The 54,359-nt window shown below is 59.9% G+C and carries 62 protein-coding genes and 1 tRNA gene (1 of these 63 running past the window's edge); 29 read left to right on the top strand and 34 right to left on the bottom strand.

Going from position 1 to position 54,359, the window contains the following annotated elements:
- On the top strand, positions 1–127 hold the end of the coding sequence (locus tag C9E91_RS05690; protein ID WP_107107396.1) for a GIY-YIG nuclease family protein. The gene continues 602 nt to the left of window position 1, outside the view; 127 of the gene's 729 nt are visible here — the last part of the coding sequence; its start codon lies beyond the left edge, outside the window; it ends in the stop codon at positions 125–127.
- Between the two features lie 6 nt (positions 128–133).
- Positions 134–481 carry a hypothetical protein gene (locus C9E91_RS05685; protein WP_107107395.1) on the top strand — a complete coding sequence of 116 codons (348 nt, stop codon included), beginning with the start codon at positions 134–136 and terminating at the stop codon, positions 479–481.
- Positions 482–585: 104 nt separating this feature from the next.
- Here C9E91_RS05685 and C9E91_RS05680 read toward each other — a convergent pair.
- Positions 586–660 (bottom strand) — tRNA-Gln (locus C9E91_RS05680).
- 158 nt (positions 661–818) lie between these two features.
- Here C9E91_RS05680 and C9E91_RS05675 point away from each other — a divergent pair.
- Both C9E91_RS05675 and C9E91_RS05670 read left to right on the top strand, forming a co-directional pair.
- Positions 819–1,118, top strand: coding sequence for a cupin domain-containing protein (locus tag C9E91_RS05675; protein ID WP_107107394.1), 300 nt, complete (start codon positions 819–821; stop codon positions 1,116–1,118).
- A complete protein-coding gene (locus C9E91_RS05670) occupies positions 1,115–2,023 on the top strand; it encodes an MBL fold metallo-hydrolase (protein ID WP_107107393.1) in 909 nt (302 codons plus the stop codon). The genes C9E91_RS05675 and C9E91_RS05670 overlap by 4 nt, the downstream gene beginning before the upstream one ends.
- Positions 2,024–2,029: 6 nt before the next feature.
- On the opposite strand, the gene C9E91_RS05665 is transcribed toward C9E91_RS05670, so the two are convergent.
- Positions 2,030–2,962: a DUF1499 domain-containing protein gene (locus tag C9E91_RS05665; RefSeq protein ID WP_107107392.1), complete on the bottom strand. Its 933-nt coding sequence runs from the start codon at positions 2,960–2,962 to the stop codon at positions 2,030–2,032.
- Between the two features lie 234 nt (positions 2,963–3,196).
- On the opposite strand from C9E91_RS05665, the gene C9E91_RS05660 reads away from it, so the two are divergent.
- Together C9E91_RS05660 and C9E91_RS05655 are read left to right on the top strand one after the other, a co-directional pair.
- Positions 3,197–3,622, top strand: coding sequence for a hypothetical protein (locus C9E91_RS05660; RefSeq protein WP_107107391.1), 426 nt, complete (start codon positions 3,197–3,199; stop codon positions 3,620–3,622).
- Positions 3,623–3,745: 123 nt separating this feature from the next.
- Complete coding sequence (locus tag C9E91_RS05655) at positions 3,746–4,015, top strand: hypothetical protein (protein ID WP_107107390.1); 270 nt, start codon at positions 3,746–3,748, stop codon at positions 4,013–4,015.
- A 27-nt stretch (positions 4,016–4,042) separates the two neighbouring features.
- Here the strand turns inward: C9E91_RS05655 and ppdK are convergent, their stop codons facing one another.
- Positions 4,043–6,709: a pyruvate, phosphate dikinase gene (gene ppdK, locus C9E91_RS05650; RefSeq protein ID WP_107107389.1), complete on the bottom strand. Its 2,667-nt coding sequence runs from the start codon at positions 6,707–6,709 to the stop codon at positions 4,043–4,045.
- A 181-nt stretch (positions 6,710–6,890) separates the two neighbouring features.
- On the opposite strand from ppdK, the gene C9E91_RS05645 reads away from it, so the two are divergent.
- Complete coding sequence (locus C9E91_RS05645; RefSeq protein WP_245407432.1) at positions 6,891–7,118, top strand: type II toxin-antitoxin system RelE/ParE family toxin; 228 nt, start codon at positions 6,891–6,893, stop codon at positions 7,116–7,118.
- Between the two features lie 71 nt (positions 7,119–7,189).
- Positions 7,190–7,522, top strand: a complete 333-nt coding sequence (locus tag C9E91_RS05640) for a HigA family addiction module antitoxin (RefSeq protein ID WP_107107388.1) — start codon at positions 7,190–7,192, stop codon at positions 7,520–7,522.
- Positions 7,523–7,539: 17 nt separating this feature from the next.
- Here C9E91_RS05640 and C9E91_RS05635 read toward each other — a convergent pair whose 3' ends face one another.
- From C9E91_RS05635 to C9E91_RS05605, 7 genes are all read right to left on the bottom strand, one after another.
- Positions 7,540–8,865: a hemolysin family protein gene (locus C9E91_RS05635; RefSeq protein WP_107107387.1), complete on the bottom strand. Its 1,326-nt coding sequence runs from the start codon at positions 8,863–8,865 to the stop codon at positions 7,540–7,542.
- A gap of 142 nt (positions 8,866–9,007) precedes the next feature.
- Positions 9,008–12,469 (bottom strand): chromosome segregation SMC family protein, encoded by a 3,462-nt coding sequence (locus C9E91_RS05630; RefSeq protein WP_107107386.1) that lies wholly within the window; start codon positions 12,467–12,469, stop codon positions 9,008–9,010.
- Between the two features lie 102 nt (positions 12,470–12,571).
- Positions 12,572–13,309 (bottom strand): DsbA family protein, encoded by a 738-nt coding sequence (locus tag C9E91_RS05625; RefSeq protein WP_107107385.1) that lies wholly within the window; start codon positions 13,307–13,309, stop codon positions 12,572–12,574.
- A 187-nt stretch (positions 13,310–13,496) separates the two neighbouring features.
- Positions 13,497–13,769 (bottom strand): type II toxin-antitoxin system RelE family toxin, encoded by a 273-nt coding sequence (locus tag C9E91_RS05620; RefSeq protein WP_107107384.1) that lies wholly within the window; start codon positions 13,767–13,769, stop codon positions 13,497–13,499.
- A complete protein-coding gene (relB, locus tag C9E91_RS05615; protein WP_028750684.1) occupies positions 13,753–13,977 on the bottom strand; it encodes a type II toxin-antitoxin system RelB family antitoxin in 225 nt (74 codons plus the stop codon). Before relB ends, C9E91_RS05620 begins: the two co-directional genes overlap by 17 nt.
- A gap of 77 nt (positions 13,978–14,054) precedes the next feature.
- Positions 14,055–14,573: a DUF721 domain-containing protein gene (locus C9E91_RS05610; RefSeq protein ID WP_245407431.1), complete on the bottom strand. Its 519-nt coding sequence runs from the start codon at positions 14,571–14,573 to the stop codon at positions 14,055–14,057.
- 57 nt (positions 14,574–14,630) lie between these two features.
- A complete protein-coding gene (locus tag C9E91_RS05605) occupies positions 14,631–14,879 on the bottom strand; it encodes a hypothetical protein (RefSeq protein WP_107107383.1) in 249 nt (82 codons plus the stop codon).
- 316 nt (positions 14,880–15,195) lie between these two features.
- Here C9E91_RS05605 and mutY point away from each other — a divergent pair, with 316 nt between their 5' ends.
- From mutY to C9E91_RS05585, 3 genes are read left to right on the top strand one after another with little or no spacing between them, the layout of a single operon-like run.
- Positions 15,196–16,308 (top strand): A/G-specific adenine glycosylase, encoded by a 1,113-nt coding sequence (mutY, locus tag C9E91_RS05595; protein ID WP_107107381.1) that lies wholly within the window; start codon positions 15,196–15,198, stop codon positions 16,306–16,308.
- Positions 16,305–16,919, top strand: coding sequence for an HAD family hydrolase (locus tag C9E91_RS05590; protein WP_107107380.1), 615 nt, complete (start codon positions 16,305–16,307; stop codon positions 16,917–16,919). The genes mutY and C9E91_RS05590 overlap by 4 nt, the downstream gene beginning before the upstream one ends.
- 3 nt (positions 16,920–16,922) lie before the next feature.
- Positions 16,923–17,288, top strand: coding sequence for a YybH family protein (locus tag C9E91_RS05585; RefSeq protein ID WP_107107379.1), 366 nt, complete (start codon positions 16,923–16,925; stop codon positions 17,286–17,288).
- 170 nt (positions 17,289–17,458) lie between these two features.
- Here C9E91_RS05585 and C9E91_RS05580 read toward each other — a convergent pair whose 3' ends face one another.
- The 3 genes from C9E91_RS05580 to C9E91_RS05570 all read right to left on the bottom strand — a co-directional run bounded on the left by C9E91_RS05580 (position 17,459) and on the right by C9E91_RS05570 (position 19,403).
- A complete protein-coding gene (locus C9E91_RS05580; RefSeq protein ID WP_107107378.1) occupies positions 17,459–18,589 on the bottom strand; it encodes a site-specific DNA-methyltransferase in 1,131 nt (376 codons plus the stop codon).
- A 101-nt stretch (positions 18,590–18,690) separates the two neighbouring features.
- On the bottom strand, positions 18,691–19,077 hold the full coding sequence (locus tag C9E91_RS05575; protein WP_107107377.1) for an antibiotic biosynthesis monooxygenase family protein: 387 nt from the start codon (positions 19,075–19,077) through the stop codon (positions 18,691–18,693).
- Positions 19,074–19,403 (bottom strand): NIPSNAP family protein, encoded by a 330-nt coding sequence (locus C9E91_RS05570; protein WP_107107376.1) that lies wholly within the window; start codon positions 19,401–19,403, stop codon positions 19,074–19,076. Before C9E91_RS05570 ends, C9E91_RS05575 begins: the two co-directional genes overlap by 4 nt.
- Positions 19,404–19,474: 71 nt before the next feature.
- On the opposite strand from C9E91_RS05570, the gene C9E91_RS05565 reads away from it, so the two are divergent.
- From C9E91_RS05565 to C9E91_RS05555, 3 genes are all read left to right on the top strand, one after another.
- Positions 19,475–20,179 carry an ArsR/SmtB family transcription factor gene (locus C9E91_RS05565; protein WP_107107375.1) on the top strand — a complete coding sequence of 235 codons (705 nt, stop codon included), beginning with the start codon at positions 19,475–19,477 and terminating at the stop codon, positions 20,177–20,179.
- A 205-nt stretch (positions 20,180–20,384) separates the two neighbouring features.
- Positions 20,385–20,726 carry a MarR family winged helix-turn-helix transcriptional regulator gene (locus tag C9E91_RS05560; RefSeq protein WP_181316018.1) on the top strand — a complete coding sequence of 114 codons (342 nt, stop codon included), beginning with the start codon at positions 20,385–20,387 and terminating at the stop codon, positions 20,724–20,726.
- Between the two features lie 265 nt (positions 20,727–20,991).
- Positions 20,992–21,684, top strand: coding sequence for an HAD family hydrolase (locus C9E91_RS05555; RefSeq protein ID WP_107107373.1), 693 nt, complete (start codon positions 20,992–20,994; stop codon positions 21,682–21,684).
- Positions 21,685–21,742: 58 nt separating this feature from the next.
- Here C9E91_RS05555 and C9E91_RS05550 read toward each other — a convergent pair whose 3' ends face one another.
- The gene (locus C9E91_RS05550; protein ID WP_107107372.1) at positions 21,743–22,153 is read right to left on the bottom strand and encodes a hypothetical protein; all 411 of its coding nucleotides are present in this window, start codon (positions 22,151–22,153) and stop codon (positions 21,743–21,745) included.
- A gap of 182 nt (positions 22,154–22,335) precedes the next feature.
- Positions 22,336–22,866, bottom strand: coding sequence for a hypothetical protein (locus C9E91_RS05545; RefSeq protein WP_245407430.1), 531 nt, complete (start codon positions 22,864–22,866; stop codon positions 22,336–22,338).
- A gap of 420 nt (positions 22,867–23,286) precedes the next feature.
- Here C9E91_RS05545 and thrC point away from each other — a divergent pair, with 420 nt between their 5' ends.
- The 4 genes from thrC to C9E91_RS05525 are packed head-to-tail and all read left to right on the top strand — an operon-like array spanning position 23,287 to position 29,577.
- Complete coding sequence (gene thrC / locus C9E91_RS05540) at positions 23,287–24,684, top strand: threonine synthase (RefSeq protein ID WP_107107370.1); 1,398 nt, start codon at positions 23,287–23,289, stop codon at positions 24,682–24,684.
- A 20-nt stretch (positions 24,685–24,704) separates the two neighbouring features.
- Entirely contained in the window at positions 24,705–26,003 is a 1,299-nt protein-coding gene (locus tag C9E91_RS05535) for a M16 family metallopeptidase (RefSeq protein ID WP_107107493.1), read from the top strand.
- Between the two features lie 50 nt (positions 26,004–26,053).
- Positions 26,054–26,668, top strand: a complete 615-nt coding sequence (locus tag C9E91_RS05530; protein WP_107107369.1) for a GNAT family N-acetyltransferase — start codon at positions 26,054–26,056, stop codon at positions 26,666–26,668.
- Entirely contained in the window at positions 26,665–29,577 is a 2,913-nt protein-coding gene (locus C9E91_RS05525) for a sensor domain-containing phosphodiesterase (protein ID WP_107107368.1), read from the top strand. Before C9E91_RS05530 ends, C9E91_RS05525 begins: the two co-directional genes overlap by 4 nt.
- Positions 29,578–29,658: 81 nt before the next feature.
- Here C9E91_RS05525 and C9E91_RS05520 read toward each other — a convergent pair whose 3' ends face one another.
- The 3 genes from C9E91_RS05520 to C9E91_RS05510 form a co-directional block, all read right to left on the bottom strand.
- The gene (locus C9E91_RS05520; protein ID WP_107107367.1) at positions 29,659–30,711 is read right to left on the bottom strand and encodes a zinc-binding metallopeptidase family protein; all 1,053 of its coding nucleotides are present in this window, start codon (positions 30,709–30,711) and stop codon (positions 29,659–29,661) included.
- A 141-nt stretch (positions 30,712–30,852) separates the two neighbouring features.
- Positions 30,853–31,044: a CsbD family protein gene (locus tag C9E91_RS05515; RefSeq protein WP_107107366.1), complete on the bottom strand. Its 192-nt coding sequence runs from the start codon at positions 31,042–31,044 to the stop codon at positions 30,853–30,855.
- A 95-nt stretch (positions 31,045–31,139) separates the two neighbouring features.
- Positions 31,140–31,745, bottom strand: coding sequence for a YqgE/AlgH family protein (locus C9E91_RS05510; protein ID WP_107107365.1), 606 nt, complete (start codon positions 31,743–31,745; stop codon positions 31,140–31,142).
- A 221-nt stretch (positions 31,746–31,966) separates the two neighbouring features.
- Between C9E91_RS05510 and C9E91_RS05505 the strand changes: the two genes are divergently transcribed.
- Both C9E91_RS05505 and C9E91_RS05500 read left to right on the top strand, forming a co-directional pair.
- Positions 31,967–32,713 carry a protein-disulfide reductase DsbD domain-containing protein gene (locus tag C9E91_RS05505; RefSeq protein ID WP_245407429.1) on the top strand — a complete coding sequence of 249 codons (747 nt, stop codon included), beginning with the start codon at positions 31,967–31,969 and terminating at the stop codon, positions 32,711–32,713.
- An 82-nt stretch (positions 32,714–32,795) separates the two neighbouring features.
- A complete protein-coding gene (locus C9E91_RS05500) occupies positions 32,796–33,281 on the top strand; it encodes a peroxiredoxin (RefSeq protein WP_107107363.1) in 486 nt (161 codons plus the stop codon).
- A gap of 44 nt (positions 33,282–33,325) precedes the next feature.
- Here C9E91_RS05500 and C9E91_RS05495 read toward each other — a convergent pair whose 3' ends face one another.
- Both C9E91_RS05495 and C9E91_RS05490 read right to left on the bottom strand, forming a co-directional pair.
- The gene (locus C9E91_RS05495; protein ID WP_107107362.1) at positions 33,326–33,634 is read right to left on the bottom strand and encodes a type II toxin-antitoxin system RelE/ParE family toxin; all 309 of its coding nucleotides are present in this window, start codon (positions 33,632–33,634) and stop codon (positions 33,326–33,328) included.
- Positions 33,635–33,880 (bottom strand): type II toxin-antitoxin system ParD family antitoxin, encoded by a 246-nt coding sequence (locus C9E91_RS05490; protein ID WP_107107361.1) that lies wholly within the window; start codon positions 33,878–33,880, stop codon positions 33,635–33,637. It abuts the gene before it with no gap.
- Between the two features lie 301 nt (positions 33,881–34,181).
- On the opposite strand from C9E91_RS05490, the gene C9E91_RS05485 reads away from it, so the two are divergent.
- From C9E91_RS05485 to C9E91_RS05465, 5 genes are all read left to right on the top strand, one after another.
- Positions 34,182–34,964, top strand: a complete 783-nt coding sequence (locus C9E91_RS05485; protein ID WP_107107360.1) for a metal ABC transporter ATP-binding protein — start codon at positions 34,182–34,184, stop codon at positions 34,962–34,964.
- Positions 34,961–35,833, top strand: coding sequence for a metal ABC transporter permease (locus C9E91_RS05480; protein ID WP_107107359.1), 873 nt, complete (start codon positions 34,961–34,963; stop codon positions 35,831–35,833). Before C9E91_RS05485 ends, C9E91_RS05480 begins: the two co-directional genes overlap by 4 nt.
- A gap of 19 nt (positions 35,834–35,852) precedes the next feature.
- Entirely contained in the window at positions 35,853–36,755 is a 903-nt protein-coding gene (locus C9E91_RS05475) for a metal ABC transporter solute-binding protein, Zn/Mn family (RefSeq protein WP_107107358.1), read from the top strand.
- Between the two features lie 142 nt (positions 36,756–36,897).
- Complete coding sequence (locus tag C9E91_RS05470; RefSeq protein ID WP_107107357.1) at positions 36,898–37,392, top strand: MarR family winged helix-turn-helix transcriptional regulator; 495 nt, start codon at positions 36,898–36,900, stop codon at positions 37,390–37,392.
- A complete protein-coding gene (locus C9E91_RS05465) occupies positions 37,389–38,075 on the top strand; it encodes a GNAT family N-acetyltransferase (RefSeq protein WP_107107356.1) in 687 nt (228 codons plus the stop codon). The genes C9E91_RS05470 and C9E91_RS05465 overlap by 4 nt, the downstream gene beginning before the upstream one ends.
- 30 nt (positions 38,076–38,105) lie before the next feature.
- Here the strand turns inward: C9E91_RS05465 and C9E91_RS05460 are convergent, their stop codons facing one another.
- Positions 38,106–38,414, bottom strand: a complete 309-nt coding sequence (locus C9E91_RS05460) for a Dabb family protein (RefSeq protein WP_107107355.1) — start codon at positions 38,412–38,414, stop codon at positions 38,106–38,108.
- Between the two features lie 514 nt (positions 38,415–38,928).
- Between C9E91_RS05460 and C9E91_RS05455 the strand changes: the two genes are divergently transcribed.
- Complete coding sequence (locus C9E91_RS05455) at positions 38,929–40,545, top strand: arylsulfatase (protein ID WP_181316021.1); 1,617 nt, start codon at positions 38,929–38,931, stop codon at positions 40,543–40,545.
- A 94-nt stretch (positions 40,546–40,639) separates the two neighbouring features.
- Here the strand turns inward: C9E91_RS05455 and rnhA are convergent, their stop codons facing one another.
- The 5 genes from rnhA to C9E91_RS05430 all read right to left on the bottom strand — a co-directional run bounded on the left by rnhA (position 40,640) and on the right by C9E91_RS05430 (position 44,698).
- Complete coding sequence (gene rnhA, locus C9E91_RS05450) at positions 40,640–41,080, bottom strand: ribonuclease HI (RefSeq protein ID WP_107107354.1); 441 nt, start codon at positions 41,078–41,080, stop codon at positions 40,640–40,642.
- The gene (locus tag C9E91_RS05445) at positions 41,077–42,042 is read right to left on the bottom strand and encodes a homoserine kinase (RefSeq protein WP_107107353.1); all 966 of its coding nucleotides are present in this window, start codon (positions 42,040–42,042) and stop codon (positions 41,077–41,079) included. The genes rnhA and C9E91_RS05445 overlap by 4 nt, the downstream gene beginning before the upstream one ends.
- 191 nt (positions 42,043–42,233) lie before the next feature.
- A complete protein-coding gene (gene ispH / locus C9E91_RS05440; protein WP_107107352.1) occupies positions 42,234–43,241 on the bottom strand; it encodes a 4-hydroxy-3-methylbut-2-enyl diphosphate reductase in 1,008 nt (335 codons plus the stop codon).
- 265 nt (positions 43,242–43,506) lie between these two features.
- Positions 43,507–44,253 carry an SURF1 family protein gene (locus C9E91_RS05435; protein WP_107107351.1) on the bottom strand — a complete coding sequence of 249 codons (747 nt, stop codon included), beginning with the start codon at positions 44,251–44,253 and terminating at the stop codon, positions 43,507–43,509.
- A gap of 7 nt (positions 44,254–44,260) precedes the next feature.
- Positions 44,261–44,698 (bottom strand): DUF983 domain-containing protein, encoded by a 438-nt coding sequence (locus C9E91_RS05430; RefSeq protein ID WP_107107491.1) that lies wholly within the window; start codon positions 44,696–44,698, stop codon positions 44,261–44,263.
- A gap of 200 nt (positions 44,699–44,898) precedes the next feature.
- On the opposite strand from C9E91_RS05430, the gene C9E91_RS05425 reads away from it, so the two are divergent.
- Complete coding sequence (locus C9E91_RS05425; RefSeq protein ID WP_107107350.1) at positions 44,899–45,549, top strand: chloramphenicol phosphotransferase CPT family protein; 651 nt, start codon at positions 44,899–44,901, stop codon at positions 45,547–45,549.
- A 68-nt stretch (positions 45,550–45,617) separates the two neighbouring features.
- On the opposite strand, the gene C9E91_RS05420 is transcribed toward C9E91_RS05425, so the two are convergent.
- From C9E91_RS05420 to coxB, 6 genes are all read right to left on the bottom strand, one after another.
- On the bottom strand, positions 45,618–46,496 hold the full coding sequence (locus C9E91_RS05420; RefSeq protein ID WP_107107349.1) for a cytochrome c oxidase subunit 3: 879 nt from the start codon (positions 46,494–46,496) through the stop codon (positions 45,618–45,620).
- 62 nt (positions 46,497–46,558) lie between these two features.
- Positions 46,559–47,167: a cytochrome c oxidase assembly protein gene (locus C9E91_RS05415; RefSeq protein WP_107107348.1), complete on the bottom strand. Its 609-nt coding sequence runs from the start codon at positions 47,165–47,167 to the stop codon at positions 46,559–46,561.
- A gap of 9 nt (positions 47,168–47,176) precedes the next feature.
- Positions 47,177–47,314: a cytochrome c oxidase system small membrane protein gene (locus tag C9E91_RS19730; RefSeq protein ID WP_028750649.1), complete on the bottom strand. Its 138-nt coding sequence runs from the start codon at positions 47,312–47,314 to the stop codon at positions 47,177–47,179.
- Positions 47,314–48,273, bottom strand: a complete 960-nt coding sequence (locus C9E91_RS05410) for a heme o synthase (RefSeq protein ID WP_107107347.1) — start codon at positions 48,271–48,273, stop codon at positions 47,314–47,316. Before C9E91_RS05410 ends, C9E91_RS19730 begins: the two co-directional genes overlap by 1 nt.
- Positions 48,274–48,330: 57 nt before the next feature.
- Positions 48,331–50,025 (bottom strand): cytochrome c oxidase subunit I, encoded by a 1,695-nt coding sequence (ctaD, locus tag C9E91_RS05405; protein WP_107107346.1) that lies wholly within the window; start codon positions 50,023–50,025, stop codon positions 48,331–48,333.
- 14 nt (positions 50,026–50,039) lie between these two features.
- Positions 50,040–50,930, bottom strand: a complete 891-nt coding sequence (coxB, locus tag C9E91_RS05400) for a cytochrome c oxidase subunit II (RefSeq protein ID WP_107107345.1) — start codon at positions 50,928–50,930, stop codon at positions 50,040–50,042.
- A 338-nt stretch (positions 50,931–51,268) separates the two neighbouring features.
- On the opposite strand from coxB, the gene C9E91_RS05395 reads away from it, so the two are divergent.
- Both C9E91_RS05395 and tldD read left to right on the top strand, forming a co-directional pair.
- Positions 51,269–51,901: an invasion associated locus B family protein gene (locus C9E91_RS05395; RefSeq protein WP_107107490.1), complete on the top strand. Its 633-nt coding sequence runs from the start codon at positions 51,269–51,271 to the stop codon at positions 51,899–51,901.
- Between the two features lie 64 nt (positions 51,902–51,965).
- Positions 51,966–53,381 carry a metalloprotease TldD gene (tldD, locus tag C9E91_RS05390; RefSeq protein ID WP_107107344.1) on the top strand — a complete coding sequence of 472 codons (1,416 nt, stop codon included), beginning with the start codon at positions 51,966–51,968 and terminating at the stop codon, positions 53,379–53,381.
- A gap of 9 nt (positions 53,382–53,390) precedes the next feature.
- Here the strand turns inward: tldD and C9E91_RS05385 are convergent, their stop codons facing one another.
- Positions 53,391–53,708, bottom strand: a complete 318-nt coding sequence (locus C9E91_RS05385; RefSeq protein ID WP_107107343.1) for a nucleoside triphosphate pyrophosphohydrolase family protein — start codon at positions 53,706–53,708, stop codon at positions 53,391–53,393.
- A gap of 111 nt (positions 53,709–53,819) precedes the next feature.
- Positions 53,820–54,359: SPOR domain-containing protein (locus C9E91_RS05380; protein ID WP_146143976.1), on the bottom strand; the 540-nt coding region annotated here is incomplete at its 5' end.

The raw sequence follows: 54,359 nt of genomic DNA, 5'->3' as shown, positions 1-54,359 counted from the left end.
CGATGATCCTACAGGCGTTGAAGCCTACTGGCACAAACGATTCGCTGCGAAGCGGACGCGCGGCGAATGGTTCAGGCTAACGAAAGCCGATGTCACTGCTTTCAAACGATGGTCAAAGATTTGGTGAAGTATCATGGAATGGGTTTTGCCGCTCATCGGTGGCCTTGGTCTCGGATCGCTATTGAAGTCGGTTATTGACAATTTCAATAGTCGTAGGGCGGTGATGAAGGACCGCCTTTATCAAGAGAAGCGTGAAGCCTACCTTGGGCTACTCGCCGCACTTCATAAAGCAGCAGTGAGCCACTCAGACGAGAATTCGAAAGAGTTTGCCCTTTGGCAGACCCGTTGCCATCTATTCGGATCGCCGGACGTGTCGAAATTTGCCCAAGACATCATTGATACGAACGACCGGCCACGAATCGAACGGGAAGAGGCGTTTAAGGGCTTGCTACAAGCCATGCGGAAAGACCTTCAGCCATGACGCCGAAGGCAGCCTAAAGGCCCATATGGAACATCCACAAGGATGTCACACTTAGGGGTTCTTAAACCGCTATAATCTACTGATTTTATTGGCAAAATAAGCAATGGCTGGGGCGCCTGGATTCGAACCAGGGGATGGCGGTACCAAAAACCGCTGCCTTACCGCTTGGCTACGCCCCAACAGTGCGACATGGCGACTATTCGCGCCAAATCGGCGTCTGATTAGCAAAGGTCGCATCCGGTCACAATCATTAAGTTATGCGTGAGCGCATATTTCTGTGTGCTTCCGGCAGGGCTATGATAGGGCTTGCTGTTCCAAAATCCACTCAGGAGATCCAATGAGCCAGTTTCGCGCCCGCCCTCCGGCCGTCCCTTCGGTGCTTGTCGATGACGCCATGGTGCGCATTACCCGTTGGGATTTCGAGCCGGGCGCCGATACAGGGCATCATGTGCATGGTCTCGGCTATGTCGTGGTGCCGATGACGGATTGCCAGTTCCTGATCGAGGAAGGGCCGGAAAGCCGGCGCGTCGATCTCGCCAAGGGTGCTGCCTACCGGCGCGATGCCGGCGTCGAGCATAATGTGGTCAATGCCGGCTCCGAACCGATGTCCTTCATTGAAATTGAATACAAACGATGAGCGTTCCTGAATTCGATCTTGCCTTCGAGCCCGCCTATGGGCGCGCCGTGCCCATTGCGCCCGGTGTCGAACGGCTGACGGTCAACAATCCCAGCGCTTTCACCTTCCACGGCACCAACAGCTATATCGTCGGCGGTTCGTCGGTGGCGGTCATCGATCCCGGCCCGGAGGATGAGGCGCATTTCGCGGCGCTGATGGCGGCGCTGAAGGGGCGCGAGGTGACGCATATCTTCGTCAGCCACACCCACCGCGACCATTCTCCGCTCGCCAAGCGGCTGAAGGAGGCAACGGGTGCCCTGACGGTCGGCGAAGGGCCACACCGCGCGGCGCGGCCGCTGCACGAGGGAGAGATCAATCCCTTCGCCGAAAGCTCCGATACGGATTTCCGGCCGGATATCGCGCTTGCCGACGGCGAAAGCGTCTTGGGAGACGGTTGGCAATTAACTGCATTGCTGACGCCGGGCCACACGGCCAATCACGCCTGTTTTGCGCTGGAAGGCAGCGGCATCGTCTTTTCCGCCGATCATGTCATGGCCTGGGCAACGACGATCGTCGCGCCGCCCGATGGCTCCATGGCCGACTATATGGCGTCGCTCGAGCGGCTGCTTGCCCGCGATGACCGCCGGTTCTTTCCCGGCCATGGCGGGCCGGTGATGGAACCCGCCTCCTTCGTGCGCGGCCTCAGGACCCATCGGCGCATGCGTGAGCGCGCCGTGCTGGAGCGGATCAAGGCCGGCGATCGTGTGATCCCCGACATGGTGAAAGCCATCTATCGCGACACAGACCCCCGCCTGCATGGCGCAGCCGCGCTCTCGGTGCTGGCGCATCTGGAGGATCTGGTGGGAAAAGGCCAGGTGGAGACGGACGGGCCGCCGGCTCTCTTCGGAACGTATCGGCTGGCGTGAGCGGCTTCAGCTTCCGGCGATGCCAAGGAGTTCGGCATCCAGCGCCTTCAGATAGGTTTCGGCTATATTGGCGCTGATGCCGAGATCGTCCTGGCCATAGCGGGAGGCGACGCGGACATCGACAAGCGTCGTCTCCGCCTCTTCACGCAGGCGGATCAGCACATCGAAATTCAGGCCAAGAAGGCGGGTGCGGATCTCGCCCTGCAGGACGACGTCGGAATTCTGGCGGATCAGGTCCGCCACGCCATCGCGAAAGGGGCGCGGCGTCGGCACGGGGACGACATCGGGCATGTCGGTGACGGCAGTGTCGTCCGGTGTCGGAGTCTGATTCTGCCGCGGCGCACGACGCTTCGGCTTTTCATAGCCATTCGGATCAACGACATCGGCGCCTTCTGCCTTGACGATGGTGATATGGTTGTCCTTGGCGACTTTGCGCACCGCTTCGAGCACGCGGTCGATAGCGCCTTCGTAGCGACGCCCGGTCAGGGCCGGATAGGCGGCATATTGCGCCTCGCGGTCCTCTGCCGTCACAAAATGCCTTGCCGGCAGCCAGATCTGCTTGGCCTGCGGCGCCGCCAGCCATTCCGGAGCGTCAACGAGATCGGTGGAGACGTCATAAATGGCGGGCCGTGTCCAATAGCGCTCCACGCCGATGCCGACGATCACCAGCGGCAGCGCGGCATAGATCAGCGCCCTGAAGGCCGAAACGCCACCTATGGCGGCAACCCGCCAGAGCTGCGTCAAGCCAATGACGGCGAGCAGCACCGCCACCGCGGCAAAGCCAGCGGAAATCAGCATCAGCAGGACGAAATAGGGCGTTTCCAGCGGCCCGAATCGATGGCCGACCAGAATTACCCCGCACAGCACCAGCGCAAAGGATGCAATCAGGCGCGCGGCACGGGCGGCATGCGAAACGGGACGGTCGAAGCGAATGGTCATCAAGAACTCGTCGGCACGTCGGATCGGAAGGCGGATGCACTCCAATCCCGAAGGTCGACCCCATGTTTAGAACAAGAAATGGCGAAAATAAATCAGATCTCGATGGGGATGATTAACACGCGAACGCAAGCCAATTGCAGGGGTAGCCGACGCAAAATGTGAGTACTTGCTTAAATTCTGAAAAAGGGCCATGCTTTTTAAGGTTTTACTGAGGCCATGAAAGGACTTGAGGAGATGGAAACGACGCAATCGCCGGACATCGCCGCCAAGCCGTTGCCTGCAGCCGCCGGCACGGTCGCCGATGCCGCCGATCCCACCCTGCCGCTCGAACTCCTTGAGCTGGAACTATCGCTCGAAGGTTTTTCCGGTGGCGAGGAAGCCTTTTGCGAAGCAGTGCGACATGCCGCCCGGGCTGCCCATGGCGAATTCCTGTTCGATCTCCCCGCAACGGGATTGATATCGGATTGCCGCCGGCTTGCGGTTCTGCGGATCCCCGAGGATAGCGAGACCATGCGCGTCATCTTCGCGGTGCTCGACGAGGACGATGCGGAAATCCGCCTGCTGCAGCCGGATGAGGAAACCGAGCCCCTGCTCCGCTTCGCCGATGCCTTCGTCAATCTGCTGCAGCGCCTGCCGGAAAGGCCGCGCGGCGACGCTTGAGCGGCCAAGCCCCTCCCCACGCCGTTCAACGGTTCGTGATGAACCGGCGGCAATATACCTTTCGCACCTCATTGCGGGAGATTATAATTCCTGCGTGCATATTTGTGCCGAGGATATCGAGTCATGCGTATTTTTCCCGCACTCTCCCTCATTGTCATGGTTCTGACGCTGTCAGCCTGTCAGACAGCTGAGGAGATTCGCGCGGCGGATGAAGCGAGATGCAGCAGCTACGGCTTCCGCCGCGGCACTGAGAATTTCGCCAACTGCCTGATGAATCAGGACCTAAGCCGGCGCGCCGATCAGCGTGCTTTCATGGAAAGCAATGATGATTTCTTCTGGGGGCCGTCCGTCGTGGTCGGGCCGGGATACTATCACCGCCGTTGGTATCATTGACCGCTTCGCTTCTCCCGGCGACGAAAGCTATGCCTTGCCTCTGATCGCCGCCTGCGCTGCCGCAAGCCTTGCGATCGGCACGCGGAAAGGCGAACAGGACACATAATCCAGCCCGATCTCCTCGCAAAAGTGGATCGAGGCCGGATCGCCGCCATGTTCGCCGCAAATGCCGAGCTTCATATCATTGCGCGTGCGGCGCCCGCGCTCCGCAGCGATACGGATCAGCTCTCCCACGCCATCGAAATCGAGCGAGATGAAGGGATCATGCTCTATGATCCCCTTGCGCTGATAGGTGGGGATGAAGGCGGCGGCATCGTCGCGCGACATGCCGAAGGTAGTCTGCGTCAGGTCGTTCGTGCCGAATGAGAAGAATTCGGCCGCCTCGGCGATGATGTGCGCGCGCAGGGCAGCGCGCGGCAGCTCGATCATCGTGCCTACGAGATAATCGATCTTCATCTTGGCTTCCGTCATGACAGCGCGGGCCACCTCATCGATACATGTCTTGACGTAATCAAGCTCCGAGCGCAGGCCGACCAGTGGCACCATGATCTCCGGCACAACCGCTGCACCTGTCTCCTTTGCCGCGGAGACCGCCGCCTCGAAGATGGCGCGAGCCTGCATTTCGACGATTTCGGGATAGGAAATCGCCAGGCGGCAGCCGCGATGACCGAGCATGGGATTGAATTCATGCAGCGCATCGACGCGCTGGCGCAGCATGGCCGGCTCCATACCCATGATGCCGGCCACTTCGGCGATTTCCTCGTCCGTCTTTGGCAGGAACTCGTGCAATGGCGGGTCCAGCAGACGGATGGTCACCGGCAAGCCGTGCATGATGGTGAACATGCCGGTGAAATCGAGGCGCTGCATCGGCAGGAGCTTGGCGAGTGCGGCACGCCGGCCCTCCTCGCCTTCCGCGAGGATCATCTCGCGCATGACATGGATACGGTCGCCTTCGAAGAACATATGTTCGGTGCGGCAAAGGCCGATGCCTTCGGCGCCGAAGGAACGGGCAGCACGGGCATCTGCCGGCGTATCCGCATTCGTGCGCACCGTCATGCGGCGCGAATGATCGGCCCAGGCCATGATACGGCCGAAATCGCCGGACAGTTCCGGCTGGATCATCGGCACCTCGCCCTTCAGCACCTGACCGGTGGAGCCATCGATCGTGACGATGTCTCCCTTTTTCAGGGTGACTCCGATGCCGATCAGCTTTTCGTTGCGCATGTCGATGCGCATGGTGCCGGCGCCGACGACGCAGGGAATGCCCATGCCGCGGGCAACCACCGCCGCATGGCTGGTCATGCCGCCGCGCGTGGTGAGAATCCCTTCCGCGGCATGCATGCCGTGAATATCTTCCGGGCTCGTCTCGATGCGCACGAGAATGACCTTGCGGCCTTCCTCTTCGGCAATGATCGCCTCCTCGGCGGTGAAGACGACCTCGCCGGTCGCTGCCCCCGGCGAGGCGGGCAAGCCGGAGCCGATGACCTCGCGGTGCACGCGCGGATCGATCGTCGGGTGAAGGAGCTGGTCAAGAGTCGAGGGTTCGATGCGCGAAACGGCCTCCTCCTGGGTGATCACACCTTCGTCGACCATGTCGACAGCGACCTTCATCGCCGCCTTGGTGGTGCGCTTGCCGGCGCGGGTCTGCAGCATCCAGAGCTTGCCGCGCTCGATGGTGAATTCCAGATCCTGCATATCGCGATAATGCGATTCCAGCTCAGCGCAGATGCGGCGGAATTCGCCGAAGGCTTCCGGCATCAGCTTTTCCATCGACGGTCGGTCGTAGCCGGAGGCGATGCGGGCCGCCTCTGTGATGCTCTGCGGGGTGCGAATGCCGGCGACGACATCCTCGCCTTGCGCATTGACCAGGAATTCGCCGTAGAGTTCCTTCTCGCCCGTCGAGGGATTGCGGGTGAAGGCAACGCCGGTGGCAGACGAATTGCCGAGATTGCCGAAGACCATGGCTTGGATATTGACCGCCGTGCCCCAGGCCTCCGGAATATTGTGCAAATGCCGATAGGTGACCGCGCGCGGGTTCATCCAACTGGAAAACACCGCACCGACGGCGCCCCAGAGCTGCACCTCAGGCTCCTGCGGAAAGGCCTCGTCCAACTCGTCTTCGATGACGGCCTTGTAGAGCGAGACAACATGCTGCCATTCGACGGCGGAAAGATCGGTATCGAACTCGTGGCCGAGGCGGGCCTTTTCATCCTCCAGGATTTCCTCAAAAATCTCGTTGTCGAGACCCATGACGACATCAGCATACATCTGGATGAAGCGGCGATAGCTGTCCCAGGCGAACCGGGCGTCGCCGGCATCATGGCCGAGCGCCTGAACCGTGTCGTCGTTGAGGCCGAGATTGAGGACGGTATCCATCATGCCGGGCATGGAGGCGCGTCCGCCGGAGCGCACGGAAACGAGCAACGGGCGAGCCGTATCGCCAAACTTGCGCCCGGTGATCGTCTCCATCTGCTTCAGCCCTTGCATTACCTGCGGCTTCAGATCTTCCGGAACGTTGCGACCGTTCTTGTAGTAGAAAGCGCAGGCTTCGCTGACGATCGTCAAGCCAGGGGGAACCGGCAGGCCTAAGCTGCACATTTCAGCAAGATTGGCGCCCTTCCCCCCGAGCCGCTCATAATCCTTGGCGCGACCCTCGGCCTTCCCGTCGCCGAATGTATAAACCCACTTCGTCATTTTCCCCCGTCCAACTCCCAAGGTTGAACTTAATTCATTGAGGCGGAAATGAAAATCGACAAATGCGGCAAAATGTTGCGTCGCACAATAAATATCGGATCACAGCGTTGAAAATCACGCCATCGCAATGGATGCGTAAAGCGGCACCTGACGCAAGACACCCGCCCCACTAACTAAAATCATGAAGATCAGAAACGTGATTCATAAGGGGCTGCGCCGGTTCATCGATGAGGATGATGCCTCCGGCTTGCAACCGGCGTTCGTGCCGAAACTGCGACGAATTATTTCGTTCCTCCAGGACATGGAACAGGAGGAGGAATTGCGGACGGTGCCGAGTTGGAAAGCGCATCTGCTCACCAGCGACCGCAAAGGCACCTGGAGCCTCTTGTCACGAAAAACTGGCGGCTGACGTTTCGGATAGACCGGATAGAAATTGAGATCATCGACCTCGATTATGAAGATTATCACTAGGAGGCGGCAATGAACGCTGCACAGGGCATCCGCATGAAAAATCCAGCCCATCCGGGCGGGTTCGTCAAAAGCGAGATTATTGAAGCTCTTGAGCTTTCCGTCACCGACGCGGCCAAGGCGCTAGGCGTTACACGCCCAGCCTTGTCCGCGCTTCTCAACGAAAGAGCCCACCTATCGCCAGAAATGGCGCTCAGAATCGAGAAGGCGTTTGGCGTATCTATGGATACCCTGATGCGGATGCAGAATAGCTACGACATTGCTCAAGCCCGCAAGCGGGAGGGAGAAATCAAGGTGGCACCATTCAAAGGCAAACCAAACGATCCGCCATCGACCGCGACCTAACGGCCGGATACAGGCGACTAAGCCCCCGCCTCCCGCTTTGCCAGAATCTTGTCAATCCGCATGCCGTCCAGATCGACGATCTCGAAGTGCCAGCCATCGAATATGAAGCTCTCGCCGACCTCCGGGATATGGCCAAGCTGGTAGAGGGCAAAGCCGGCGAAGGTATGGAAATTGCTGTCTTCGGAGCGCTCCCGCAGGCCGAGCCGCTGGAAGGCGTCATAGGCTGGCATCATGCCTTCGATCAGCAATGAGCCGTCGGCACGCTCGACGATATCCGGCCCCTCGTTCTCCATATTCGGCAAGTCGCCGGCGATGGCTTCCAACAGGTCCGTCTGCGTAACGATACCCTCCAGGCTGCCATATTCATCGATGACCATGGCGAGACGGACGGGCGCGCGCTTGAAGCTTTCGAGCACCTTGAAAACGGCCGTCGCTTCGTGAACGATAAGGGGCTGACGCATGACCGCTATCGGATCGAGCGATTGGCCGTTCAGGAGCTGATCGAGAAGATCCCTCTTCAGGATCATGCCGATCGGTTCGTCGATCGTCCCGCGACCGACGAGGAGCTGTTCGAACCGGCTTTCGCGAATGGCCTTCAGCATCTCCTCCGGCGTGTCTTCAGCGTCGATCCAATCGACCTCCAGCCTCGGCGTCATGATATCGGAGACATCGCGATCGCCGATGTTGAAGACACGTTCGACCAGTTCCTGCTGCGCCTGTTCCAACAGGCCTGCCTCCTGGCTTTCGGCCACCAGCATTTTAATTTCGGCAGGGGAATGCAGCGAGCCTTCGCCGGCGCCCGGCCGCAGCCCGAAGAGGCGCAGAACCAGATTACCGAGACCATTCAGCACCACAATCGCCGGGCGCAGCAGAAATAGGAACAGGCCAAGCGGCCGCACGACGCCGAGCGCGGTGCCTTCGCTGCGCTGCAATGCCAGGCTCTTCGGCGCCAGTTCGCCAAGAACGATGTGCAGGGCGGTGATGATAACAAAGGAAATCGCGACGGCGACGGCGTGCGACCCGGCAGCAGCCCAGGTGCCAGGCAGAAAATCGAGAAGCGGCTGCAACAGATGGGCAAGCGCCGGCTCACCCACCCAACCGAGAGCGAGCGAAGATATGGTGATGCCGAGCTGAGTGGCCGCGAGGTTGGCGTCGAGATTGTCGACCGCCCGTTGCAAGGCGGTTGCGTTCGTCCGCCCTTCGGAGACCAGTTCGGCCACGCGGCTGCGCCGAACGGAGACAAGCGAAAATTCGGCCGCAACGAAGAAACCATTGGCGGCGACGAGGAACAACACGGCGAATATTCCGAGGAAATCGAAAATACCGCCATCAAATCCAGACATGCTTCCCTTCCGGGCGGATTAGCGCCACGTATTATTGATCGAAAAGAAATCTAACACGCTTTCCGGCTGTGCGGCAGCCGAAGCAGCAATTTCTTGTCGATATGGAAATAGTTTTTCTTTTTTCCAATCGGAAAAAGGCGCCTCAAGCGATTTCCCGCAGCTGCTCCGCAGTCTGCAAATCAACGGAAACAAGCTGTGAGACACCCTGTTCGGCCATGGTCACGCCGAAGAGGCGGTCCATGCGCGCCATGGTAATGGGATTGTGGGTAATGACCACGAAACGCGTCTCGGTCGAGGCGGCCATCTCGTCCATGAGATTGCAATAGCGCTCGACATTGTGATCGTCGAGCGGCGCGTCCACTTCGTCCAGCACGCAGATCGGCGCCGGGTTGGTGAGGAAGACGGCAAAGATCAGCGCCATCGCCGTCAGCGCCTGTTCGCCACCGGAAAGCAGCGTCATGGTCTGCGGCTTCTTGCCCGGCGGGCGGGCGAGGATTTCGAGGCCCGCCTCCAGCGGATCGTCGGATTCGATCAGTTGCAGCTCGGCCGTGCCGCCGCTGAAGAGATGGGTAAACAGCCGCTGGAACTGCACATTGACCACGTCGAAAGCTGCGATCAGCCGCTCGCGGCCTTCGCGGTTGAGGCTCTGGATCGCACCGCGGAGCTTACGAATAGCGTCGATGACATCGTCGCGCTCCTTGATCAGGGCGCGCAGCCGCTCGGTCAGTTCCCTGCTTTCCTCCTCGGCACGCAGGTTGACGGCACCGAGGCGCTCGCGTTCGATCCTCAGCCGCTCCAGCTCGCGCTCGACCTCACGCAAATCAGGGACGTTTTGCCCCGCCGACAGGCCGGCAAGCCGCAACACCTCGTGCGGTTCGACATTCAGCGCCTGACGGATGCGCAACTCGCTTTCCTGGCGACGCTCGCGGGCAGAAACCAGCCGCTCCTCGATGCGGCCGCGCTTTTCACGGCTTTCCGCCAGTTCTGACAGTGCTGTGGCCGCCTGGCGATCGGCCTCGCGCTGAACGATTTCCGCCTCGACCAAGCGGTCGGCCGCGGCGCGGCGTGCCTCCTCGGCCCTCTGCAATTCATTCATCAGGCCACGACGCTTGTCATCAAATTCATCCGGAGCGAGGTCCAGCTCGGCGGCCTCATCACGCGCCTCTTCCTCGCGGTCGCGCAAGGTCTGGATATGCTCTTCGGCACTGGCGGCGCGCTGGCGCCAACCGTCACGCTCCTGCCGGATCGCCAGGATGCGGCGCTGCCGCGCCTCGTTTTCCCGATTCAGCCCTTCGTAACGGGCACGCGCCTCGGCGAGCGCGCCGCGATCTGTCGCGACATCCACCTGCTGATCGCGCAGCCTGAGATCGATGGCCGCCAGATCGGGTGCATCCTCCAGTTCGATGCGAGCATTTTCATCCCGCACCGTTACCTCTTCCATCTGCGCCTGCAGATGGCTGGCGGCTTCCGAAATGACGTCGCGACGGCGGATGAGATCGCCGGAGGCACGCTCCGCCATCGCCAATGCTTCGCGAGCCTCCGCGAGCTGGCGGGCAGCAAGCCGGCTGGTATCGCGAGCGGCAACAAGACGGCCTTCCTCGGCTCGGATCGCATCACCGGCAATCGCCAAGCGCTCCTCGGCCTCGGCCAGGACATCGCGCGCCATTTCGGCTTCGGCCTCGAGCTCAGCAAGACGATTTTTCTGTGCCAGCCGCAAAGCCGCCGCGCTGGGGGCGTCTGCCCCGGTCACATGCCCGTCCCAACGAAATACGGCGCCGTCCTTCGTCACCAGCCGCTGGCCCGGCTTCAACGCCGGCATGAGATGCAGGGCATCTTCGGCAGCGACAAGGCCAATCTGGCGAAGACGTCGCGTCAATGCCGCCGGTGCCCCAACATGCGAGATCAGCGGCACGACGCCTTCCGGCAAGGCGGGATCGGTTGCGCCGCTGCCATTGTCGGACCAATAGACCGGCGCCTGCGGATCCAGCGGCGATTCCAGATCGTCGCCAAGCGCTGCGCCGAGCGCGATCTCGAAGCCACGATCGACGCGCAGCTCTTCCGCAACAGGTGCAAATGTGGCCGCGGTAGCTCCCGCCGCCAGCATATTGGCGATCGTACGCGCTTCCGTCTCCAAGGCATTCAACCGCGAACGGGCTTGATCGACCGGCGTGCGCGACAAAGCTTCGGTTTCACGGGCCCTGGAAAGGGCCGCCTCGACGAGCTGGATCGCCGCCTCGGCATCGACCACGACGGTTTCGGCAGCTTCGACCACATCGCGCTTTTCGCCGGGGTCCGGCAGGGCAGCTATCTTTTCCTCGATCGCGTCAAGCTCGCGGCTGGCCTCGTCCATCTGGCGTTCCAGCCGCATCTTGCGGTCGGCGAGATCGCGGATGGCGCGCTCGAGCTGATTGCGGGCGGCAGCGGCCTCGGCGCGCTCGGCAGTCAGCGTGGCAAAGATACGCTCGCTGTCGGCCAGCTTGGCGGCTGCCTCATCGAAAGCCTCGCGTGTCTCCTCGGCAAGCCGACCGGAATCGGCGAGGATGTCGGCAATATCGGCTTCCTCCGCATCGAGCCCGCCCAGAATCTCCGCATTGTCGGCAACAAGGCGCTCTTCACGGCTGATATCTTCAGCCAGTTGCGCCAACCGCCGGGTCAGCTCGTCTCGACGGCGCAAAATGCGGTTGGCATCCTCTTCAAGCTGGGTGCGAGCGATCTGCAGACGCTGCAATGCGGCAGCGGCTTTCGCCTCCTCGTCGCGCAGATCCGGCAGCTTGAAGCTGGCGATACCCTGCGCCTTTGCCGCCTCCATCTGTATCTGCGCCTTTTCGGCGACCAGAACAGTTGCCTGGTTGAGGGCGCTGTCAGCCTCCGCTTCCGCTTCCTTGGCCTGTTTCCAGTGGATATGCAGGAGCATGGCCTCACGGGCACGGATGTCGGCGGAGAGCATCTTGAAGCGGTTGGCCTGACGCGCCTGGCGTTTCAGGCTCTCGATCTGGCTTTCAAGCTGCGAGGTTACGTCGTCGAGACGCTCGAGATTGCCCTCGGCAGCGCGCAAACGGAGTTCCGCCTCATGCCGGCGCGAATGCAGGCCGGAAATGCCGGCCGCTTCTTCAAGAAGCTGCCGGCGCGCCTGGGGCTTGGCCTGGATCAGCTCGCCGATACGCCCCTGCCCGACCATCGACGGCGAACGCGCTCCGGTCGAGGCATCGGCGAACAGCAGTTGCACATCCTTGGCGCGGGCCTCTTTGCCATTGATGCGATAGAGCGAGCCCTGCTCGCGCTCGATGCGACGGGTCACCTGGATTTCGTCGCTGTCATTAAAGGCGGCGGGCGCCGTGCGGTCGCTGTTGTCGAGATAGAGCCCGACTTCCGCGGTGTTGCGCGCCGGGCGATTGCCGGAACCGGAGAAGATGATATCATCCATGCCGGAAGCGCGCATGTTCTTGTAGGAATTCTCGCCCATCACCCAGCGCAGCGCTTCGACCAGGTTGGACTTGCCGCAGCCGTTCGGCCCGACGACGCCGGTCAAACCGCGCTCGATGACGAATTCCGCCGGCTCCACGAAGGACTTAAAGCCGACCAGACGAAGCCTGTTGAACTTCATGGGTCAGACCTCCTTCTCCCCGAGCGGGAGAAGGTAACAGGCGGGCACAAAAAGGCGGGCGCGCAGGTTTCCCCGCCGCCCGCCGTTTCTAAAAGGCGCGGATCAGAGAAGGCTATCGATGAGCTTCGACATGGCACCAACCGACATGTCCCCTGCATAACGCTTGCCGTTGATCAAGAAGGTCGGCGTAGCATTGACGCCGAAGTCTTTGGCTGCACGTTCCCTAACTGAGTTGACATCATCCAGAAGCTTCTGGTTCGTCAAGCATTTCGTAAAGCTATCCTCAGTAAAACCGGCAAGTTTCGACATTTGCAGCAGTGCGGCGCGACCATCGACATCCGGCGACGCCCAGGCGATCTGCTGCTTGAACAGCATATCGACCATCGGCAGGTACTGTTCCTGCGGCGCGCAACGGGCCAGCATGAAGGCAGCAGCAGCGCGCGGATCGAAGGGGAATTCGCGGATAATGAAGCGGGCCTTGCCGGTGTCGACGTATTTCTGCTTGATCGCATCGAAGGTGGTCGTGGCGAAATGCGCGCAGTGCGGGCAGGTCAGCGACATGTATTCCACGATCTTGACCGGGGCGTCTTCCTTGCCGAGCGCGATTTCCGGCAGCGGGCCGGGCTTCAGCACCTCGTTCATGTCGACGTTGCCTTCCGACGACGGAATTGCATCCTCCGGCGAAGCAGCGCTGTTGGTGGTCTCCTGGGCGCCGCCGACCGTAGTGGCATTGGCGGCGGATGCGGTGTCGGCAAAGGCAGCGAACGCCAGGGAGAGGGCTGTGACGGCGGTGCCGCCCAGCAAGTGGCGTTTGGTCAAGAGCATGTCAGACATCGGCATAAAGTCACCCGTCGTTTAAGAGGTCTTTGAATGGTTCACTGCGATATAACGGCTAGTTGCTACTAACAAGGCACGCTTGGCCAACTTTCTTCAAAGAATTGTGACCTACCGAAGACAAAGAGATTAAATTATCGTCAGAATTGACGGGGATGAGCGGTCGATCCTGAAGATGAACCGCTATGTGAGACTATCTTCGATAAACCTCGCGGCGATTTCCGACTCGGACAATCAGAATTCGTATGGCGCTATCTTCGATGTGCGCTATGACTCGGCAGTCTCCGACCCGATATTTCCAGAAATCACCGAGATCAGAACCCTTCAAAGCCTCTCCGATGGAGCGCGGATTGTCCAGCTTAGCAACACGCTCATGAAGAAATTTAAGAATGCGGCGCGCAGTCTCATGTCCAAGCTTTTCGAGTTCGCGCTCCGCAGATCGCTGAAACTCAATCGTCCACGCCATAGCGTGCCATTAACTCAGCCAGGGAAACGGTATCGCTCTCGCCCCGGCGAAACTCTTCCAAGCGCTTCTCCGCGAGATAGATATCCTCAAGGTCGTCCAGGTGCTCCAGGATCGCCTCACGGGCATAAAAGCTTTTACTACGCCCGGTACGCTTGGCGAGCTCATCGAGCCTTGCTTCAATTTCCGGCGGAAGCCGTAGGGCCAACATCATCTTCTCTCCAAAGTGCTATACAAATATAGCATTCCGGAACCCACCGACCAACCGCTTTCGTCATTACAATAGAACTATCTCTTGCCCCGCTTCCACGCCATCACGGTGCCCAACCTCTGAATTGCCGCACGCAGCTTGTCGTCCTCGATGCCGTCCATCATGTCTTCCAGCTTTCGCGCCGCCTCGCCCTTCAGCGGCGGCGGCGTGCGCGAGCGTTTGGAGGCAATGGAGACCGGCTTCTGAACGATGCGGATTTGGCTGACGGCGTGGAAGCCAAAGAAACCATTGATGCGCTGGATGAGTTCGCCCTGCGCATGGGTCAGAAACAAGGCGCGGGCGCCCTCGCAGGCTATGGTCAGCACACCGGGCTGGTAACCGCCATCGTCGCCCGAGCCGCCACGCTTGGCCCAGGCGATCTTTTCCGGCCGCGTACATTCGGCGAAATCCTCGCCGGCGATCTCGTCCCAGGAACCGAGCAGCGCGGTATTAATTCCCGCACGCTTCGCCAGAACGGGATCAATGATACCGTTGGTCAGCTCGGAAATCTGTTTTTCGCCGCGACGCGGCATTTTTGACAGACGATATTCGCTCATTTTGAGGTTATAGGTCGCTTCCCAGCGTCAGAACGAAGCATTGGCGCGGCAGGAATGTCAAAGAGAACTGCCTTTTCTGTTTTGCAAAAGAGCACGAAATAATCTCCACTCTTTCACTGCATTGTTGCGCATCAGTTGCGTTGCAACAAGACCAAGAAGGAAAAATCCCAAGGCCAGTAGCTGTAGGGGAAATGCGCCCTTCTCACCTGTGTGCCAAGCTGCAACGAGCAACACAACCGACGACGCGGCGTAGACGCTTAGCGCCATTACAAAGAAGATGAGCGCACCGAAAGCATGATAAAGCATTTAAGAGCGATCCGAGCGCTTCTCTTGCTGCGGCCGCAATTCTTGTTTGAGATAAGCGATGACAACCTTAAATGGTTGTGTGTGCGATAACTTCCACATCATACAATAGACGAGCGACAAGAAAAGAATTTCTAAGACGCAGATATTCAGAAGCCCCAGGTTGGGACTCGCATTCAATAGACGATCGAAAAGCTCGATAAGCATGGTGAATTCTCCTTCATCTCCAGCGTTTAGGGGGTCTCATATTTTCCGACTTTCACTTCTCGAGCAATTGCGTCTAGAGAGTTGGATGTAATCGCTTCACCGATAGGAAATTATGGATATTTTACCGCAGATATCGTCCCTGAGCGGAGAGCTTCTTTCCTGGTACGACCGTCATCACCGCGACCTGCCCTGGCGGATTTCGCCGCCGATGGCTGCGCGCGGCATCCGGCCCGATCCTTATCATATCTGGCTGTCGGAGGTGATGCTGCAGCAGACCACGGTGCCGGCGGTCAAAGCCTATTTCGCCAAATTCCTGAAACGCTGGCCGACGGTTCGTGATCTTGCGACGGCGCCTACCGACGATGTCATGGCCGCCTGGGCCGGGCTTGGCTATTATGCCCGCGCCCGCAATCTCAAGAAATGCGCGGAGGCCGTGGCGGCAGAGCATGGCGGGCAGTTTCCTGAAACCGAGGATGGGCTGCGGGCCTTGCCGGGGATCGGCGACTATACGGCTGCGGCGGTCGCGGCCATCGCATTCAACCGGCAAGTGGCTGTCATGGACGGCAATGTCGAGCGCGTCATCTCCCGCCTTTACGCCATCGCCACACCCTTGCCGGCCGCCAAACCATTGATGAAGCAGAAAGTGGCGCTGCTAACGCCAGCCGATCGCCCCGGTGATTTCGCGCAGGCGATGATGGATCTGGGCGCGACGATCTGCACCCCGAAACGGCCGGCCTGTTCGCTCTGTCCCTTCAACAATGCCTGCGAGGCATTGCGGCTGCATGATCCCGAACATTTTCCGGTCAAAGCGGCAAAGAAGGAAAGGCCGGTACGCCAGGGTGCCGCTTTCGTGGCGGTGAATGGCGATGGCGAGATTTACCTGCGCCGGCGCATCGCCAGCGGCCTTCTCGGCGGTATGACCGAAGTGCCGACGACCGGCTGGACGGCACGTATCGACGGCGAGACCAGCGCCACCGCCGCTCCCTTTCCGGCTGATTGGCAGGTAGCAGGCACCGTTACGCATGTCTTCACCCACTTCGAATTACGGCTATCGATCTATCGCGCCCAGGTGGCATCGAAGATTGCCAGCAATGACGGATGGTGGGAGCCGGTTACAAATCTTGAAGCGCAGGCCTTGCCGACCGTCATGAAAAAAGCGATCGCACAGGCTATTCCACGCGCATTCAGTAAAGCCAGCACTTACATATCAGGGCATAATTCATGACCACGGAAATCCGGCACATCGTCTTCGACATCGGCAAGGTGCTTGTTCACTACGATCCGAGCATCCCCTTTAACCGCATCATCCCGGATGACGCGGAGCGAGCCTGGTTCCTCGCCAATGTTTGCACAAATGAATGGAATATCGAGCAGGATCGTGGCCGGACGTGGGAAGAGGCCGAAGCGTTGCTGATTGCTGAGCATCCCGAGCGGGAAGAACATATCCGCGCCTTCCGCAAGAATTGGCACGATATGGTGCCGCATGCCTACGACGATAGCGTCGCCATCCTGGAGAAGCTGATTGCCGAGGGCCGTGACGTCACGATGCTCACCAATTTTGCCTCCGACACGTTTCGCGAAGCGCAGACACGCTTTGATTTCCTCTCCAAGCCGCGCGGCGTCACCGTGTCCGGCGACATTGGCCTGATCAAGCCGGATGTTGCAATCTACGAGGCGCATGTGAAAAGTTTCGGTCTGGACCCGGCCTCCACCATTTTTATCGACGATTCGCTCGCCAACGTCGAAGGTGCAAAAGCCGCGGGTTGGAATGCAGTCCATTTCACCGGCGCCGAGAAGTTGCGCGGCGATCTCGCCGCCTACGGCATCGAGGTTTGAGCTATGGTTTTCGATCCGGCAGAACGCATCACCCTCTTTCATGACGCGATCAACAGGCTCGACTACGAAGCAATCGAGAACTTCTTCGAGGAGAATGCCACCTATGTCTCCAACGGCGTCGGCAGCCTTGCCGGCCGCGAGGCGATCATGGAGGCATTTCGGGGATACTTCGACACCTATCCGGATCAAACCGCCGTCAATTCCTTGGTGGAAACGCTGACGCCGCTTTCCGGCCGCTCTGTCTGGTCCGTCCGGGCGACAAACAGCAAGACCGGCAAACCACTCATCCGCGAGGGCGAGGAGACGATCACTTTCGATGAAGACGGACGCGTCATCCGGGTCGAGGTGACGGACTATCAGGAATTCTGAGCCAGAAGGCCCAAAAAAGCGCCCAGAGTTCGTAAACTCTGGGCGTCTCGCCTTCCTCCCTAACTGGAGGTACTCGACGGAAGAAGGCGGATGTGCGGATCCGGCTGCGGCATGATTCCGAAAACCGGGAAAGGCTTTCGGATAAGATCATGCCGCGCAAATAGTTGGGATTATTCAGCCTTGGCCAGATCGTTGCGGACGATCGAACGCAGCTCGTCGATCGGGCGCAGAGACTGCCCGTCGTCGAAGTGCCAGAACGTCCATCCGTTGCATGCATCAAGGCCCTGGACTTTCGCACCGAGGCGATGAATGGAGCCGGCCTCGCCGCCGGAGGCGACCGTGCCGTCGGCGCGCACGATGGCGCTATAGCGGCGCCTCGCATCCGTCAGCACCTGGCCGGGCTTGATGAGGCCGCTTTCGATCAGCACGTTGAAGGCGACGCGAACTTCAGCCTTCTTGCCGGTCATGACGGTCAGTTCCGCCTTGCCGAGCGGCTCGACAGCGGCGATGCGGGCGCTGGCCGCATCGATGTAATCCTGCTCACGCTCGATGCCGACGAAGTGGCGGCCAAGACGCTTGGCAACGGCGCCGGTGGTGCCCGAGCCGAAGAAGGGATCGAGAATGATGTCACCGGGTTTGGAAGACGCCATGATGACGCGGGCAAGCAGGGCTTCCGGCTTCTGTGTCGGATGGGCCTTCTTGCCATCCTGATCCTTCAAGCGCTCGCCGCCGCTGCAGATCGGGAACAGCCAGTCGGAGCGCATCTGCACATCGTCATTGGCTGCTTTCATGGCATCGTAGTTGAAGGTGTAGCCCTTGGCCTTGGCGTTTGGGCTCGCCCAGATCATCGTTTCATGGGCGTTCTGGAAACGGCGGCCCTTGAAATTCGGCATCGGATTGGTCTTGCGCCAGACGATGTCGTTGAGGATCCAGAAGTTCAGATCCTGCATCGTCGCGCCGACGCGGAAGATATTGTGATAGGAGCCGATGACCCAGATCGTGCCCGTCGGCTTCAGCACGCGACGGCAGGCAAGCAGCCAGGCGCGGGTAAAGGCATCATAAGCTTCGAAGGAGGCAAACTGGTCCCATTCGTCATCGACGGCGTCGACCAGCGACTGGTCGGGACGATGCAGCGTGCCGCCGAGTTGCAGATTGTACGGCGGGTCCGCGAAGATAACGTCGACGGAATGGGTGGGCAGTGCTTCAAGAGCGGCCACGCAATCGCCCTTGATGATCGTGTCGACCCAAGAGCCCGGCGTTGCGGAAGTCCTGAGGTCGGCAAGCGGGAAAACTGACGCCATGTGATACTCGCTGTTACACTTACTCGATACGATTAACTGAGTGTTATGGTTACCTAAGTTGGTTACCAAAGGCTAAAGCGAGCACCACATTTTGCAAATTCTCAAGCTTGCGCCGATTGTCCGTCGTCGCTTACGGTCCCCGATCCGTCATGTACCGCCCTGCTGTCCGCCGGTGCCTCGTCCCGCTCATTCATCCCGTAATCGCGCACCACATGCGCTATGCGCAGCCGATAGTCGGCAAATATCGCCCCTCGCCCGGCCTTCTGTGCCGCACGATGAGCTTCGCGATTGCGCCACTCCTTCACCGCCGCCTCGTCGCGCCAGAAGGACAGCGAGAGAAGCTTGCCGCGTTGCGTCAGGCTCTCGAAGCGCTCGATGGAGATGAAACCGTCGATCGTTTCAAGCTCCGCGCGCAGCTTGCCGGCAAGATCGAGATAGTGATGACGCTCGCCGAGATAGGGAACGACCTCGAAAATGACAGCGATCATGGCGTCACCTTCGGACCGTGCGGCAGCGACACGTTTTTCAGGAAGATGCGATCTTCCCTGAGGATGAAGCGTTCGCGGCAGGAGAAATCGTAGTTCGCCTTGCCGAGCGGGTCGGCTGCGAGGCGCGCGCGATAGGCTTCGTAAGCAGCCAGGCTTTCGATGTTGTAGACGCCGTAAGCGGTCGTCGCCGAACCCTCATGTGGGGCGAAATAGCCGATGAGATCAGCGCCGTTGCGTGGAATGACCTGGCCCCAGGCCTTGGCGTATTCGGCAAAGGCCTCCTTCTTGAACGGATCGATTTCGTAGCGGATGAAACAGGTGATCATGGTTTTCTCCTTTCGTGATGAAGATGTTCTCGCATATTGCGTGACGTCGATGCTTCGGTTACGATCGAAGTATGAAGGAAGGTCCTGACATAGCGCAGATCGGCGCACTCATCGGCGACCCGGCGCGGGCGAACATGCTCACCGCGCTGATGGGCGGCCGTGCTCTGACGGCAACGGAGCTGGCGGAGGTCGGCGGCATCACGCTGCAGACGGCGAGCACGCATTTGTCGAAACTCGAAGCAGGCGGGTTGCTTGCGCAACGAAAGCAGGGCCGACACCGCTATTTCGCGCTGGCCGACGATGGCGTCGGCAAGCTGCTCGAAAATATCATGGGCTTCGCCGCCACGCGGGGACACCTGCGCCATCGCCCCGGTCCGAAAGAACCGGCGCTGCGCAAAGCGCGCATCTGCTACGACCATCTTGCCGGCGATTACGGCGTGCGCATGCTTGACAGCCTGATCGCATCCGGCGCGATCTCGGCGCTTGATGACGGCTTGAGCCTGACGGAACGCGGCGAAACACAGCTTACCTCGATCGGCATAGACGTGACCGGGCTGCGCTCGACGCGGCGTCCGCTCTGCCGCTCCTGCCTCGACTGGAGCGAACGCCGAGCCCATCTCGCCGGCAGCCTTGGCAAGGCGCTGCTTTCCAATTTCTTCGACAAGGGCTGGGCGCGACGAACGGAAAACAGCCGTTCGATCCTGTTTACCTCGGAGGGCGAACGCCGGTTTCTGGCGCTATTTCCGATCGAAGCCGGCGAGATGGATAGAGGATAGGACAGCGCCTGCCTCTAGCCGCCGGAATGGTCACGTACCGGCGCATGGCTGGCACCGAGGGCAAGTGCAACTGCAACTTGACTTAGTGCATATGCACAAGCATAGTGTACCCATGCAAACCGAAGACGATCTTGGTCCCCTTGCGTGCCATTGCCTGATGACTAGGCAACTGGCGAGGCACGTCTCGAAACTTTACGAGCGGCATATGGCGCCGACCGGCATAACCAGCACCCAGTTTTCGCTCCTGAATTTCCTCCACCAGAATGGCCACCTGACCATGAACGAACTGGCGGCCGCGATGCTGATGGACCGCACGACCCTGCTGCGGGCCGTGAAGCCGCTGCAGCGACAGGGACTGATCATCAGCGTGCCGGAAACGGAAGGGAGTCGTCGGCTGATGTTGGAGCTATCGCCGGCGGGGCAAGGCAAGATCGCGGAGGTAGAGCCTTTCTGGCAGGCGGCTCAAGAGGAATATGAGGCGCAGGTCGGCCCATTGCATGCCAAAAGCCTGCGCAGCGACTTTTTCAACATGACCCATCACGGCTGACTCATTCTCAGTGAGGCCGGATAGGCTGTCGGCGGAATTGGGAGCAGATTCGTCCCGATAACCTCCCCGGAAGCCGACTTCGGGCCTTAAACTTTGGCCTATCCCTTCCGTCAGCGCACTTCTGCCATGCCTGCTGATTGGTTGAGCTTTGCCGGAGCATCGTGTAAAGCCGCACGATCCTTTTCAGAGCAGGCCCCAAAAGCGCTAAGCGGCTTTTGGATAAGGCATGCCAAATCCAGAGCTCCTTCAAAGGCAGTGTATTCTTATGGGCAATGGCTTCGACCTCATCATCTTCGACTGCGACGGCGTTCTGGTCGATTCGGAAATCATCGCGGCGGAAGTTGAATCCAAGCTCCTGACGGAAGCGGGTTACCCGATCAGCGCCGAAGAAATGGGCGAGCGTTTTTCCGGCATGACCTGGCAGAACATTCTGTTCGAAGTCGAGCGTGAGGCGAGCATTCCGCTGTCGGCATCGCTGCTCGACAAGTCAGAGAAGCTTCTGGACCTGAGGCTCGCCAATGACGTCAAGGCTATCCCGGGCGTTCCCCTCGCCCTGTCGCGCCTGCCGATCCCGCGTTGCGTCTGCTCGAACTCCAGCTCCGCGCGGCTCGAGATGATGCTCACCAAGGTCGGCTACAAGGAACTCTTTGCACCGCATATCTATTCCGCCAAGGATCTCGGCGCCGATCGCGTCAAGCCGAAGCCGGATATTTTCCTGCATGGCGCCAAGCAGTCGAACGTTTCGCCGGCCAACGTTATCGTCGTCGAAGACTCGGTCCATGGCGTCCAGGCGGCGCGCGCCGCCGGCATGCGCGTCATCGGCTTCACCGGCGCTTCGCACACCTACCCTTCACATGCCGACCGGCTGACAGATGCGGGTGCGGAAACGGTCATCTCCCGGATGGCAGATCTGCCCGGCGTGGTCATGGCGCTGGCGGAGTGGGAAGGCGTTTTGTGAGGCAATAGGCTCGGTCTTGCCTAGCTTCGTGCGAACGACTTTTTGTCGTTTTGAATCCTTAACGAGGCCAAATGGTATAAGAACGCGGGTTTACCAAAGGTGTTTTCGCCCCTGCTAGAAACAGGCCCCGTACGCACCGTATAGCGAGCCAAGCCAATGGCACGTAGCCTGCAAAGGTGGTGAAGACCAACCAAGTCCGAAGGCTCGTTACTTCGGCGGAAATTTTTCCGTGCATTAGGAATAACGTCGCCGCCTTGATGCCGAATACAGCGGCTTCTATCACCAGATAGGCCGCTGCACTGCGATACTGCATTTGATAATGAGACCTTTCCCAGTCATCTCCTTCGTGGAGCCTCCTCTTGGCGAAGAGCATCGCGACTATCTGAATAGGAAAGAAAAGTAATCCGAACAATATGATAGCGTAGTTCGATGGGACTCCACCCGTTTTCTTGACTACCGCTTCGATCATAAGCAGGGAACTTTCTTAGTTTTGGTCAAGCAATGCAGTTCAATATAACTTCGAGATCAATTTTAAATATTGGTATCTAATTTCAGCGAAGTTGCCCTCGCTAAATCACAGCTCGCGGTATCTGTTGCCGAAATCCGCAGACTTGAAACCAAGCCTGCAATCCTACTGCCTAAATCTCAGCCTTACTTATGCTTCTTATGAACAGGCTTCTGGCCTTTTTCCGGCTTCTGCGGCCCTTGATCGAATCCGACCTGGACCACGGTGAAACCGCCGGAGCCGCCAGCGACGTTGATGTCGTCATCGGTGAAGAGGAATTGCGTCGTGGTTTCGCCCGGCGGGATTTCGGCGGTGAAATTGACGGTCTTGCTATAGAGCGCGGTGCTGTTGTCCATGACGGCGACATGGATCGGTATGGTCACCTTGCCAGGGCCGCCCATCGGGCCGGCAACAAGGCGGCCCTGCGCAACGATATGGATGCTAAGGCTGGTGCCATCGGTCGTGCACTGGCGCGTCGCCTGGGCGAGCGATGCCTGATAGGTCAACTGGTTCGGATCATCCTTGGCGCCCTTGGCGTAGGTGCGATAGCTGGATGCCTCGTCGCGGATTACGACTTGCGGGCATTTGCCGGCGATATAGGCCTGGCCACCGGTCACCTGTGGCGCGGGGCTGGCAGATGACGCGTTGGCCGCCGTTGCCTGCGGCGCTACCGTCACATCCGTTCCGGACGGCTTGTCGCTACCGCCAAAACCAAGAGAATTACAACCTGCCAACAATGCCATAAGCGAAGCGGAGAAAAGACGACGCGAAACCTTGCCAAACACTATTATTCCACCCTCTGCAATAATTTACATTATCGGCCTGCAGCCTGTTCGACGGGCCTTTTATGACACTTGGCGATGGTCTATACCAGCGGCGCAGCGAAAAATCGATTGGGTAGGCACCGTTTTGGCTCACTTTTCGACGTCCACAGATTGGCGCAAGCCGCCGCCCGCCAGACTGAGCTGGGCGGGCATTGCACAAACGCGAAAACCACGCGGCTGATCCGACGCAAAAAGACGGGCTGCCATCGCTTCGTTCTTTTATTCTCTCACCCCACCACTCCGGCAATTTTGCGACCAAAGGAATTATAGACCGTGGACTATATCTCAACGCGGGGAGAAGCCCCTGCCCTTGGCTTCTGCGATGCCCTTCTGGCCGGCCTTGCGCGCGATGGCGGGCTCTATGTGCCCCGTGAATGGCCGACTCTTACGAAAAAAGAGATCCGCGCCTTCCGCGGCAAGAGCTATCAGGACGTCGCCTTCGCCGTGCTGTCGCCTTTCACCAACGGCGAAATTCCGGACGATGTCTTCCGGGGCATGATCGACGAGGCCTATGCCACCTTCCGCCATCCGGCCGTCGCGCCGCTGGTGCAGACAGGTCCGAATAGCTTCGTGATTGAGCTGTTCCACGGCACGACGCTTGCCTTCAAAGATGTCGCCATGCAGTTGCTCGCCCGGCTGATGGATTATGCGCTGGAAAAGCGCGGGCAGAGGGCGACCATCGTCGGCGCGACCTCGGGCGATACCGGCGGCGCGGCGATCGACGCCTTTGCCGGACGCGGACGCACCGACATCTTCATCCTCTTCCCGCATGGCAAGGTCTCGCCGGTGCAGCAACGGCAGATGACCACCTCAACGGCGGCCAATGTGCATGCGCTGGCGCTCAACGGCAATTTCGATGATTGCCAGAACCTGGTCAAAGCCATGTTCAACGACACCGCTTTCCGCGACCGCGTCAAACTTTCGGGCGTCAATTCCATCAACTGGGCGCGCATCATGGCGCAGGTGGTCTATTACTTCACCACGGCCGTCGCCCTCGGCGGTCCGGACAGGAAGATTTCCTTCACCGTTCCGACCGGCAATTTCGGCGATATTTTCGCCGGCTACGTCGCCAAGCGCATGGGTCTGCCCATCGACCGGCTGGTGATCGCCACCAATGAAAACGACATTCTCGCACGCACCTTGAAGACCGGCCGCTACGAGATGCGCGAGGTCAAGGCCACTACCGCGCCGTCGATGGACATTCAGATCTCCTCCAACTTCGAGCGGCTGCTGTTCGAAGCCTATGGCCGTGACGCATCGAAGGTGCGCGCAGCGATGGAAAGCCTGAAACAATCGAAGGGTTTTTCGATCGGCGAAGATGCCCTGAAGTTCATCAAGAGGGATTTCCGCGCCGGCCGCGCCAGCGAGAAGCAGGTCGCTGCGACGATCCGCGAAACACTCGACAACACCGGCTATCTCATCGATCCGCACACGGCCATCGGCGTCTTCGTGGCGGAGAAAAACGAGAAGTCATCAAGCCCGATGGTGACGCTTGCGACCGCGCATCCGGCAAAATTCCCCGCGGCAGTAAAATCCGCATGTGGTATTGACCCGGCGCTTCCGACGTGGCTTGCTGGATTGATGAACAGGGAGGAGCGTTTCGATGTCCTCGATCCCGAGCTGAAAGCCGTTGAAACTTTTATCGGCAAGCATGCCCGGGCCGGGGAATGATAGACGCAGAAAGACAGACGATGACAGTGGAGTGCACCCGGCTTGCGTCCGGGCTGACAATAGCGACCCAGACGATGCCACACCTCGAAAGCGTGGCACTCGGCGTCTGGATCAAATCGGGTTCGCGCAACGAAACCGAAGCGGAACACGGCATCGCGCATCTGCTCGAACACATGGCGTTCAAGGGTACGGCCCGTCGCACGGCGCGTGAGATCGCCGAGGAAATCGAAAATGTCGGCGGCGAAGTCAATGCCGCCACATCGACCGAGACGACCTCCTATTATGCCCGCGTGCTGAAGGATCATGTGCCGCTCGCCGTCGATATCCTCGCTGATATCCTGACCGAATCCGCCTTCGACGAAGATGAGCTGCAGCGCGAAAAGCAGGTCATCCTGCAGGAAATCAACGCTGCGAACGACACGCCCGACGACGTGGTCTTCGACAAATTTTCCGAAGTCGCCTATCGCGGCCAGACGCTCGGCCGGGCGATTCTCGGCACGCCGGAGACCGTCGTCTCCTTCTCGCCCGATCAAATTCGCGGTTATCTCAGCCGGAATTACACGACCGACCGCATGTTCGTGGTGGCCGCCGGCGCCGTCGATCATGAAAGCTTCGTGCGCCAGGTCGAAGAGCGCTTCTCCTCCCTGCCGACCAAACCGTCGGCGCCGCCCGTCATCGAGCCAGCCCGCTATATCGGCGGCAATATCCGCGAGACGCGCGACCTGATGGATGCACAGATCCTGCTCGGCTTCGAGGGACGCGCCTATCACACCCGCGATTTCTATTGCTCGCAGATCCTCGCCAACATCCTCGGCGGCGGCATGTCCTCGCGGCTGTTTCAGGAAGTGCGCGAGTTCCGCGGCCTCTGCTATTCCGTCTATGCCTTCCATTGGGGCTTTTCCGACACCGGCATTTTCGGCATCCATGCCGCGACCGGTGGCGAGAACCTGCCGGAACTGCTGCCGGTCATCGTTGACGAGCTGCATAAGTCCTCGCACAAGATCGAACAGCAGGAAATCGAGCGTGCCCGCGCCCAGATCCGCGCGCAGTTGCTAATGGGGCAGGAAAGCCCGGCGGCCCGCGCCGGCCAGATCGCGCGGCAAATGATGCTTTACGGCCGGCCGATTCCAAATCAGGAGATGCTGGAACGGCTGCAGGGCATTACCATCGACCGGCTGACCGATCTTGCCGGCCGCCTGTTCTTCGACACGGTGCCGACGCTGTCGGCGATCGGTCCGCTGGAGCAGTTGGCGCCGATGGAAGATATCGTCACATCCTTGTCATCGTCGACCCCCGCCTCCAAAAGCGCGAGTGGCTAAGACCGCATCGCGAGCCGATGGGTTCAATCTTTTGGGGAGTACTGGGCGGAATGCAAAAATCGGTCTTTCGGTTTCTGTCACGTCATCCGGACGCGGTCGAACTCGAAAACGCGACCTATCTGCTGCGTCTGCCGCGCTATTCCGACTTCAATCAATGGCACCGGTTGCGGGCCGAAAGCCGGCGCTTCCTGGAACCCTGGGAGCCTACCTGGCGACATGACGAACTGACCGAGGGCGCCTATCGGGCCCGTGTCATCCGGGGAAAGCAGGAATACAGTTCCGGCCAGGCGATTCCCCTTTTCATTTTTCTTAAAGAGAATATGACCTTGCTCGGCGGCATTACCATCGGTTACATCCGTCGTGGTGCTGCACAAAGCTGCATGATTGGCTATTGGATGGGCGAGCGGCATTCGGGCCAGGGCCATATGTTCGCCGCACTTCAGTTGGTTATACCCTATATCTTTTCGGGACTTGAGTTGCACCGTATTGAAGCAGCCTGTATTCCGGATAATGAGCGTAGCATGCGGCTTTTGGAAAAGGCCGGTTTCCAACGGGAAGGTCATTTGCGCGGTTATCTAAAAATTAACGGTCAGTGGCGTGATCACGTGATGTTTTCCCGGTTGGCGTCCGACGTCGACCCGAGCAGAAAATCCGACAAACGATGACCGCCGATCTCACGCCGACCCCGCCATTGGCCAAATGGTTGTCCGCGATCCTCGCGACGCTCACGGCTGTGCTGTTGTTCTTCCTTGCCGGCATGGCGCACGCAGCCGAACCCGTGAAGATTTCGCGCGACGACACCGCGCTTGACCTGACAGCGACGACCGAGATCTACACCAATCAGGGCGAGGCCTTTCAGGTTTCCACCGCAGCCGGCGCCGACGGCATTCGCCGCCGTATTGAGGTACGCTCTTCTTCGCCGAACCATCAGGGCGACTGGGCCGTCTTTGCACTCGCCAATGTCTCGGAAGAGCAGCTCGAACGCGTCATCGTCGCGCCCCACTTCCGTCTGGTGAACTCGAAATTGTTCTGGCCGGATCTCGGCTCGCAACGCATTATCGCGATCACGCCGAGCGAAGGCTTTGCCCTCGACCGGCAGCCGAGCGACGAGGCGGATGTTTTCCGCATCACGCTGAACCCCGGCGCGGTCGTGACTTTCGTCGCCGAACTCTCCTCACCCAGCCTGCCGCAGCTCTATCTCTGGGAGCCGAATGCCTACAAGGATACGGTCAACGCCTTCACGCTCTATCGCGGCATCGTGCTTGGCATTGCCGGTCTGCTGGCGGTGTTCCTGACCATTCTCTTCGTCGTCAAAGGCACCTCGATGCTGCCGGCGACGGCCGCGCTTGCCTGGGCGGTGCTCGGCTATATCTGCGTCGACTTCGGTTTCCTCGGCAAACTTATCAGCATCACTTCCAGCGATCAGCGAATATGGCGCGCCTGTGCGGAGGTGGCGCTCGCTTCGAGCCTGGTGATCTTCCTATTCACCTATCTGAACCTCAATCGCTGGCATGCGCATCTGGGCTATGTGACCCTTGCCTGGGTACTCGGTCTCGCCCTTCTCTTCGGCGTCGCGATCTATGATCCGTCGATCGCGGCCGGTGTCGCGCGGCTGTCGTTGGCACTGACGGCAACCGCGGGCCTGCTGCTGATCATCTATCTCGGCTTCAGCCGCTATGACCGCGCCATTCTGCTGGTGCCCGCCTGGGCGCTGATCCTGGTCTGGCTGTTCGGCGCCTGGATGACGATCACCGGCAAGCTCGACAACGACATCATCCAGCCGGCGCTCGGCGGCGGCCTCGTTCTGATCGTGCTGCTGATCGGGTTTACGGTGATGCAGCACGCCTTTGCCGGCGGCGCATTTCAGCAGGGCCTGTTTTCCGATCTCGAGCGGCAATCCTTGGCGCTCACCGGCTCCGGCGATACGGTTTGGGATTGGGACGTGGCACGCGACCGCGTGGTGACGACACCGGATATCTCGATGAAACTCGGCCTGTCGCCCGGCACCATGCATGGCGCGGCGCGCAACTGGCTGCCGCGCTTGCACCCCGACGACCGCGACCGCTTCCGCGCGACGCTCGACGTGCTCCTCGAACACCGCCGAGGCCGGCTGAACCATGAGTTCCGGATTCGCGCCGAAGACGGGCATTTCCACTGGCTGTCGATCCGCGCCCGGCCGGTGCTCGGCTCGAACGGCGAAATCATCCGCTGCGTCGGCACCGTCGTCGACGTCACCGAGCAGAAGAATTCGATCGAGCGGCTGCTGCACGACGCGCTGCACGACAATCTGACTGGCCTGCCGAACCGCCAGGTCTTCATCGACCGCCTGCAGGCCGTTCTCACCTTGGCACCGGAAGGCAATCAGGTGCGTCCGACTGTGATGGTGATCGACATCGACCGCTATAAGCTGGTTAACGATACACTCGGTGTCGCTGCCGGCGACAATATCCTGATCGCGCTGACGCGGCGCCTGCGCCGCCTGATGAAGCCGCAGGACACGCTGGCGCGGCTTTCCGGCGATCAGTTCGGCCTTATTCTAGTTTCCGAACGCGACCCGGCGAAGGTTGCCGATTTCGCCGATGCGATCAGCAAGGCGATCATGGTGCCAATCAATTTCGCCAATCGCGAAATCATCCTGACGGCTTCGATCGGGCTGACCTCCTGGGTCGACCAGCAGGAGAGCGCGACCGGTCTCATGAGTGACGCCGAGCTTGCCATGTACCGCGCCAAGCGCGCTGGCGGCAATCGCGTCGAACCTTTCCAGCCTGCGTTCCGCAGCTTCGGTACCGACCGCCTGCAGCTTGAAACGGACCTTCGCCGCGCCGTCGAGCGCAAGGAACTGTCGCTGGTTTATCAACCGATCGTTCGGCTGGAAGATGCCGAAATCGCCGGTTTCGAGGCGCTGATGCGCTGGGAGCATCCGAAACGCGGCAATATTCCGCCGTCGGAATTCATCCCGATCGCCGAGGCTTCCGACATTATCGGCCCGCTCGGCATGTTTGCGATGGAGCAGGCGACCAATGACCTGATGGGCTGGCAGCGCCAGACCGGCGACCTGCCGCTCTTCGTTTCCATCAACCTGTCCAGCGTGCAGCTCCTCAACAATGAGCTCTATGACGATATCCGCGCCCTGCTCGCCAAAACCCATTGCGAGCCGAACCGCATCAAGCTCGAATTGACGGAATCGCAGGTGATGGAGAATCCGGAACAGGCCCGCCTTGTGCTGGGCAAGCTGCGCGAAGCAGGCATCGGCCTGGCGCTTGACGATTTCGGCACCGGTTACTCCTCGCTCTCCTATCTCACCCGCTTCCCGTTCGACACGATCAAGCTCGACAAGGCGATGGTGCGTGATGAAAGCGACAAGAAGGCCGTGCTTCTGCGCTCGGTGATTTCCATGGCGCGCGAGCTCAACATGCGTGTCGTCGCCGAAGGCATCGAGTCGGAAGAGGATGCGCTCGAACTCGCCAAGATGGGCTGTGCCTATGGCCAGAGCTTCATCTTCGGTCCGCCGATGGGCTCGGATTCAGTGGTGCGCCTGCTGAAGGAACGCTTTCCGCTGACGAAGCGGGCGTAGCCGGCGCCCTCGCCTATCAGTGAGAGGCCTGTACGGCGCTTGCGCTTCGGGCCTCCTTTCCTCGTTTGCAGAGAAGGCAGATCATGCCTCTGCAATCACCTGTCGGATATATTCCAGCTTGGTGACGACCGGCGGCGACAGGATGAAGGGATAGGAATCCGGCTGCCCCATGCTGCGCTGGATGGAATTGATCGCGACGCTCAGCGGAATCCAGGCGCTGACGAGTTGTTCGGCGCTCTCAGCTTTATAGGGATTGAAATCCACCTCCGCCGCCATTTCGTGATAGCCGCGAGGATCGACCGCAAGACCGAAGGAGCGGGCGGTCTCAAGCGTGTCGACGATGTGGAGGTAATGCGCGAAACACTCGGCAAAATCTTCCCAGGGGTGGGCACTCGCATAGGCGCTGATGAAATTGTCCTGCCAGTTTGGCGGCGGGCCGTTGTCGTAGTGTTGCTGTAGCGCCGCGCCGTATTCCACCCGCTCATCGCCGAACACGACGCGAAAGGCATCGAACCGATTGCGGTCGCGGATCAACTTGTTCCAGATGAAGTGGCCGGTCTCGTGGCGGAAATGGCCGAGCAGCGTGCGGTAGGGCTCGTTCATCGACGTGCGGGCCTGTTCGCGCGTCACATCATCGGCCTCGGCGGCGCGGATGGTGATCAGCCCCTCCTCGTGGCCGGTCCTGGCCGGCACAACAGTGCCGCCCTGCACCTCGTCCTCGAGGAAGTCGAAGACCAGGCCACCCTCGGGATCCTGCCGGCAATCGGGGTGCGGCAGATGCCAACGCAACAGCGAATAGAACAGATGCCGCTCGGCCTGGCCGATGCGCCGCCAGCGGTCTACGCCTTGCCGCGTGTCGGTATTCGGCACCAGCCGGTTGTGACGGCAGGCGATGCAAAAGGGTTCTGGGTCACCGGCCTCAACCATCCAATTGCAGATATCGAGTGCGGCATTGGCGCAGAAGCGGACGAGACGGGTCGGGTCGGCGACTAGGCGCCAATTCGATCCATCCGCCTCCAGCGCATACATCGCAAGACGTTCGGGAACAAAGCCGAGCTGATAGCCGCAGCGCACGCATTGCCGGTTATCGAAATGGACCGGCTGGCCACAATGGTCGCAGGCGAAAAGCCTCATGCAAAGCGCTCCAAAACTTGGCCATGACGAACAGAAAAAGAGCCCGTCGCGAGTTTCGTGACAGGCTCTTTCACTGCGCCGCGCATGCGACAGCACGCGAAAGGACGCAGCACTTAACTTGGCGCGTAGCGAACTATCGGATCAAATCCGGTGTGCCGCGCCCTTGGCTTTCTCCTTGGCCTTGCCAACGGCCACTTGGGCCTTACCTTTAGCCTTCTGGGCCGTGCCTTCGGCGTGCATGCTCTTGCTCTTCGTGGCCTTGCCGGCAACCTGTTTGGCCTTACCAGCGGCCTCGTTGGCTTTGCCGGATACCTTGTCACTCATGCTGCCCATAGCGAACGCCTCCTCATTCGGCACCGGCGGGCTTGCCGGTGCGGTGACAGGGAAACGTCACTATCAATATTTCGTTCCACAAGGGCGTGGACGGCTCAGGCGTGCCCCGCATGCGGCGACAGCATGGCGGCGTTGATGCCCATCAATGCCAGCGCTCGTTCATACTTGTCGTCGAGGCTGCGGTCGAAGATCAGCTCTTCATTGGCTGGGCAATTGAGCCAGCCGTTATTGCTGATTTCCGCCTCCAACTGACCTGCGCCCCAGCCGGCATAGCCGAGCAGCATGGTGGCGCGCTTCGGCCCGCCGCCCTTGGAAATGGCGCGCACGATATCCAATGTCGCCGTCAGGCTGATATCGTCGCTCACCGGAATACTGCTGTCGCTGATGTAGTCGTCGGAATGCAGGACGAAGCCACGGCCGCTTTCGACCGGCCCCCCCGTTTGGATCGGGAAATCACGGGCGACCGGCGGCAGAAGAATAGCATCGTCATCCTTGATCATTTCAAGATGCAGCAGCACATCGGTAAAGGTCAGGTTCTGCGCGCGGTTGATGACGAAGCCCATGGCGCCGGCAGCGGAATGAGCACAGATATAGATCACTGTGCGATGGAAATTCCGGTCTTCCATACCCGGCATGGCAATCAGGAACTGGCCGTCGAGAAAACCTCTTTCGCTCTTATTCTTCAGCGTCGATAGGGACATCGTACCTCCTGACTGCAGTCTGTAACTGCGCCCCTCGAAGAGAAGATGGGGCAATGTCATAAATCAATCAACTGAAAATGATCATTTCTTTTTCGCGTCGTTCTGGCACAGGCCTGCGCCATCCGGTAAATCCTTGTTCCATGATCGGAAAACTCTTTTTTATCCCACTGTTAACAACACTGGCCGCCGCAACACTGGCTGGAGGCACCGCCCATGCCGCCATGAGCGACTGGGCAAACAATGAGGGCGGTCGCATGCGGCTGGTGGCGCTGGCGCCGGATGCTCAGGGTCATATCCGCGCCGCTCTGCAGATCGAGCCTGCACCCGGCTGGATCACCTATTGGCGCGAGCCCGGCGAAAGCGGAATTCCGCCGCAGGTGAGCCCGACGCCCGATAGCGGCGTTGCGCTGGAAAAGACGAGCTTTCCCACGCCCAAACCGATCACCGTCGGCGCGATCCAGGAAATCGGCTATGATGCGCCAGTGACATTGCCGCTTGACTTCCGTCTCACCGGCAAACAGCCATCGACACTCCACCTCACCGCCTTTATCGGGCTCTGCAAGGACATCTGCATTCCCTTCCAGGCCGAATTTTCGCTGCCGCTATCGGCGGCCGGCCAATCGACGCCGCATGAACAAGCCTTGCTGGACGCTGCCAACGCCTCGCTGCCGCAGGCTCCTTCTGCGGATTTTGCCGTCGAAAATCACCGACTTTCGCCCGATGCGAAGACCCTTTCGCTGCGCCTGACGCTGCCGGAGACAACAGGAAGCGCTCCATCGATCTACGTGACCGGCCCGACCGGCTATGTCTTTTTCAAACAGGCCAACGGCACACGCGACGGCAAGACTTTTGCGACCGACATCGCGATTGGAAAGCTTCCTAAAAATTACGATATCAAGGGCAAAAGCTGGGGCATCCTTGTCATCGACGGTGAACGCGCCATGGAAACCACGCTTGCGTTCGAATAGCGCGGATCTATAGTTTCGCCCAACCATTTTCATTCAAAGGGCGGCGGTTCGGCCGCCTAAATTGTGACCCAAGGAGAATGCCATGACCATCGCTGTTGGCGATAAACTGCCTGCCGCCACCTTCAAGGAAAAGACCGCCGACGGCCCGGTCGAGATCAGCACCGAGCAGCTTTTTGCCGGCAAGCGCGTCGTGCTTTTCGCCGTTCCCGGCGCCTTTACGCCGACCTGCTCGCTGAACCATCTGCCGGGCTATCTGGAAAACCGTGACACCATTCTCGCCAAGGGTGTCGACGACATCGCTGTCGTTGCGGTCAATGATTGGCATGTCATGGGTGCCTGGGCGCAATCCTCAGGCGGCATGGGCAAGATCCACTTCCTTGCCGACTGGGACGCCTCTTTCGCCAAAGCCCTCGGCCTCGACATCGACCTCTCCGCCGGCGGCCTCGGCATCCGCTCCAAGCGCTATTCCATGCTGGTGGAAGACGGCGTGGTGAAGTCGCTCAACATCGAGGAAAGCCCCGGCCAGGCAACGGTTTCCGGCGCGGCAGCGATGATCGAGCAGCTTTAGGTTTCGACAGAGGGGCAAAGGAGTGCGAGGAGCGCTGCTTTGCCTCAATCATCATGATGAAAATGGCTGTCGAGATCGCGATGGCCTTCGAGTACCTTTAAGACCTCAAAAACATCGCCGACATAGTGAAAGAAGATTACGTAGCCCCGGAAGGCATAGCTACGTATGTCATGCCGGAGTTCTGGTCTGGGACGTCCCATATGGCCAGGTAGCGACGCAAGATCAGAGCACTTACCGCGCAACGCGGTCGTAAATTTCAGAGCTATTTTCTGACTGCCGCTCTCATGTGCGATGAATGTCAGGATATTGAGAATGTCGTTTTGCGCGTCTCTCGTGTAACGCAGCCGAGCCACTCAATACCCCTCTTTGGCGAGTTCTGCAGCTCTAGCATCCAAAGCGGCCCCGAGCTCCTCATCGGAGATGTCGCCGCCTGCAGCAATCGACGCCTCCAAAGTGCGGCGTAGCGAAGCAAGTTTTGCTTCGCGCTCCTCGACGAGTCGCAAACCTTCGCGCACCACCTCGCTCGCAGAACTGTAGCGCCCTTCTTTAACGGCTTTCTCCACGAACTTTTCCAAACGCTCTCCGATAGAGACATTCATGAGTTTGCTCCGGTAATCTCGATATCCGATAACAATATATGCCCTATATATAGCATTCCTGCCAGATTTCACAGTTTCGGATTGCGTTGCAACGGCTCGAACCCTGTCATCGCCACTTTTTTGCCGTATTCCCTTCGCAACAAGACGTAATGTTATTACATTATGCGAGTTGCCACATGCCTTTCCGAAATAATCCCTTTGCCTCCTCCTTAATTGGCCGTTCTGCAATGACGCGTCTCGCGTTCGTTGCGATCGGTATCGCAATCCTCTGGGCGACGATCGGCTGGGCGGTGGCGCTGGCATGAGTGCTTCGATCCGCCTCAACAATCTCACCGTGACCTATGATCGCCATCCCGCCGTGCATCACGTTTCCGGCGCCTTCCAGGCCGGCAGCCTGACGGCGATTGCTGGGCCGAACGGGGCCGGAAAATCGACGCTCTTGAAGGCGATCATCGGCGAATTGAGACCGGCGGAAGGGACTATCGATCGTGGTGGGCTGACGCGCAACGATTTCGGCTATCTGCCGCAGGCGGCTGACATCATCAGGCGTTTTCCGATCTCGGTCGCCGATACCATCATGCTCGGCGCCTGGAAAAATTCCGGCGCCTTCGGCCGCTTCTCGCGTGCGGATGCGGAGCACGCCCGGGATGCGCTCGCGGCGGTGGGGCTCACCGGCTTCGAGCGCCGGCATATCGGCTCGCTTTCGGCCGGGCAATTCCAGCGCGTACTCTTCGCGCGGCTGCTGCTGCAAGACGCCCGCGTCATCCTTCTCGACGAGCCCTTTACCGCCATCGACCAGCGCACGACACGCGACCTCCTCGACATTGTCCTGCGGTGGCATGGCGACGGGCGCACGGTGATTGCCGTGCTGCATGATTTTGATCAGGTGCGCGCGCATTTTCCGCAGACGCTGCTGATCGCGCGCGAACTCGTCGGCTGGGGCCAGACAGAGGACATCATGAGCCCTGACAATCTCATCAAGGCGCGAGCCATGGCCGAGCGTTGGGACGAGGATGCTGAGGATTGCCTGCCGGAGCGGGGGCTTATCCAGCGGGAATTGGCGAAGCGGGAGCCCGCCGAATGACGGCTTATGATATCTTCCTCGCGCCCTTCGCCGACTATGGCTTCATGCGGCGCGCACTCATCGCGTGCCTTTGCCTCGGGCTTGGCTCCGGACCGATCGGTGTCTTTCTGATGCTGAGGCGGATGAGCCTGATGGGCGACGCCATGAGCCATGCCGTACTGCCGGGGGCGGCCATCGGCTATCTGATCGCCGGTTCGCTGTCGCTGACGGCCATGGGGCTTGGCGGGCTTGTGGCCGGCCTGTCGGTGGCACTGCTCTCCGGGCTCGTCAGCCGCATGACGGTACTGCAGGAGGATGCGAGTTTCGCCAGCTTCTATCTGACCTCACTCGCGCTCGGCGTACTCATCGTATCGCTGCGCGGCTCCAATATCGATCTCCTGCATGTGCTCTTCGGCACCATCCTCGCGATCGATGCCCCTGCCCTCTTCCAGATCGGCGCGATCACCACGGCGACGCTCCTGGCGCTCGCCGTCATCTACCGGCCATTGGTGATGGAGTGCTTCGATCCCGGTTTTCTGCGCGCTGTGGGCGGTCGAGGCCCGGTCTATCATTTCCTCTTCCTGCTGCTGGTGGTGCTCAATCTCGTCGCCAGCTTCCAGGCGCTCGGGACGCTGATGGCAGTCGGGCTGATGATGCTGCCGGCGGCGATCGCGCAACTCTGGTCGCGCAGCCTGCCCGCAATGATGGCGATCGCGGCGGCAACCGCGACCGCGTCGGGCTATATCGGGCTCATCGCCTCCTATCACCTCGAATTTGCTTCCGGCCCGACCATCATCATCACGGCGAGCCTGATCTACGGCTTTTCCATTCTCTTCGCACCTTCGGGCCTGGCCCGACGGTTTATTCCCCATCCCCATCTTAGGGGCTAATTTGATCAAGGAGATTTTTATGATCAGACGCAGACTGCTTCTCTCGGCGGCGCTGCCGGCCTTCATCGCCTTCGGCATTGCGGCGCCCGCTTCGGCCGAAACCTTGGACGTCGTCGCCTCTTTCACCGTGCTGGCCGATGTCGTCAAACAGGTCGGAGGCGACCATGTGAAGGTGTCGAGCCTCGTCGGCCCGAACGGCGATCCCCATGAATTCGAGCCCTCGCCGACGGACGCCAAGAAGCTCAATACGGCCAAGGTCACCTTCGTTAGCGGCGAAGGTCTGGAAGGCTGGATGGATAGACTGATCAGCGCTTCCGGCTATAAGGGCACGCCGGTCGTCGTCTCCGAAGGCATCAATACCCGCACCATGGTCGACGACGGCAAGACCGTCACCGATCCGCATGTCTGGAACAGCCCGGTCAATGTGAAGATCTGGGTTGCCAATATCGAAAAAGCGCTTTCCGCCGCCGATCCGGCCGATGCCGCCGATTTCAAGGCCAATGCCGAGCGCTATACCAAGACGCTGACCGACCTCGACGCCTATGCGCACAGCAAGTTCGACAAGATCGCCGGGGATCGCCGCAAGATCCTGACCAGCCATGACGCTTTCGGCTATTTCGGCCGCGAATACGACGTCACCTTCCTGTCGCCGCTCGGCGTTTCCACCGAAACCGAAGCTTCGGCCGCCGGCGTCGCCAAGCTGATCGAGCAGATCAAGGCCGAGCATGTGAAGACTTATTTCTTCGAGAACTCGAACGATCCACGCCTGGTCAAGCAGGTCGCCAAGGCAACCGGCGCCGAGCCCGGCGGCGAACTCTATGTCGAGGCCCTCTCCAAGGCCAACGGCCCGGCTCCGACATATGAAAAAATGTTCCGTTATAACGTTGATCAGCTTGCCGCCGCGATGGCGAAGTCGAGCTGAGGAAGCCGTACAAATATGGCCGTGGGCATGTGCCTGCGGCCTTTTCATTTAGAGATCGAGAGCGAAAACCAGCGGGCAGAATTGACAGAATTTACATAATAAGTTATATAATGCATTATATAAACAAGGACTGGAAAGCGCTGTGGTTGAAGATATCGTGAAATCGCTTGGTTTCCTCTGCCTCGGCAGCCGCTTCCGCCGTATCGGCGAACGCCTTCAGGCCGATACACAGCAGATTATGGATGAGCTTGGCGTCTCTCTCCAGTCCGCTCAATATCCCTTCCTCGCGGCGATCGATCGCGCCGGTCCGCTGACCATCGGCGAACTTGCCCAGGCAGTCGGCATCACCCAGCCGGGTGCCACGCGCACTGTTTCGCAGCTTCTGGAACTGGGTTACGTCAACATGCAGGCCTCACCGGAGGATCAGCGGCGAAGACTGGTCTCGCTGACGCCGAAAGGGCAGGAACTCGTCGATTATTCGAAACGATCGGTCTGGCCGCGCGTCGAACGGGCGGTTATCGAACTCTGCGGCGAAATATCCGGGCCGATCCTGGAACAGCTCGCTGCAATCGAGAATGGGCTTGCCGAAGCGCCGCTTGCCCGTCGTGGCCGTCTCGACAAGGAGCAGACACCATGAGCCATATTCTCGACCGTCCCGCCTGGAACGCCCTTCGAACTGCCCACGCGACGTTGGCAGAAGGCAGCGAGCGCGCCCGCCGCTATCTGCCGTCCATCGTGCCCTTCGCAGCCCCCGCCGATGATACGGCTGAAAGCCTCGAGGCTCTGGCGAGCCTGCCGGTGGCCGACGAGGTCATGGCCCTCGTCGAAGTCAATCCTTTCTCGATCCCTGAAGGACTGGCGATCGTCACTGAAGGCAGACTGGTGCAGATGATCGCCGAACGGCCCTATGAGCGCATCTCGGACAGCCGGATCGAGCCGCTGACGGAAGCCGATGCAGCGGAAATGCTCGCGTTGGCTACGCTGACCAAACCCGGTCCCTTCACACTGCGCGCCCAGAGCCTCGGCACCTTTTGGGGCGTGAAGATCGATGGCCGCCTCGTCGCCATGGCCGGCCAGCGCATGCGGCAGCCCGGTTTTACCGAACTCAGCGGTCTCTGCACCCATCCCGATTTTCAGGGACGCGGCCTTGGCACCCTGCTCTTCCGCTTCGTTGCCGGCGAGATCTCGGCGAGAAACGAAACCGTCTACCTACACGCCTACGCCACGAACACACCGGCCATCTCGCTTTACAAGACGATGGGTTTCCGCTTGCGCTCGGAGATGAATCTCCGCGTCGTTACGCGCAGGCGACCAGTATAACGAGGCCTACGGGTGTATGTCAGCGGCCCTTTAAAGATTGAGATCGAAAACCAGCAGGCCGGCAAGGCCACCATCGGTCGAGGACACGATGCGCCCCCCAACGGCAACGTGTTCGGGATGCACGAGATAGGCATCGCGCACTTCAGGGCTCTCGAACGTCACCACGAAGCCATCGACGAAGCCACCATGCAGCCCCTCCGGCGAGACATTCGGCCCATATTTGACATCGATGATGCCGGGGATGACCTGCTGCAAGGCGGCGATGGATTCGAAAAGCGCTTTCTTCTCGTCCTGTGTCATGGCGGATTTCAGCCGCATGAAAACGCAATGCAGGATCATATTCATCTCCCTAGCTGTTTTGGCGCAGCATAGAGGGAAAGGGGGATGGGGCAAGATGCGGGGTTGCTATGTTTGGGCTTTTTGGTGAGCACCTACCATGACGCCTTTCGGCTCGAAGCGGTCCTCGCCGCAGCGCATTCTATCACGGGCTAGCAGGAACGGCAGTCGTTGCTACCGAATTGCGGACGCCTCGCGAGAAACGTGTTATGTTACCTTCCAGCAGCTATAGCGATCGGTCGCCGCAGTCCGCGTGGCTGCATATGGTGGTGGCTGAGCGCCTAATCGACTTCGTTAGGCCGTAAAGAGGCGATTTCCCGCATCTTTGGGTCAAGTCATGCGCTCAGCGCGTAATACTCCTTGGTAAATCGCATGCATCGTCCCGAGGGGGCGAACTTGACGTTGGTTGCGGATTTGAGGGACCGCGGTCCGGCTATCGGCGCTGGCGTATGTGGTGGCCATCACAGCGAGCATGCCCAATTCACAAACCATGCTCGCCCAACAGAGGGAGATTAACATGAACTGGAGTAGTTTGGCGCGCCAACTGCTTGGCGCTTCCTGTGTCGGATTATGTTTTGCGGCGTCGCCGGCAATCACGCCTTCGGCCTCCGCGCAGCAGCCACAAAAGCCCAATATCGTGTTCATCATGGGCGACGATATCGGTTGGTTCAATATCGGCGCCTACAATCAGGGCATCATGGCTGGCAGGACGCCGAACCTGGACCGACTGGCATCTGATGGCATGCGGTTTACCGACTATTACGCTGAGGCGAGCTGCACGGCGGGTCGAGCGAACTTCATCACCGGCGAGCTGCCGATCCGTACCGGGCTGACGACCGTCGGACAGGCCGGTGCTACCCTTGGCATGCCCGACGAGGCGCCGACAATTGCCACCGTGCTCAAATCGATGGGATACGCCACCGGCCAGTTCGGCAAGAACCACCTGGGGGACCTCAACCAGTTCCTGCCCACGGCGCATGGATTTGATGAATTCTTCGGCTACCTCTATCACCTCGATGCGATGGAGGACCCCTGCCATTCTACATACCCGCCGGCGGTGAAGGACATGGTCGGTCCCCGGAACATGGTTCATAGCTATGCGACCGACGGGGATGATCCAACCGTACAGCCGCGCTGGGGCAAGATCGGGAAGCAGAGAATCGAGGATGCCGGCGAGCTTTGCCCGGACCGCATGACGACAGTTGACGATGAGATACTGGCGAATGCCCTCAAGTTCGTCGACAAGGCAAGGCAGGACGATAAGCCGTTTTTCCTCTGGCTCAATCCCACGCGCATGCACGTGGTTACGCATCTCTCGGAGAAGTACGAGAAAATGCGAACACCCGAGAACGGCTGGTCTCTTGAGGAAGCCGGCATGGCGCAGCTTGACGACATCGTCGGTTCTGTCATGAAGTACCTGAAGGACAACGGACTCGAGAACAACACGATCCTTGCCTTCTCCACTGACAACGGCACCGAGAACTTCACTTGGCCTGACGGCGGGCAGACCCCGTTTGCGGGTGGCAAGGGAACTGTCATGGAAGGCGGCTTCCGCGTACCGATGATCATCCGCTGGCCCGGCCACGTACCGGCAGGCAAGGTGGAAAATTCGATTGTCTCAGGGCTGGATTGGTTTCCAACTTTCGTCGCTGCTGCCGGCGATCCGAACATCGTCGGCGAGCTCCAGAAGGGCAAGCAGATCGGTGATCGGACTTACAAGGTGCATCTCGATGGTTATGACCAGACCGACCTCATCACTGGCAAGGGCCCGTCGCAACGGCATGAAGTCTTCTATTTTGCCGAGTCCACGCTAGGTGCGGTGCGCATCGACGACTTCAAGTACCGGCTTACAGATCAGCCGAATGGCTGGTTCGGCGCCACCGTCAAGGTCGACTGGCCGATCCTCCTTAACCTCCGCTTGGACCCGTTCGAGCGCACGGGCCTCGGCCAGTCGCTCTTCGCGAAGGATTGGTGGGCTTACGAATTCTGGCGCTACGTCTTCCTGCAGCAGGAGATGGGAAAAGCCGCCCAGACCTTCCTCGAATTCCCGCCCATGCAGAAGGGCGCAAGCTTCAATCTGGAGGCTTTGAAAGAGGAGCTGGACAAGAAGATGGCCAGTCAAGCTGCTCATTAACTGGCGATTGTGCGCGCTAGATCGAGGCGGACGCCATTAAGGCGCCCGCCGTTGGCGTAGCGCGACCATCCAACCATCGGCCCACAGCCACCCCCTACTTCCTCTTAAACGGCTCCATGCCCTTGCGCGCCAGCTCGTCGGCGCGTTCGTTTTCCGGGTGTCCGGCATGGCCCTTGACCCAATGCAGGGTCACCTGATGCCGGCTGCGGGCTTCTTCCAGGGCTTGCCAGAGTTCGGCGTTTTTCACCGGCTTTTTGTCGGCAGTTTTCCAGCCGTTTTTCTTCCAGCCGAAAATCCACTTGGAGATGCCGTCCTTGACATAGACGCTGTCGGTATAGAGATCGACTTCGCAGGGCGTTTTCAGGGCGCCGAGCGCCGAGATCGCCGCCATCAGCTCCATACGATTGTTGGTCGTCTCCTGTTCGCCGCCGAAAAGCTCCTTTTCGACATCGCCATAGCGCAGCACCGCCCCCCAGCCGCCGGGACCGGGATTGCCGGAGCAAGCGCCGTCGGTAAAGATATCGACGTGTTTCATGCCTTCAGCCCATATTCGGCGCTAGAGGCGATCTGGCGATGGAAGCGCAGCTTGCGCAGATATTCGAGCGGGTCTTTCTTGGTGACCAAGGCGCCGGCTGGCGTCGTCAGCCAATCATAGAGGCGGGTCAGGAAGAAGCGCAGCGCCGAGCCGCGCGACAGTGTCGGCAGCGCGGCGATTTCGGCGGCGTCCAACGGCCGAACGCTCTGATAACCTTCCAGAAGCGCCATGCCCTTGGTGATGTTGTAGGCGCCGTCCTTCTCGAAGCACCAGGCGTTGAGGCAGATCGAGACATCATAGGCGAGCAGATCGTTGCAGGCGAAATAGAAGTCGATCAGCCCCGAAAGCGCGTCGCCGAGAAAGAAGACGTTGTCCGGAAACAGATCCGCATGGATGACGCCATCCGGCAAGCCCTTCGGCCAATGGCGCTTCAGGAAATCCAGTTCGCCGCGGATCTCGTCCTGCAAGCCTGGTTCAACCTCGTCGGCGCGCGCTTCGGATTTTTCCCAAAGCCCCTGCCAGCCTTCAAGCGACAGCGCGTTCGGCCGCTTGATGGCGAAGTCTTCGCCGGCGACATGCATCGCGGCCAGCGCCTTGCCGACTTCGCGGCAATGTTTTGCCTCGGGCTTGCGCAACCACATCCCTTCGAGAAAGGAAATCAGCGCGGCCGGACGGCCCGAGAGATGGCCGAGCAACGCGCCATCCTTGCGCGGCAATGGCAGCGGGCAGGAAAGGCCGCGGCTTGCCAGATGCTGCATCAGGCCGAGGAAAAACGGCAGGTCGCCCTTCTCGACGCGCTTCTCATAGAGCGTCAGGATCAAAGGCTCGCGCGACGTGTGCAGCAGGAAGTTGGAGTTTTCGACGCCCTCGGCGATGCCCTTGTAGGAGAGCAACGTGCCGACATCATATTCCGTCAGGAACCACTTGAGATCGTCTTCGGTAATATCGGTATAAACGGCCACGAATTATTCCCTTTGATACATGCCGGCCACCGCAACCACCCGCCCTCGCCCTTCGAGGGCCCTTTGGGCCACCTCAGGGTGGGGACTGATTTTTGGCACCTGGCGACGAAACTCTCTCCACCTCATCCTGAGGTGCCTTGTCGATGCAGCGTCAGCGCAAGCGGCAAGGCCTCGAAGGACGAGGTGGCCCTTCAATCTCCATTGACGAAGGCCATGTCGGCCACCGTCAGTTCGATATTGCGCAGCTCGCGATTGACGAGGAAATTCTCGGTCTCCTTGACCGTTTCGGCAAGCTCCACCACGGCATTGTAGCGCGCGCGGAAGGCTTCGATGATCTCGTTGACGATGACCTCCGGCGCCGATGCGCCGGCGGAGAGGCCGACGGTTTTGATATCGCCGATATCGTCCCAATCGATTTCCGAGGCGCGCTGGACAAGCACGGATTTCTTGGCCCCTGCTCTCAGCGCCACTTCGACGAGACGCTTGGAATTGGACGAATTCGGTGCGCCGACGACGATGAAAAGATCGCAGCCCGGAGCGGCTTCCTTTACCACTTCCTGGCGGTTGGTGGTGGCGTAGCAGATCGAGTCGGCGGCCGGCGCGGTGAGATTCGGGAATCTCTGCTGCAGCCGCGCGATGACGCCGGCGGTGTCGTCGACCGAGAGCGTCGTCTGCGTGACGAAACCGAGATTGTCCGGGTCAGCAGGTTCATAGGCGTCGACATCCTCCACCGTCTCGATCAACGACACCGAACCCTCCGGAAGCTGGCCCATGGTGCCGATCACTTCCGGGTGGCCGGCATGGCCGATGAGGATGACGTGGCGGCCGAGACGGTTATGCCGCATGGCCTGCTTATGCACCTTGGACACCAGCGGGCAGGTGGCATCGAGATAGAAGAGATTGCGCGCGTCGGCATCTGCCGGCACGGACTTCGGAACGCCATGGGCGGAAAAGACGACAGGCTGGGCGCGATGTTCCGCCGGGATCTCGTTGAGCTCCTCGACGAAGACGGCACCCTTGGCCTCCAGCCCTTCCACGACATAGCGATTATGCACGATCTCATGGCGGACATAGACCGGCGCACCATAGGCTTTCAACGCCAGCACGACGATCTGGATGGCGCGATCGACGCCGGCGCAGAAGCCGCGCGGGCCGCAGAGCCGGATGGTCAGGTCAGGTTTGGAAACCGCTATGTTCATGTCTCTTCCGAAATTCGGGGCGATGGCAAGGCTACAGATATAGGTTCGCCCCGCCGCTTGCTCCATTTAATGCATGTCGCGCAAAAGTGTGCGGCGGTTTTGCGAAAACGACATGCAAAAATAAAGAGCTAAAGCGTGGGAGCGAATCTGAAAGATCCCGACGAGCTTTAGTCCGCATGATCTTATCCAAAAACCGCTGCGCACTTTTTGGGACCATGCTCTAGCCGAATATTCCATCGAAATGAAGCTATTCTATTGCGCGAAACTATTGCCGGGGTGCGTCCGGATGACGTTTGCGCCACCAGGAGATAGCGACGATGGCAACCAGCGCCGCCGCAAGGCCATACCAGGTCACGGCATATTGCAGATGGTTGTTCGGCAGATCGACGATGGTGACGCCGCCGATCGGCAAGCCGGCAGGATTGAGCGTCTTGTCGGCATCGACGAAGAAGGGCAGCACCTTATCCCGTGGAAGCCCATCGCTGTCAGCCATGGCGTCCAGGTCTTTCCAATAGAATATGTTCTTCGCCAGATCATTGTCCGGCATGCCCGAGGGCTGGCCGGCGAGCTTGGCGCGGGCAAGGCCGGTGACGGTCTGTTCGTCCGTCAACTGCCCCTGCACGCGCATTTCCGGCTCCTTGGCGTCGTAGGGCACGAAGCCTCTGTTGACGAAGAGATAGCGCCCGTCCGCAAGCTGCAGCGGCGTATAAATATCGAAGCCGGAAGCGCCAGCGAAAGTCGCGAAGAAATGCCGTTCCTTGTTGTTGAGATATCGACCCGTCGCGGTGACGACGCGATATTCGATATCGCCGCCGGATGCGGCCATGGTCTCGATCGTCGATAGCGGCACGGGCGCAGCGGCCTGACGCTCGGCTATGTCGGCCAGCAAGCCTTCCTTCCAATGCAGCCGTTCGACCTGCCAAGTGCCGAGGACCAGCAGAATGCCGAGCGCCGTAAGCAGGATCAGCGCCTTGCCGATCTGCCAGAAAAGATTGGCGCGGCGAGCGGGCATGATCGCCTCAGTCACGATGAATGCGCCCTTCGCTGGCATTGTTGCGGTATTGCAGCGCGATCAGGATGCCCTTGCACCAGCGTAGCGACAGAAGCGACAGGATGATGGTCAGAGGGCCGAACAGCAGGATATGCACCCAGATCGGCGGCGCATAATTGACCTGCAGCCACAGCACCGAGCCAATCACGATAAAGCCGACGATGAGGATGACGAAGACCGCAGGCCCGTCACCGGCATCGGCAAAGGCATAATCGAGATTGCAGGCAGCGCAGCGCGGTTTCAGCGACAACAGCCCATCGAAGAGCTTGCCGTTGCCGCAGCGCGGGCAGCACCCCTGAATGCCGACCTTGAACGGATCGACGGGTGGAAAGAGGGCGTTGTCGCTGTTTGCCTCTTGATTCGGGCCTGTCCCGTGACCTTCGGGGCTGTCTTGCTCTGGGCTCAAAGTTTGATCTCGATCGATTACCATTCACGACGAGCGTCCGGATCTCGTCCTGTCATCATCAGTAGCCGCGATGCAGCCATCCGTCCAATCGAAAAGCATGGTGACCGCCGCGCCGCGAGCGAACATTGCCCGCAGCATGATGTCGCGGCCGATTTTTCCGTGCCGCTTGAAAATCGTGATCCCGGCCATAGAAAGAGGGTATGGACAATCATCAAGATACGAAGGTCGGTCAGATCATCATCCTGAACGGTGCACCGCGATCCGGAAAATCGAGCATTGTCGAAGCAATTCAGGCCAGTTTCGACGGGCCATGGATGAATCTGGGCGTCGACGCCTATGTGCGGCATATCACTCCGCAGCGTTACCGGCCGGGGATCGGTTTGCGGCCCGGTGGCGAGCGGCCTGATCTGGAGCCGCTGGTTCAGACATTCTATTCGGCGCTCTATGCCTCGATTGCGGCCCACAGCCGTCTTGGGCTCAACGTGGTAGCTGAATTCGGCCATCATGACGCCCATTCAAGGCCGCTCGGAATCCTAGCGGATTGCGCTCGCCAACTCGCGGGCCTGCCCGTTCTTTTCGTCGGGGTGCGCTGCCCGATCGAGACCGTCATTCAGCGGCGTTTGGCGGAAGGCGCTGAAAGGCGCAATGATTATGTCAGCGTTTCCGCCGATGCCCCGATTCCCGCACCGATATCAGCCTGGCAGGCGCAGGTGCATCGGCCCGGTATCTACGATCTCGAGGTCGATACCTCGGTCAAAACCGCGCAAGCCTGCGCCGAGGAGATCAGGCAGCTCATGGATCGGGGTGTTCCGCATCCGACGGCATTCGAGCGGCTTGCGGCAAGCGCTTGAGAGGCCCTTCTCACAATGAAAAAGGCGGGCGCCGAAGCACCCGCCTTTGATATTTCTGCGTCTGCCGCTTAGCCGGCCGCGACCGGCGCGCCCCAGCTTCCCCAGATGTAGATGCAGAAGAACAGGAAGAGCCAGACGACGTCGACGAAGTGCCAATACCAGGCGGCCGCTTCGAATCCGAAATGCTGCTTCGGCGTGAAGTCACCGCGAAGCGCGCGGATGAGGCAGACCAGCAGGAAAATCGTTCCGATCAACACATGGAAACCATGGAAGCCGGTCGCCATGAAAAAGGTTGCGCCGTAGATCGAGTTTTTGAACTCGAAGGGCGCATGCGCATATTCATAGGCCTGGACGCAGGAGAACAGCGCGCCGAGCAGTACCGTCAGGACCAACCCCTGGATCAGGCCCTTGCGGTCATTGTGCAGCAGCGCGTGGTGCGCCCAGGTGACTGTCGTGCCCGAGAGCAGCAGGATGATGGTGTTATAGATCGGCAAATGCCAGGGATTGAGGACTTCAATGCCCTTCGGCGGAAACTGGCCGCCAAGGAAGGCCGTTCGCGAAGCCTGTATCGCCTCGTTCGGAAAGAGGCTGACGTCGAAATAGGCCCAGAACCAGGCAACGAAGAACATCACCTCGGAGGCGATGAACATGATCATGCCATAGCGCAAGTGCAGCGAGACAACGCGGGTATGCGCGCCCTCATGCGCTTCCTTCACCGTATCCGACCACCAGCCGTACATGACATAGAGGATGATGGCCAAACCGATGAAGAACAGCCAAGGCTGCGCCCAATTCAGGCCGAACAGATGCACGGCGCCACCGTTCAGGTAGCGCATGAAGCAGACGCCGCCAAAGGTAATGACAAAGGCACCGAGGGCCGCTGTGATCGGCCACGGGCTGGGGTCGATGATGTGGTAATCGTGTTTCTTCGTATGCGCCTCTGCCATGTCAGCAATTCCCCGAATGACTTTTCCCATATCGCCTCCGGCTGAGCCGGAGGCACTCTCCATCAAAGTTTCTTTTCCGCCACCTTCGCTGCGTCGTTGGAAGCCACAGGCTTCGCGCCGTCGCGCGGATAGAAGGTGTAGGATAGTGTCAGCGCTGTGATCGTCTTGGTTTCTTCCGCCTTAGTGATCTCAGGATCGACGTAGAAAACCACCGGCATCTCGCGCTTTTCCCCCGGTGCCAGATCGGTCTCGTTGAAGCAGAAGCACTGCACCTTGTTGAAATAGGCGCCTGCTTCCACCGGCGAAACGTTGAAGATAGCCTGCCCGCGCGTCGGCTGGTCGGACTTATTTTCGACAAGGAACTTGATCTCGACCGTTTCACCGATCTTGGGGTCAACTTCCTTCTGCATCGGCTTGAAATCCCAGGGCACGCCCGGGGCAACATTGGCGTCGAAGGAGACCTTGATCGGCCTGTCGAGAATAACGCTGGACGCCTGATCGACGCGCTGCGTCGTGCCGTTGAAGCCGGTCACCTCACAGAAGATGCGGTAGAGCGGCACGGCAGCGGCGCACATGGCGCTCATGCCGATCACGAAGCTCAGGCACATGGCAACGACCAGACCGTTGTTGCGGCCGGCACTTCTTGCCTTGTTCGTTGTCCCCTCCTCCATCACGCCTCCTCAAACGTGTCCGGTGCCGACCTTGATGATGGTGATCGCGTAGAACAGGATCACCAGGCCGGCGAGCACCAAACCAAGCGCGATGTTGCGCCCTCGCCGTGATTTCTTTTGCGCTTCCGTGAGCTTGACGAGTTCGATCACAGCCAGCCTCCCGCACCGCCTGACATCAGCACTGCAACGAGCCGGTCGATCAGCAATGCCGAAAAGATTGCAAAGAGATAGAAGATCGAGAAGGCGAAGAGTTTCTTCGCCGGGATCATCTTGATATCGCCATCCGGCATGCGCCGAACAGCGATGGAACAGTATATGAAGACCGCGCCAAGCAGGGCGGCGACAACACCATAGCCGAAGCTTGCCAAACCGATGAACGCCGGCACGACGCCGATGAGGGCCGTCAATACGGCATAAGCGACAATCTGGTTCTTGGTGGTCGGCACGCCGGCGACATTCGGCATCATGGGTACGCCAACGGCTTCGTAGTCGCGCATTTTGAACAGCGCCAGCGCCCAGAAATGGGCCGGCGTCCAGAGGAAGATGATCAGGAAGAGCACGATGCTCTCCATCGTCACGCTACCGGTGACACAGGCCCAGCCGATGACCGGCGGGAAAGCGCCGGCAGCGCCGCCGATGACGATGTTCTGCGGCGTCGAGCGCTTCAGCCACATCGTGTAGATGACGGCGTAGAAGAAAATGGTAAAGGCGAGGATCGCGGCTGAAAGCCAGTTGACGGCCAGACCGAGGATCGTCACCGAAAAGCCCGACAGAACCAAGCCGAAGGCAAGCGCTTCGGAAGCCTTGACGCGGCCGGCGGGGATCGGACGGCGTGCCGTACGGCTCATGACCGCGTCGATATCGGCGTCGTACCACATATTCAGCGCACCGGACGCACCGGCGCCGACGGCAATACAGAGAATGGCGATCAGGCCGAGAACCGGGTTGATATGGCCCGGCGCCAGCACCAGTCCGGCAAAGGCGGTGAAGACGACCAGCGACATGACCCGCGGCTTCAAAAGCTCGAAATAATCGCGCGCACTCGCTTCCGACAGGCCAATTTCGCCTTTCTTCGCGAGCACTTCGTGATTGTCGATGACCGTCATTCTTTCATCCAATGTCCGTTAAGCCGGACGCCGCTTATCACGGCGTCCGGAAATAAGCTACTTGATGCGCGGCAGCTCTTCCCACTGATGGTACGGCGGCGGTGAAGGAAGCTGCCATTCCAGAGTGGTCGCACCCTCGCCCCAGGGATTGTTGCCAGCGACACGCTTCTTCACGAAAGCATCGATGACGCCCCAGAAGAAGAAGCAGAGGCCGACGGCTGCAACATAGGACCCGATGGAGGAAACATAGTTCCAGCCAGCAAAGGCATCCGGATAGTCGATGTAACGGCGCGGCATGCCGGCACGACCGAGGAAGTGCTGCGGGAAGAACACCATGTTGACGCCGACGAAGGTGATCCAGAAGTGCCAGTTGCCGATCTTCTCGCTGTACATGTAGCCGGTCATCTTCGGGAACCAGTAATACCAGGCAGCGAAGATGGCGAAGACGGCGCCGAGCGACAGAACGTAGTGGAAATGCGCGACAACGTAGTAGGTGTCCTGCCATACGCGGTCGAGACCGGCATTGGCGAGCTGCACGCCGGTAACGCCGCCCACCGTGAACAGGAAGATGAAGCCGATCGCCCAGATCATCGGCGTGCGGAACTCGATCGAGCCGCCCCACATCGTCGCGATCCAGGAGAAGACCTTCACGCCGGTCGGAACGGCGATGACCATCGTCGCGAAGACGAAGTAACGCTGCGTGTCGAGCGACAGGCCGACCGTGTACATGTGGTGGGCCCAGACGACGAAGCCGACGGCGCCGATTGCGACCATGGCATAGGCCATGCCGAGATAGCCGAAGATCGGCTTGCGCGAGAAGGTCGAGATGATGTGGCTGATCATGCCGAAGCCCGGCAGGATCAGGATGTAGACTTCCGGGTGACCGAAGAACCAGAACAGATGTTGGTAAAGGATCGGGTCACCGCCGCCTTCCGGCGCGAAGAAGGTCGTGCCGAAGTTGCGGTCGGTCAGCACCATGGTGATGGCACCGGCGAGAACCGGCAGCGACAGGAGCAGCAGGAAGGCCGTGATCAGCACTGACCAGGCAAACAGCGGCATCTTGTGCAGCGTCATGCCCGGAGCGCGCATGTTGAGGATGGTGGTGATGAAGTTGATCGCGCCGAGGATTGACGAGGCGCCGGCGATATGCAGCGCGAAGATCACCAGGTCGACCGCCGGGCCGGGATGGCCGACGATGCCCGACAGCGGCGGATACATCGTCCAGCCGCCGCCCGCGCCATAGGCACCAGCCGGGCCTTCGACGAACATCGACAGGATCAGCAGCAGGAAGGCGGGAACGATCAGCCAGAAGGAAATGTTGTTCAGGCGCGGGAAAGCCATGTCCGGCGCGCCGATCATGATCGGCACCATCCAGTTGGCAAAGCCGCCGATCATCGCCGGCATGACCATGAAGAAGATCATGATCAGCGCGTGGGCGGTGACGAAGACGTTGTACATCTGCTTGCCGCCATCGATGGAGGCGTCGCCCGAATAGCCGTAGACCATGGAGGCCAGACCGCTGAAGATCTGGATGCCCGGCTCCTGCAATTCCATGCGGATCGCGATAGAGAGCAGGAAGCCGACGATACCGGCAAAGATCGCAAAGATCAGATAGAGGGTGCCAATGTCCTTGTGGTTGGTCGAGAAGAACCAACGGTTCACAAAAGTGGGCGTATGAGAGTGATGGTCGTCATGCGCGTGAGCATCATGAAGAGCGTGCGAATGATCGTCGTGTGCCGTAGATCCAGCCATTATCCCTATCCCTCTTACTGAGCCGTGTTTTCAGCGACGTTGACAGTAGCCGGCTGATCGACGGCGGCCATCAGGGCCTTGTTTGCCTTGCTCAGGTCGCCGGCGGCGGTGGTCAGCCACTGCTGGTATTGATCCTGGGAGACGATGTGGATGGCGATCGGCATGAATGCATGGTCCTTGCCGCAAAGCTCGGAACACTGGCCGTAGTAGATGCCTTCATTGTCGGCCTTGAACCAGGTTTCGTTCAAACGGCCGGGAACGGCGTCGATCTTGATGCCGAAGGACGGCATCGCGAAGGAATGGATGACATCTGTCGGTGCGGCGGTAACAAGGACGCGCACGACCTTGCCGACGGGCAGCACCAGCTCGTTGTCGACGGCGAGAAGCCGCGGATATTTCGACCTGTCTTCCTTGCCGGCGGCGGCGCGGTCCTGATCCTTCAGCAGGAAGGAATCGAAGGCCAGCGGTGTGTTACCGCTGTTTTCATATTCATAGTTCCACTGCCACTGCGTGGCGGTCACCTTGACCGTAACGTCAGGATTTGGGGGGAACGTGAGCTGCGTGGTCAGAAGATCGAAGGACGGAACAGCCAGGAACAGAAGAATGAGAACCGGGCCGACGGTCCAGATAACCTCGATCAGCGTATTATGGCTCGTTCTGGAGGGCACCGGATTCTTCGATGCCCGGAACTTGACCATGACGACGATCAAAAGGACGAGCACCAGCAGCGTAATGGGAACGATAAACCAAAGCGTGTATGCTTCGAACCACCGTATTTGATGCATATTGCCGGTGGCTGCCTCTTGCAGGCCGGTTTCCCATGGTTTTGGCTGATCGGCATAGCTGCCGGTCGCAAAAAGCAGACAGGCGATAGCCGCCAGAGCTGCGTAAGCCCTCTTAATCACGATGTCTCTCCCTCCAGCGTTTGATCCCAGATCAATCTCAAACGCAGTATCCCTACATTCCATTGCGCTTCAAACCACAGTTTGGAGCACTCCGCAACAACTCACAACAGTTGTTCGTGCGGCATTTTTGCGCGAAGTGTAGTCCCCCGGCCCGCCGAAACATGGCAAGCATTTCATCATCATACGAAAAATTGCATCACGGTCCATCGCATTGCCGGGGCAAAATGGGATAGAGGTCGTATTTCCGCCGCAGTCGGTTGGAATTCAGCACGCGGGGCTTTTCATTTGCCGGCGTGGGCTTCAACAATAGCGGCACTGATTCGAATCTAGAGGTTTCCATGGGTTTTCGTTCCCTCGCCCGGCTTTGGTTTGTCAGCGCCAGCATCGCTGCCGCGGCCGCAGCACCCGTTCTGGCGCAGCAGGCACAGCAAACACAGCCGGCGCCGCAGGCTCAGCAACTGCAAACCCAGCAACCGCAGCAGCCGGGCCAACAACCGCCGGCGCATACCCAGCAGCTTCCGACCAGCCAGGTTCCACAACCGCCGGGTACGGTGCGTTCGAGCCATGGCGCATGGTCCGTGGTCTGCGACAAGCCGGCGGGCGCATCGACCGAACAATGCGCGCTGATGCAGAACGTCATCGCCGAGGACCGACCGGAAGTCGGTCTTTCGGTTGTTGTGCTGAAAACCGCCGATCGCAAGTCGAAGATTCTTCGCGTGCTGGCGCCGCTCGGAGTGCTGCTGCCGAATGGGCTCGGCCTCAATGTCGACGGCAAGGATATCGGCCGCGCCTATTTCGTGCGCTGCTTCTCGGACGGTTGCTATGCCGAAGTGGTGCTTGAGGACGAGTTGCTGAAAACGCTGCGCAGCGGTGCGACCGCCACCTTCATCGTCTTCCAGTCGCCGGAAGAAGGCATCGGCATTCCCGTCGATCTCAAAGGCTTCGCCGAAGGCTACGACGCGCTTCCGTAAATCGATAGGGCTTGCTCTCTCGTCATCCGAAACCTACATCGGCTCTGAACGGAGCACTTGATCCATGAATACCGATCTCCTTACCTTGTTCGATACCGACGAAACCAAGCTGCGCGGCATCGTCGCCGATGCGCTTTCCGGCGCCGACGACGGCGAGCTTTTCGTCGAGCATGTCCAGGCGGAATCGCTGACCTTCGACAATGGACGCATGAAGGGCGGCAGCTTCAACACCGAGCAGGGTTTTGGCCTGCGCGCCGTTGCCGGCGAAGCGGTGGGCTATGCGCATGCGGGCGATCTCTCCGAAGCGGCTCTCAAGCGCGCCGCCGATGCGGTGCGCGCCGTCACCAGTGGCTATGCCGGTTCCTACGCCGCCGCGCCTCAGCGCACCAACAAGGTGCTCTATAGCGACGAGAACCCGATCGGCAGCCCGAGCTTCGAGGACAAGGCGAAGCTTCTGCAGGAGATCGACAGCTATCTGCGCGACAAGGACAGCAAGGTCCGTCAGGTAACGGCTTCCATTGCTGCGAGCTGGCAGGTGGTCGATATCCTGCGTGCCGACGGTCACCGCGTCCGCGATATCCGGCCGATGACGCGCATCAATATCTCGGTGATGGTCGGCGAAGGTGACCGGCAGGAATCCGGTTCCTTCGGCACTGGCGGCCGCGTCGGCTTCGGCGATTTCGTCACGCAGGAAAATTGGCGCCGCGGTGCCGACGAAGCTTTGCGCCAGGCAATGGTCAATCTCGAGGCAATCGATGCGCCGGCCGGCACGATGGACGTCGTTCTCGGCTCCGGCTGGCCGGGCGTCATGCTGCACGAAGCTGTCGGCCACGGGCTGGAAGGCGATTTCAACCGCAAGAAGACCTCGGCTTTCGCCGGGCTTCTGGGCCAAATGGTGGCCGCTCCCGGCGTCACCGTCGTCGATGACGGGACGATCGAAAACCGCCGCGGTTCGATCACGGTCGACGACGAAGGCACGCCCTCGGCCTACAATGTGCTGATCGAAAATGGCAAGCTGGTCGGCTACATGCAGGACCGGCAGAATGCCCGCCTGATGGGCATGAAGGCAACCGGCAACGGCCGCCGCCAAGGCTATGCCCACACGCCGATGCCGCGCATGACCAACACTTATATGCTCGGCGGCGACAAAACGCCGGAAGAGATCATCGCCTCGGTGAAGAAGGGCATCTATGCCGTTTCCTTCGGTGGCGGCCAGGTGGACATCACCTCCGGCAAATTCGTCTTCGGCTGCACCGAAGCCTACCTGATAGAAGACGGCAAGGTCGGCGCGCCGATCAAGGGCGCCATGCTGATCGGCAATGGCCCGGATGCGATGAAGCGTGTCTCCATGATCGGCAACGACATGAAACTCGACACCGGCATCGGCAATTGCGGCAAGGGCGGCCAATGGGTCCCCGTCGGCGTCGGCCAGCCGCATCTGAGGATGGATCAGGTGACAGTCGGCGGGACGAAGGCGTAGCGGTTCCGACTACGTAGCGTTGCCTTCTTCCGGCCGGAACAGCCATTTCCGCTCTACCGCTGCAGCGAGATCGAGACCGTTGCGGTGGGCAAAGAGAAGGATATGGCCGAGCACGTCAGCCGTCTCGTCGGCGAGCGCGGTCGCCAATTCCTCATCGGTCATGCCCTTGCGTCTTCCCCGACCGGTCGTCTTGTTCCAGATCTGGGTGAGCTCGCCCATCTCTTCCTGCAGCTTCAGAACAAACCAGTCGGCGTCGCGCTCCAATCCATTGGCGGCGGCATAGGTGGCGGAAGCCTTTTCGAACTGCTGGATCAGACCTGACAACATCAATATCGTTCCCTGTATGTTCCTTACAGAAGTGAACGATTCTGCCGGAAATAGCAAGACGGCGGAGTTTATGGCCCCGCCGTCTTGATAGTTTCAAAACTTGATTTCCGCTCAGCCCTTGTTCGGCAGCAGCATGCAATTGAAATCCTTGCGCTTCAGTGCAGCACAGGCGGAATTCGCGTCATCGCGGCTGCCGAAGCCGACAAAGCGGGCGCGATAGACCGTGTTGCTGCCCTTGCCGACGGCTTCGGTATAGGGCGAAGCGTTGGCAAGCGCGCCGCCCGCCTTGGATTGAGCTTCAGACAGCAGGTCCTTGGCCGCCTGCGCCGTCGGAGTAGCCGCAATCTGCACCTGCCAACCGCCGGTCGCCGGCTTGCCGGCATTCTGGATTTCATCCATCGCCATCGGGCGATCCATCGGCACGGTCACATTTGTCGTGGCAGCATAGGCGAGTGGAGCTGAAGAGGGAGTGAACTCGGCCCGTTTGCGTGTCGTCGCCGTGGTTTGCGCATCGACGTCAACATCAACATCATCCTTCGCCGAAGCGACCTGCTTTGCACCGCCAACGCTTGCCATGAGACGCGACGATTCGGCGGAGGTCGCTTTCGGCACATAGCGATTGAGAAGCGAAGCCATGAAGGCATCGCGGCC

It is taken from the genome of Rhizobium sp. SEMIA4064, from assembly GCF_003025035.1.
Lineage (GTDB): Bacteria > Pseudomonadota > Alphaproteobacteria > Rhizobiales > Rhizobiaceae > Rhizobium > Rhizobium paranaense.
This window is presented reverse-complemented; position numbering and strand designations above follow the sequence as displayed.

Coding starts and splice junctions, on each gene's coding strand:
- C9E91_RS05685 (WP_107107395.1), top strand. CDS start 134: ATGGAATGGGTTTTGCCGCTCATCGGTGGCCTTGGTCTCGGATCGCTA.
- C9E91_RS05675 (WP_107107394.1), top strand. CDS start 819: ATGAGCCAGTTTCGCGCCCGCCCTCCGGCCGTCCCTTCGGTGCTTGTC.
- C9E91_RS05670 (WP_107107393.1), top strand. CDS start 1,115: ATGAGCGTTCCTGAATTCGATCTTGCCTTCGAGCCCGCCTATGGGCGC.
- C9E91_RS05665 (WP_107107392.1), bottom strand. CDS start 2,962: ATGACCATTCGCTTCGACCGTCCCGTTTCGCATGCCGCCCGTGCCGCG.
- C9E91_RS05660 (WP_107107391.1), top strand. CDS start 3,197: ATGGAAACGACGCAATCGCCGGACATCGCCGCCAAGCCGTTGCCTGCA.
- C9E91_RS05655 (WP_107107390.1), top strand. CDS start 3,746: ATGCGTATTTTTCCCGCACTCTCCCTCATTGTCATGGTTCTGACGCTG.
- ppdK (WP_107107389.1), bottom strand. CDS start 6,709: ATGACGAAGTGGGTTTATACATTCGGCGACGGGAAGGCCGAGGGTCGC.
- C9E91_RS05645 (WP_245407432.1), top strand. CDS start 6,891: ATGAAGATCAGAAACGTGATTCATAAGGGGCTGCGCCGGTTCATCGAT.
- C9E91_RS05640 (WP_107107388.1), top strand. CDS start 7,190: ATGAACGCTGCACAGGGCATCCGCATGAAAAATCCAGCCCATCCGGGC.
- C9E91_RS05635 (WP_107107387.1), bottom strand. CDS start 8,865: ATGTCTGGATTTGATGGCGGTATTTTCGATTTCCTCGGAATATTCGCC.
- C9E91_RS05630 (WP_107107386.1), bottom strand. CDS start 12,469: ATGAAGTTCAACAGGCTTCGTCTGGTCGGCTTTAAGTCCTTCGTGGAG.
- C9E91_RS05625 (WP_107107385.1), bottom strand. CDS start 13,309: ATGCCGATGTCTGACATGCTCTTGACCAAACGCCACTTGCTGGGCGGC.
- C9E91_RS05620 (WP_107107384.1), bottom strand. CDS start 13,769: ATGGCGTGGACGATTGAGTTTCAGCGATCTGCGGAGCGCGAACTCGAA.
- relB (WP_028750684.1), bottom strand. CDS start 13,977: ATGTTGGCCCTACGGCTTCCGCCGGAAATTGAAGCAAGGCTCGATGAG.
- C9E91_RS05610 (WP_245407431.1), bottom strand. CDS start 14,573: ATGAGCGAATATCGTCTGTCAAAAATGCCGCGTCGCGGCGAAAAACAG.
- C9E91_RS05605 (WP_107107383.1), bottom strand. CDS start 14,879: ATGCTTTATCATGCTTTCGGTGCGCTCATCTTCTTTGTAATGGCGCTA.
- mutY (WP_107107381.1), top strand. CDS start 15,196: ATGGATATTTTACCGCAGATATCGTCCCTGAGCGGAGAGCTTCTTTCC.
- C9E91_RS05590 (WP_107107380.1), top strand. CDS start 16,305: ATGACCACGGAAATCCGGCACATCGTCTTCGACATCGGCAAGGTGCTT.
- C9E91_RS05585 (WP_107107379.1), top strand. CDS start 16,923: ATGGTTTTCGATCCGGCAGAACGCATCACCCTCTTTCATGACGCGATC.
- C9E91_RS05580 (WP_107107378.1), bottom strand. CDS start 18,589: ATGGCGTCAGTTTTCCCGCTTGCCGACCTCAGGACTTCCGCAACGCCG.
- C9E91_RS05575 (WP_107107377.1), bottom strand. CDS start 19,077: ATGATCGCTGTCATTTTCGAGGTCGTTCCCTATCTCGGCGAGCGTCAT.
- C9E91_RS05570 (WP_107107376.1), bottom strand. CDS start 19,403: ATGATCACCTGTTTCATCCGCTACGAAATCGATCCGTTCAAGAAGGAG.
- C9E91_RS05565 (WP_107107375.1), top strand. CDS start 19,475: ATGAAGGAAGGTCCTGACATAGCGCAGATCGGCGCACTCATCGGCGAC.
- C9E91_RS05560 (WP_181316018.1), top strand. CDS start 20,385: ATGGCGCCGACCGGCATAACCAGCACCCAGTTTTCGCTCCTGAATTTC.
- C9E91_RS05555 (WP_107107373.1), top strand. CDS start 20,992: ATGGGCAATGGCTTCGACCTCATCATCTTCGACTGCGACGGCGTTCTG.
- C9E91_RS05550 (WP_107107372.1), bottom strand. CDS start 22,153: ATGATCGAAGCGGTAGTCAAGAAAACGGGTGGAGTCCCATCGAACTAC.
- C9E91_RS05535 (WP_107107493.1), top strand. CDS start 24,705: ATGACAGTGGAGTGCACCCGGCTTGCGTCCGGGCTGACAATAGCGACC.
- C9E91_RS05530 (WP_107107369.1), top strand. CDS start 26,054: ATGCAAAAATCGGTCTTTCGGTTTCTGTCACGTCATCCGGACGCGGTC.
- C9E91_RS05525 (WP_107107368.1), top strand. CDS start 26,665: ATGACCGCCGATCTCACGCCGACCCCGCCATTGGCCAAATGGTTGTCC.
- C9E91_RS05520 (WP_107107367.1), bottom strand. CDS start 30,711: ATGAGGCTTTTCGCCTGCGACCATTGTGGCCAGCCGGTCCATTTCGAT.
- C9E91_RS05515 (WP_107107366.1), bottom strand. CDS start 31,044: ATGGGCAGCATGAGTGACAAGGTATCCGGCAAAGCCAACGAGGCCGCT.
- C9E91_RS05510 (WP_107107365.1), bottom strand. CDS start 31,745: ATGTCCCTATCGACGCTGAAGAATAAGAGCGAAAGAGGTTTTCTCGAC.
- C9E91_RS05505 (WP_245407429.1), top strand. CDS start 31,967: ATGAGCGACTGGGCAAACAATGAGGGCGGTCGCATGCGGCTGGTGGCG.
- C9E91_RS05500 (WP_107107363.1), top strand. CDS start 32,796: ATGACCATCGCTGTTGGCGATAAACTGCCTGCCGCCACCTTCAAGGAA.
- C9E91_RS05490 (WP_107107361.1), bottom strand. CDS start 33,880: ATGAATGTCTCTATCGGAGAGCGTTTGGAAAAGTTCGTGGAGAAAGCC.
- C9E91_RS05485 (WP_107107360.1), top strand. CDS start 34,182: ATGAGTGCTTCGATCCGCCTCAACAATCTCACCGTGACCTATGATCGC.
- C9E91_RS05480 (WP_107107359.1), top strand. CDS start 34,961: ATGACGGCTTATGATATCTTCCTCGCGCCCTTCGCCGACTATGGCTTC.
- C9E91_RS05475 (WP_107107358.1), top strand. CDS start 35,853: ATGATCAGACGCAGACTGCTTCTCTCGGCGGCGCTGCCGGCCTTCATC.
- C9E91_RS05465 (WP_107107356.1), top strand. CDS start 37,389: ATGAGCCATATTCTCGACCGTCCCGCCTGGAACGCCCTTCGAACTGCC.
- C9E91_RS05460 (WP_107107355.1), bottom strand. CDS start 38,414: ATGATCCTGCATTGCGTTTTCATGCGGCTGAAATCCGCCATGACACAG.
- C9E91_RS05455 (WP_181316021.1), top strand. CDS start 38,929: ATGAACTGGAGTAGTTTGGCGCGCCAACTGCTTGGCGCTTCCTGTGTC.
- rnhA (WP_107107354.1), bottom strand. CDS start 41,080: ATGAAACACGTCGATATCTTTACCGACGGCGCTTGCTCCGGCAATCCC.
- ispH (WP_107107352.1), bottom strand. CDS start 43,241: ATGAACATAGCGGTTTCCAAACCTGACCTGACCATCCGGCTCTGCGGC.
- C9E91_RS05435 (WP_107107351.1), bottom strand. CDS start 44,253: ATGCCCGCTCGCCGCGCCAATCTTTTCTGGCAGATCGGCAAGGCGCTG.
- C9E91_RS05425 (WP_107107350.1), top strand. CDS start 44,899: ATGGACAATCATCAAGATACGAAGGTCGGTCAGATCATCATCCTGAAC.
- C9E91_RS05420 (WP_107107349.1), bottom strand. CDS start 46,496: ATGGCAGAGGCGCATACGAAGAAACACGATTACCACATCATCGACCCC.
- C9E91_RS05415 (WP_107107348.1), bottom strand. CDS start 47,167: ATGGAGGAGGGGACAACGAACAAGGCAAGAAGTGCCGGCCGCAACAAC.
- C9E91_RS05410 (WP_107107347.1), bottom strand. CDS start 48,273: ATGACGGTCATCGACAATCACGAAGTGCTCGCGAAGAAAGGCGAAATT.
- ctaD (WP_107107346.1), bottom strand. CDS start 50,025: ATGGCTGGATCTACGGCACACGACGATCATTCGCACGCTCTTCATGAT.
- C9E91_RS05395 (WP_107107490.1), top strand. CDS start 51,269: ATGGGTTTTCGTTCCCTCGCCCGGCTTTGGTTTGTCAGCGCCAGCATC.
- tldD (WP_107107344.1), top strand. CDS start 51,966: ATGAATACCGATCTCCTTACCTTGTTCGATACCGACGAAACCAAGCTG.
- C9E91_RS05385 (WP_107107343.1), bottom strand. CDS start 53,708: ATGTTGTCAGGTCTGATCCAGCAGTTCGAAAAGGCTTCCGCCACCTAT.